Below are 48,303 nucleotides of genomic sequence, written 5' to 3'. Positions count from 1 at the left end.
GTAAAATTAGAAGGAGACAATTATATCACAAGTACCAGATCAAATGAGCTCATCATACTACCTGCTGATATTACTCAATTAGTGGAACTAAAAAGTAAATCCTTTATATATGATGGTAAGCCAAAGTCACTTATAATATCAGGTGAAGTTCCACAAGAACTAACACTTACTTATACTAACAATACACACACAGAAGTAGGTAACCATACTGTCACAGCCACACTAAGTGGTAGTAGTAATTATACACCAATGCCATATAGAGTATCTGCGACTTTATCAATTACTAAAGTACAAGAAGAATTACCTTCTTTAGACAAAGTGATTTTTGAACACAAAACAGAAACGTACACTGGAGAAGTAATCTCGATTGAAGCAACTAATCTTCCTGACTTAGTAACTGTAAAATACAACCTAAATAAGTACATCAACACGGGTACATATCAAGTAGTAGCGTCATTCTATTTCAAGGATATCTTACTAGGAACTAAGTCTGCTACACTTACTATTGAGAAAGCGCGTATCACAGGAGTAAAGTTTAGTAAAAAAGAAGTAACCTACGATGGCAAAGAACACGAACTACTATTAGAAGGAGAACTACCTCTAGGAGTAACTGCTACCTATAAAAACAACAAAGCTACTAACGCAGGTACATATAAAGCATCTGTAAAATTAGAAGGAGACAACTATATCACAAGTACTCGTACAAATCTATTGATCATTCGACCAGCAGATCTGACTAGATTAGTGAGATTAAAGAATCAATCGTTCAAGTATGATGGACAGCCAAAATCTTTAAATATAGAAGGGCATATACCTCAAGGGCTACGTATTACTTATCAAAACAATACGCATACAGACATTGGACACTATACGGTTACAGCCACATTAGAAGGAAGTAGTAACTACACTCCTATGCCTTATACAATGACAGCAATATTAGCTATAAGCCACGAAGGCGAAACTCTACCAATGCTGGACAACGTTATATTTGAAGATAAATCTGTTATTTACAATGGTAACTCTCATAAACTAGAAGCATACAATATTCCTAATGAAGTCAATGTAGAATATGACAGAAACTACTATGACAACGCAGGAGAATATAGTATAAAAGCTTCTTTCTATTATAAATCAATCCTTATTGGTACTAAAACAGCCAAATTAACAATAGAGAAAGCTAAACTAACTAATATCACATTTAGCAAACTTATAGTGGATTATACAGGTAAACCTCAGAAGATCTTAATCAAAGGAAAACTGCCTAAAGGAGTGACTGCCACTTACGAAAATAATATTCACACAGACGCAGGCATTTACAAAGCTAGTGTTACACTAGAAGGCGATAATTATATTACTAGCAAACGCACAGCTAATCTTACAATCAAGCCACTTGATATACACAAATTCATTTCATTTCCTAACCAAGCTTTTGTATATGACGGTCAACCTAAAACACTTACCTTGACAGGAAACTTACCCCATCCTCTAAAAGTGACTTATGAAAACAATACACATACAGAAATAGGGAAATATCAAGTAAAAGCGACCATTGAAGGAAGTAGTAATTATGCTCCAATGCCTTATGTAATAACAGCAACTTTGGTCATCAGAAGTGATGATGAAGCAGCTGATATAGTTGAATTATCTATTAATGAACAAGTGTTTAAAAACCCAACCAATAAGATAACATACATCTTGCCTTGTGGAGAAAAATATGCTCGAATAGAGTTTAATGAATTAAGTGCAGGAGCTTTTATCACTAACAACATAAAAGAGGAATACTTATTACATTATGCAGGTACGTTTACAATTCCTGTAACAGTTAAATCTGAATCACAGACACTCACTAGAGAATACACAATAGAACTAATCAGACCCGTACCTTTCGAAAAAGTAGCGATAATGAAGCCTGATAATTCTTTTGTCATTAATATGAACTCAGCCACAAACGGAGGTTTTAACTTCACCTCATTTAATTGGTATAGAGATAATATGCTAGTGAGTACAAATAACTATTATGTAGCAGGGGCGTACAGTGATATCAATAACAATAATCAAGTCAAACATCACTTAATACTGACAACGGATAAAGGAGAAAAAGTCTATACCTGTAAACAAATTATAGAGATCAATAATACAAACAAGGTCAAACTGTTCCCAAATCCAGTAGATCAGAACAAAATAATCAATATTGTTTTTGATATGGATAGAACCACTTTTAGTCCTGCTAGACTAGAAATATATTCTATACTAGGAAACAAGGTATTAGAGGCAGAACTTCCCAACCGAGAGAACAGTGTTCACCTCCCACCACATTTACAAAGTGGTAAATACATCGCAGTTATTCTAATCAATAACGAAAAGAAAATTATCAACTTCATCATCAAATAATTTTTTACTTTCTGTTTATACTTCCGAAAGGTTGAATCTCATCACTGAGTTCAACCTTTCTTTTTTTAATAATCTCAGTAAATCCTACTACACCTCTTTTGTCATTCTGAGCTTGCGAAGAATCCCATCCTACATGATTGTAGAGTTACCTGTGAGACCCTTCCTATCGTAAGTATGACATAGATAACGGATTAGTAGTTCCGTGTTATATGATTAACAATTAATATTTCCAGTTGTAATCATTCTGAGTCTACGAAGAATACCATCCTATACATCCACTCCTAATGTCCATTCTGAGCCTGCGAAGAATCTCATCCTATAGAGAAATACTAGTGAGATAATTACATACACTACCCTCACAGAATTACCCCAAAACTTAAAAACACTTTTTCTTCTTTTCGTTCTGATTACAGTCAAAAAATAAGAATACCCTCTCTAATTTCTCTTCTTTCCTTCACTTGTCTCCTCTTGAAGAAAACCAATCCTGCTAAAAGGTTCCTTTTTTCTAATTTTTTTTAATTGCACAAAAACATTATAAGTTGTATATCAGTTATTTATTAGAAATCCTAATTATACCAACTACTTGACAAGGTCAGTAAAAATACACTACAAGAGCCTTTCCTTGGACAATAGTTGGAGAATACTAGGACAATAACGGGGTTAAAGCAACTTTTGCCCAATAATACTCCTTTTATACTTCTTCTACTCTTCTTTTATGAAAACTTAATATGATCATACAGCATTAAAAATAAGCTCTATAGAAGGCGAAATCATTCGCTTTGATATTCTTCATTTCATGTCCTCATTTTTATAAAGTGTGATGTACATTAGGACAACTTCTTTTATCGATTGTTTGAACAGTTAAATAATCATATATCAGTATTTTATATCTTGTAATAACCAAAAAACGAGATAATCATGGCAGAAATCAAAGAAGGAATATTAGGTGCTGTAGTAGGAAAAGTAGGAACCGTAGTGGGCGTACTGTGGAGAGGGAGAAATATACTCCGCGCTAAGCCGCTAAAATCAAGTAAAAAAGCGACAGAGGCTCAGCTAAAACAATGGAATAAGATGAGTCTCGTCTCTACCTTCGCTAGTAAGTTCAAGGATTTTGTCAATGCGCATTGCCCTGCGGTCTACAACGGAGAGAAATGGATGACAGGAAAAGAACAAATGATTTCTAGACTGATGAAACAAGGCATCGCAATACATGAAGGAGAGCAATATGTACAAATAGACAAGGTGCTGCTCTCTATTGGAACCCTAGCTCCTGCTGTGATTAAGAAAATCAGCACACTCAAAACAGGTAAGCTAAAAGTACAATGGGATAATCATCTGATCAATCCCCTGACGCTAGATACAGACGTACTAACGATTATGGCGTATCACGAAGAATTAGATAAATTCACGACCATCTCTAATATCGGGCAACGCAAAGATAGATATACTCACTTCTCTTTACCTAAGGAATGGCAAGAGGGGAAAGTCTATCTGTGGAGTATGTGGAAAGCAGAAGATGGTAGTGTACATAGTACAAGTTGCTTTCATGGAACATTAGAAATGGATATTGAGGGGGCTGGATATGAGGGAACAGGGAACCGAGAAACAGATAACAGGGAAACAGATAACAGGGAAACTGAGAATAAGGAAACTGGGAACAGAGAAACAGATAACATGGAGACTGGAAACGAGGGAACACTTGTTCCTATAACGGATAATGTAAGTGAATCCTCTCTTCCTATCCCACTTATGGAAGAAGAGTCCATAACTAAAAAAGAACTACCGCCTGGACTCATTCGTCAAGTCAGAAAGAAAATCATAAAAGAAATAAAGTCAAGAGAGTATTCTACTAGAGATAATAAGCATGAAGGGGTTATTTATGAAGTGCGATATGTCTTAGAAGCACTAAAGGCTGAAAAGGAACAGAGAGAGTGAAATAGCAAAGGCTAATTCACAGCACATTATTCTTTAAATCTAGTAGAGTATATCACAATAATTTAAGGCACTTACGCATTATCTTAATAGCGAATAGCTTTTAAATTAGTACTCGCTATTTAAACCATTCTTACATATATAAAGTCACTTATGAACTGGGAGGATAAATTAAACAAGCTGGGAGGGGTAGAAATACTATCCACTTTTATAAAACTGAATGATCATAATTTGGATATAGCGCAGTATATTAAATATAATAATTTACAGTTACCTAAAGCATATCTTACATTCTCCACTCGTTATGGTTATGGTCTATTTAATAATGATATCGTTGTCAAAAGTATTGATAGAATCCCTGTAGGCTATAGCGATAATACAATCCCTGTATCTTTCATTTATGGTTGGGGAGCTGATGACGAATCTCTACAAAACACAAGAAAGTCATTACTAGATCAGATTGACAAACATTATTTTGTGTTTGCTGAAGGAAACCCAGGAGATTATATCTTAATCAATATGTCCAATGGAAGTATCTATTATTATGCTCATGATGATTTACCTACTAATAGTTTATATCTGATAGCGAATAGTTTTGAAAACTTTATAGATAGACTTCAACTCAATACAAATACAATCCATGATGAAGATGATGATCTAGAAGAAGAGTGGTTTGCTGATGATTTTTAAAGTTACATCATATTGAATTGCTATAAATTAGATTTTGTATTGATTCGATTTCTTGTTCTAATTTAGAACTCTTTATTACTAGAGGTTTTACATTCTCTCTCCTCACCTACTCCTTAAAAATCAGAAGTGACAAACTTTAACTAATTCCAGCACTTAGAGGTAGATTATTTATAAATAAGTGTCAGAGTTTATCTATAATTATTATTTATATTTGTAGCGAGTTATAACAATATGTATTAAAAAGAAATAGAATGAATACAGACGAAAAGTTTCACGACGAAATGGGAGACAACCACATCGCATCTAGTGATGCAACTCCACTTAGAAGTGATGCATTTGACCGCACAGATGACGAAAAAATAGAATTGATAAAAAAAGATGTAGAAAACATTCTTAACACTTTAGGATTAGACTTAACAGATGACAGTCTTAAGGGTACACCTAACCGTGTAGCTAAAATGTTTGTAAAAGAGATGTTTGGAGGATTAAATCCTGCTAAAAAGCCAAGTGCTTCTACATTTGACAATAAATATAAATACAACGAGATGTTGGTAGAAAAGAACATTGTAGTTTATTCTACTTGTGAACATCACTTACTACCTATCGTTGGGCGTGCTCACGTAGCATATATATCTAATGGTACTGTAGTAGGTCTTTCTAAGATGAACCGTATCGTTGATTTTTATGCAAAGAGACCTCAGGTACAAGAGCGTTTAACTATTCAGATTGTAAATGAATTAAAACGTGTATTAAACACAGAAGATGTGGCATGTATCATCGATGCAAAACACTTATGTGTAAACTCAAGAGGAATCCGCGATATCGAAAGTAGTACTGTAACTGCTGAGTTCGGAGGAAAATTCCAAGATGAGAACGTTCGTAAGGAGTTCTTAAACTATATCCAATTAGAGACTAAGTTCTAAACATTACAAATTATATTATGCCTTTATATCAAGAACAGCAATTAAAAATGTACAACTCCATCACTGGAGAGAAAGAAGTTTTCAAACCTATCCATGAGGGTAAAGTGGGTATGTATGTATGTGGACCAACAGTCTACAACTATGTACACCTTGGGAACTGTCGTACTTTTATATCTTTTGACTTGGTATATCGTTATTTAAAACACTTAGGATATGCTGTGCGTTACGTTCGTAATATTACTGACGTAGGACATATGGTAGACGATGTAGATGAAGGAGAAGATAAAATCGCTAAAAGAGCGCGTATTGAGCAGATAGAACCAATGGAGATTGTTCAAAAATATACTTTGAACTTTCACAATATTCTAAAACAGTTCAATAACCTACCTCCTAGCATTGAACCAACGGCTACTGGGCATATCATTGAGCAAATAGAAATCATACAAGCGATCATCAACAATGGTTTTGCTTATGAGGTGAATGGATCTGTGTACTTCGATGTAGAGAAATACAATCAGTCTCATAACTATGGAATATTAAGTGGCCGTAAGATAGAAGATATGTTATCTAATACAAGAGATTTAGATGGACAATCTGACAAGCGCAATCCACTAGACTTTGCACTTTGGAAAAATGCAGAGCCTCAGCATATCATGAGATGGCCTTCACCATGGGGAGATGGATTCCCTGGATGGCATCTAGAGTGTACTGCTATGAGTACAAAATACTTAGGTAAACACTTCGATATACACGGAGGTGGAATGGATTTAAAATTCCCTCACCACGAATGTGAGATTGCACAGAATGAAGCTTCTACAGGTAACTCACCTGTAAACTACTGGATGCATGCTAATATGCTTACTCTAAACGGTAAGAAAATGGCTAAATCTACAGGGAATAATATTCTTCCTGATGAATTATTCTCTGGCGAGAACAATATCCTTAGCAAAGGGTTTGCTCCTGCTGTAGCAAGATTCTTTATCTTACAAGCGCACTATAGAAGTATCTTAGACTTCTCTGATGATGCTATCTTAGCGTCTGAAAGAGGATATCAAAGATTAATGGAAGCTATCAAATCTCTAAAAGATTTGAAAACTTCTAGCAACTCTTCTGTTGATATCACAAAATGGAGACAATCGTGCTATGATGCAATGAATGACGACTTTAACAGTCCGATTTTAATTGCAAACTTATTTGAAGCAGTTAAATTCATTAACCTAATTAAGGATAATAAAGAGACTATTTCGGCTACAGATTTAGATACTTTAATTAATAGTATGAGCGCATTTGTATTTGATGTATTAGGTTTAGAAAACACTGAAACAGCAAGTGCTAATAACGAAAAACTAGAAGGTTTAGTCAATATGCTTATCGGAATGCGCAACGAGGCTAGAGCAAACAAAGATTTCGCAATGTCAGACCACATTCGAGATGAACTAGCTAAAATCGGTATTCAACTAAAAGATGGTAAAGAAGGTACTTCTTTCTCTCTATAAATACACAAAAGAGGTTATTCTATGAATAGCCTCTTTTTTTATACATACCTCACCTACAATAGTTAAGTTTATTTTTTGTGATTATAAAATAGTCTTGCTAAAACTAATTCCTTCTACTCATTTCTAACCTAGAATTTCTTACTTTTAGCACTATAATTAAACTCATCGTACATTTGTACACTTTCATATTTCTGTTACTATGCTAAAGAAAATATTAATATTCCCATTTGTAATATTAGTCCGTTTTTATCAGCTGGCTATTTCACCATTCTTCCCTCCTGCTTGTCGATACAGTCCTACTTGCTCACAATACACCTTAGAAGCACTAAAAAAACATGGACTTTTTAAAGGTGGTTGGTTAGCTATAAAGCGAATCGCTAGTTGTGGACCATGGGGAGGTAAAGGATATGATCCAGTGCCTTAATTATTATTTAAGTAAACTAGGAACTGAGGAACACAAAACAGGGAGCTAGTAACTGAAATAGAAAACAAAAAACAATGAAGTACTCTTGGGTGTAAACCACAATTACTCTTTTGAGAATAAAGATTATTTCATACATTTATCATCTAACAGTATAAAAAACTATGATACATTCATTACATATGATTTGGAACCCGTCAGAAGGGTTAGATTTAGGATTTATTAAACTGAGATATTACAGTCTTATGTTTGTAATCGCATTTGGTTTAGGATGGTTCTTAATGAAAAAGATATATGATCGCGAAGGACTAAGTGTTGAGAAACTAGACAAATTATTTATCTATACTGTATTAGCAACTTTAATAGGAGCTCGTCTAGGGCATGTATTCTTTTACGATTGGGATTATTATAAAGATCACTTATTTGAGATTATATCACCAGTGCGTTTCACTCCTAAGTTTGAAATCGTTGGTTTTAGTGGATTAGCAAGTCATGGTGCAGCTATTGCTATTATCACTGTTATGTATTTTTACAGTAAAAAGATTATTCAAAAACCTGTACTTTGGATACTAGATAGAGTAATTATCCCTGTAGCAATAGGGGGAGTTTTTGTTCGTTTAGGAAACTTCTTTAACTCAGAAATTATAGGACATGAAACTACAAATGCTTTAGGTATTCGATTTTTAAGAGATAAATTCTCACCTAGAGAAGCAATGGAGATTACAGGAATTCCTGATTATAACCAAGCTTATGACGCGATAGCTCATAATCCACAGTTTGCAGAAGCTTTAAACCTAGTGGTAGCTAAACACCCTACTCAACTTTATGAGGCATTTGGATATATACTTGTGTTCATTATTGTTTACTATATGTATTGGAAGACAGATGCACGCAAAAAGTTAGGTTATATCTTTGGAGTGTTCTTAGTACTACTGTGGATGGTAAGATTTATAGTAGAATATATGAAAGAAAGTCAAGGAGGTTTTGAAGATCAACTAGGCAATATTTTATCAACAGGACAATGGTTAAGTATTCCATTTATCATCGTAGGGATTTACTTATGGGTTACTGCCAAGAATAGAGTATACGAATCATAAATATACAGAGAGCTAATCAATCTAGATTAGCTCTCTTTTTTTTATATTTCTCTCTTGAAAGTATAATAGATCCTTTGTGTTGTACTCCCCATAATACAAGGAGCTGTAGACACTAGCTCCCATCCTTGACTCCCTAGATCATTTAGTGTATCATCGGTCTCCTTCATTTCCATTTTTGCAAAGAATCCACTAGTCACTACTTCAATTGTTTTATATTCAATTCGTTTCATAATATTGTAATTAGTTCATTCTAAGATAATCAATTAAACCCAGATTATGCAATAAACGTATAAACGAAAAGTAATTATACAAAATAGGTCTGAATTAGTGATAAAAGCATACTATAGTATGGTTTTAGAGCTAATGAAAGAACTATGAAGTAGAATTGCTTTGTAGTATTTGGTTAATGCATAATGTGGGTTTAACATTACACCTCGAAATAATTCTATATTGTTTTGGCTGATTCTAACGTACCCTATTTTTAACTAAGGATAAAAATGTTTTAGTTAGTAACATCAATATTATTGGATATTCTTTTCTTTTTAACGAACAATTTCACAGATAAAATCACTACTTTTCTGAATGTAAACAAGGCATTCAATGGATAAGAACTATACGACTCAGGATAGAGGAAATAAAAAAGACTACCAGCAATATTTAGAAGCAATGGACACGATAGCTATCGAGAAGGTGGCTTCTGCAAGTGTGTTCTTTGAGGCCAAAGAGGGAAATGTATTAGTAGATGTAGGAATGGCCTCAGGGACGAGTACAGCTATATTAGCTCAACTATTTCCTAACCTTCAAATAATAGGTATTGATATCAATCCTAAAATGGTTCAAATCGCTGAAGAAACGTATAACCTTCCGAATCTCTCATTCCAAGAAGATGATGGCGAAAAACTATTGACTTTTGAAAAGAATACAATTAGTGGATTCTTTAATTGTTCTGCCATTCACCATATTACTTCATATAACGACTATGACAATAACAGAGCATATAATACACTTCGCAGACAAGTAGAGTTATTGAAAGATAAAGGAGTGCTTGTCATCCGCGATTTTGTCAAAGTAGAACAACAAGAGGTTATACTAGAGCTATCTACTTTAGCTAAAGAGGACAATCCTAGTGATGCAGAGTTGTTCATTCAATTTTCTCAAACGGCTAGATCATTAGCAACAGAAAAAGGTTTTCCGATTGAAGAAATAGAGCCTCTAAAACCTAATACAAGGCGATTTCATGCATTTTATACTGATGTAGTAGAGTTTATTCGTCGCAAAGATTATTATGCGAATTGGGACATTGAGTTACAAGAAGAGTATGGATATTATACACAACAAGAATTTGAAACAATCTTTAAGGAATTAGGATTGCGAATCATTATATCTACTCCTATCTACAATCAATGGATCATTAATAATCGCTATGAAGACCAGTTTACAATCTATAACTTAGCAGGAGAAGAAATAGGCTTTCCTCCCACAAATTATTTGATTGCAGGAGAAAAAGTATCTGGTGGAAAACAGTTACAATTAACTAGACATTTACCAAAAAACAATACACCATTCTTAAGCTTATCTACCTTTAAAAATATAAACACAAATAGGTTATATGATATTGTAAAACGACCAAATAAAGTAATTGATATTATCCCTTACAGAAATAGTGATAGTGGCTTAAAGGTAATCGCAAAACATGGATATCCTCGTCCATTAGCTAATGTCAAAACAGATAGCTCTATCTTAGATAATAAACAATATAGTGGCTATATACCCGAAGGGCTAGCAATAGCTGAAACAGATAATATAAAAACAGAAATAGAGAACAGATTTAATATAAAACTTGGGGAATATGAAACTACTTGTACTTCCCTAAATTACTACACCTCTCCAGGTGGTATCAATGAAAAGGTAACTTCTATATTCATAGAACTACACTCACCTATTTCATTAAATACTCCATTAAACGAAGGGTATTCAGGTTTTAAAGATTCTGGTTATTTACATGAATACGATGCTGTACAACTCCTTAATACTGCCCAAACAGGTGCATTAGTAGAAGCTAGATTAGAATTGAATATCTATAATCTATTTTTAAAGTTAGCTATACCATTACCTAAATGGTTAGGACAAAAAACAGCTATACAAAATGTAGAGAAGATTCAGGCAACTGATTTAGAAAAACTATTACAGTTAAATACAAAAGAATACATCCATAATGACAGTCAAGCTGGTTTCTTAAAGACACACAGAGCTTCTTTTGAAGCAACAGGTATTGATAAAGACGCTGCGATACTAGAATATGTATCCCCTACTCATTATAGTACTAATACTGTAGTGACTCTTCCTGTATTTAAAAACAATGGTACCCTTTATGTAGGTCTAGAAACTAGAAGCCTTCCTGTACCACAAATATTCACTAACAATAGTACGATTATAACGGCACCAGCATTTCGGCTATCTAAAGAGGTTAGAAACTACTATGACCTAGAACAATATCTGAATACCCTGAAGTTTGGCAATAGCAATGTAATTGGATATTCAAAGTTAGGAGAAAAGTACTTTCCTACTATAGGCATTACACCCGAACAAGTATATCCATATATTATCCATCTAGACCAGCTTACTGATACACTACATTGGGTAGAAATAAATGACCTGATGAATAACCTAGACAAGATAGTTGATGCTCATCTTTTAATAGCATTATGTCGCTTACATCATAGTCAACAATAATAACGATTAGATTACTAGCCTAACTAACACTACTCATTGACTAGTCCTAAAATAAAAAAGCCACTCCTTGCGGAGTGGCTTTTTTTATAAATACAAGTTCTAAGATAGAATTAGTTTTTCTCAACTAACATTTCCTCTTGAGCTTCTTTATGTCTTCTTTCGATTTCTTCTTTATCTTTTCTTGGCATAGTATCCACTAATACTGGAGTAGCTAAGAATAATGAAGAATAAGTACCTACAATAATACCGATTAACATCGCAAAGATAAATCCTCTGATTGAATCACCTCCGAATACGAACATGATTAATAATACTAGGATTAAAGTAAGCGAAGTATTAATAGTTCTAGATAATGTAGTATTTACTGAATCATTAACGATCTTATTGAAATCACCTTTTGTTTTACCTGCGATGTACTCACGTACACGGTCAAATACAATTACGGTATCATTCATAGAATAACCAATAACAGTTAAGATTGCAGCGATGAAGTGCTGATCAATCTCCATATGCCAAGGCATAAACTTATATGTTAATGAGTAAATACCTAATACAAAGATAACGTCGTGCGCAACAGAAACAATAGCTCCTAATGAATACTGCCATTTTCTAAAAGAAATAACTAAGTAAATAAAGATAGCAGCCATAGACCCTAATACAGCCCAATATGCATTCTGTTTAACGTCTTTTGCCATACTTGGTCCAACTTTAGAAGCTTGGATAACTCCTAATGTTTTTCCTTCTGTAGCATTAACGAACTCTTCATAAGTCATAGGAGATGAATAGTACCCTTTTAACCCTTCGTATAACTTCTCGTTTACTTCTTGGTCTACTGCAGCACCTTCTTCTTCTACTTTATATTTAGTAGTAAGTTTTAACTGTTGTTTATTTCCGAATACTTTCGCTTCAACATTTACACCAAATACTTCTCCTAGCTTACCACTTACTTCGTTAGCTGTAACTTCTTTATCAAACTTAACTTGGAAAGTTCTACCTCCTACAAAGTCAGTTCCTTGGTCAAATCCGTTGATTGCAAATGAAGCAAAAGAAACCACTACAATGATTAATGATAAACCATAAGTAGCTTTCTTCATTTTTAAGAAATCAAAGTTGAAGTTTGTAAACCAATTTTTAGTAATACTTGTACTGAATGCTAAAGTTCTACCAGCTTTAACGTCTCTATCCATAAAGATACGAGCGATAAAGATTGAAGTAAATAATGAAGTAGCAATACCGATTAACAATGTCGTAGCAAATCCTTTAATAGGTCCTGATCCAAAAGCGAATAAGATAACCCCTGTTAAGATATGTGTAACGTTTGCATCAACAATCGGACGCATAGCACCATGCCAGCTATAAGATTCTTTAATCGTATCTGCAAGACTCATTCCCTTACGCAAACATTCTTTTGCTCGTTCAGAAATAATAATATTCGCATCCACTGCAGTACCCATCGTTAATACGATACCTGCAATACCTGGTAATGTCAATACAGCACCTAAACTAGCAAGGATACCAAATAAGAATAATAAGTTCGCTAATAAAGCAATATTTGCATACCATCCAGCTCTACCGTAGTAGAATGCCATCCAAGCAGCAACAATAATTAAACCAGCCACAGCAGATAACATACCAGCATCGATAGCTTGTTGTCCTAAAGATGGTCCTACGATTTCAGATTGAACGATATCTGCACCTGCTGGTAATTTACCAGCACGTAAGATATTCGCTAAGTCTTTCGCATCAGCAACAGTAAAGTCACCTGAGATAGATGATCTACCACCAGAGATAGGTCCACTAGTAACACCTGGAGCTGAATAAACGATATTATCTAATACAATAGCAATATTAGAATGCTCTGTATAAGCTTTTCCTGTTAACTCTTCCCATACTTTAGCTCCCTTAGGACTCATTGTCATCCCTACTACAGGACGGCTAAATTGATCATACTCATCTTGAGCACCAGTAATAACGCTTCCACTTAAAGGAGGAATACCTTCTCTATTTGTTTTTAAAGCATATAACTCAACTAAATCAGGAGCTTTTTTACTTGGTTTACCCCATGCAAAACGAGCATACTTTTGATCTGCTGGTAATAAGTTACGTACGTCAGCTCTGTTTAAATAAGCATTTACTTTAACTGTATCTTTCGTTTGGAAATAACCTAAGATTGGGCTTCCTTGTTGTCCACCCATTGCGAATAAGTCTAATAAAGGGTTGAATTCTTTATTAGCTGCATTCCCCATAGAGTCTTTTGCTACAGTACCTAATAATGCTTCAACATCTGAGTTAGTTGTTGTATTATCAGTAGCAGTCTCTTTTTGATTAGCTTGCTTTTCAGTTGTTTTTAAGTACTCATTAGCAGCCATGATATAGTTTCCTATTTCATCTACTTTATAAGTTTCCCAAAACTCTAACTGAGCAGTACTTTGTAATAAATTTTTAATACGATCTACGTCTTTTGCTCCAGGAAGCTCAACTAAGATACGCCCTGTATCCCCTAACATTTGAATATTTGGCTGAGAAACACCGAACTTGTCGATACGCTCTCTGAATACACGGTAAGCACTCTCTATAGATTCTTTTACTTTTTTATCTAAGATAGACTTTACTTGGCTATCAGACATTCCAACAGTAATCTCACTTAAGTTTCTGTTTGCAAAAATATCTGCAGCTGCTAATTTTACATTCCCTTTTGATTCTTTATCAAAAGCAGTGTAAAAAGCATCTAAGTAACTTTGATTACCTTGTCTTTGTGATTCAGCTTCTGCTAACGCTTTATTGAACGTAGCGTTCTTTGAATTATTAGCTAAACCTTTTAAAATGTCTTTGATTGATATTTGCAACGTAACATTAATACCTCCTTCTAAGTCTAATCCTTTATTGATTTGCTTAGCTCTCACTTCATTGAATGTTTGTCCTAAAAATACCGTTTGGTTACCAATTGAATCAAGGTATTGTAATTCTTTTGTCGAATCTCCACCAGCAAAAGCTTTCGCTTTATCCTCATAATGGTTGGTAACAAAGGTAAATGACAGTTGGTAAATACTTACCAATGCAAAGATAATTGCAAAAAATTTAACGAGTCCTTTGTTTTGCATTATTACTAAAAATTAATTATTTACTTTTTTTAAAACGAGCAAATATATGATATAGACAATGATTAAGCAATTCTTTGACTAAGAATATCAGCAAAAAGAGCTTTTTTCTATTACATATATTTTAACAATTAAACAATCTTTTACTATTCAATTGTTAATTCCTTATTTGTATCCCTAACAGCATTTGCACTATCTACAAATTTCTGAGATTCTTGCTCATTTAATTTTAATTCTACTATCTCTTCTATTCCTCCTTTTCCTATAACACAAGGAACTCCTATACACAATCCTTCTTGCCCGTATTCACCTTGTAAATATACAGAACAAGGGATTAACTTCTTAAAATCATTTAAGATACTATCCACAACGTTAGCTACAGCTGCTCCAGGTGCATACCATGCAGAAGTTCCTAATAACTTCGTTAGAGTAGCTCCACCAACCATTGTTGATTTACACACCTCTTCTTGTTCTGCTGCTGTCAACATCTCACTTACAGGAATACCTTTATAAGTAGCTAATCTGATTAATGGAATCATTGTAGTATCCCCATGTCCTCCAATAACCATTCCTTCAATATCTCCAACAGGTTTGTTTAGTTTTTGAGATAAGAAATATTTAAAACGTGAAGAGTCTAAAGCCCCTCCCATACCTATTACTTTCTTACGATCTAATCCTGATATTTTTAAAGCTGCTAGAGTCATTGTATCAAGAGGGTTAGTCACTATCACAAAAACAGCATTAGGAGAGTATTTTAAAGCACTTTCCATCACCGATTTTACTACAGATGCATTAGTACCTATTAATTCCTCACGAGTCATCCCTGGTTTTCTTGGAATTCCTGAAGTAACTACTACTACCTCACTATTAGCTGTTAAACTATAGTCATTAGTACTTCCCTTAACAATAGTATCAAATTTAGAGTTAGCTGCACATTGCATGATATCCATTGCTTTACCTTCTGCATATCCTTCTGCAATATCCACTAAAACTACTTCACTAGCGATTCTTCTATTAGCAATAACGTCAGCACATGTAGCCCCAACATTTCCTGCTCCAATAATTGTAACTTTCATAACTTTATATCTTTTTATTAAAAAAAGGTCAAGGCATATAATATGCTTGACCTTTATAATTTTACATATTTAAATACTAAGCATCAATTTTAGCATAAGTAGCATTTTTCTCAATAAAATCTCTACGTGGTGGAACTTCGTCTCCCATCAACATAGAGAATACTCTATCTGCTTCTTGTAAACTATCTATTGTTACTTGTCTAAGAATTCTATGTTCTGGATTCATTGTAGTATCCCATAATTGCTCAGCATTCATCTCTCCAAGACCTTTATAACGCTGAACACTTGATCCACTTCCCATTTTCTCCATTAACTCAAGACGTTCTTCATCTGTCCATGCATATTCTTTACGTTGCCCTTTTTTAACCATATATAATGGAGGTGTAGCAATATAAACATATCCATTCTCTATTAACCCTCTCATATAACGGAAGAAGAAAGTTAAAATCAACGTTGCGATGTGGCTACCGTCCACATCGGCATCACACATGATTACTACTTTATGATAACGTAATTTCTCAAGGTTTAATGCTTTACTATCCTCTTCTGTTCCCATCGTAACACCTAAAGCAGTAAAGATATTCTTAATCTCTTCGTTTTCGAATACTTTGTGCCCCATTGCTTTTTCTACGTTAAGAATCTTACCTCTTAATGGTAGAATTGCTTGGAAGTTACGATCACGTCCTTGTTTTGCAGTTCCTCCCGCAGAGTCTCCCTCCACTAGGAATACTTCACATTTAGAAGCATCTTGTTCAGAACAATCAGACAACTTTCCAGGTAGTCCACCACCGACCATAACAGTCTTACGTTGAACCATCTCACGTGCTTTCTTAGCAGCATGTCTAGCCTGAGCAGCTAAAATAACCTTTTGAACAATAATCTTAGCATCATTTGGATGTTCCTCTAAGTAGTTCTCTAGCATTTCTGCTACAGCCTGACTCACAGGGGATACAACCTCTCTATTTCCTAGTTTTGTCTTTGTTTGTCCTTCGAATTGAGGCTCCATTACCTTCACAGAGACAATTGCAGTCAACCCCTCTCTAAAGTCATCACCTGTAATTTCGAACTTAAGCTTATCTAACATTCCTGAAGCATCTGCATATTTCTTCAATGTTCTAGTAAGCCCCATACGGAATCCTTGTAGGTGTGTTCCTCCCTCATGCGTATTAATATTATTCACATAAGAATAAATATTCTCTGCATAAGTATCATTATAAACTAATGCAACTTCAACAGGGATTTCTCCTTTGTCAAGTTCCATAGAGATTACATCTTCAATAATCGGCACACGACTACCATCTAAGAATTTAATAAACTCTTTTAATCCTTCTTTAGAAAAAAATACTTCATGTTTAGGCTCACCATTTTCTTCAATTACTCTTTTATCAGTAAGTGTTATCTTTAATCCTTTATTCAAGAAAGATAACTCTCTTAAACGCCCAGCTAAAGTATCATAAGAAAACTCTAGAGTCTGTGTAAAGATAGTATGGTCAGGTTTAAATGTAACCGATGTTCCTCGTTTATCTGTTTCACCAATAACTTTTACTGGAAATAAAGCTTTACCACGCGAATATTCTTGTTCGTAAATTTTACCTTCACGATAAACAGTTGCTCTTAACAAATCAGATAGTGCGTTCACACACGATACCCCTACTCCGTGAAGACCTCCAGATACCTTATAAGAATCCTTGTCAAACTTCCCTCCAGCACCAATCTTTGTCATTACTACTTCTAATGCAGACACTCCTTCTTTTTTGTGGATGTCCACTGGGATACCACGTCCATTATCTTCTACAGTAATAGAGTTATCCTCGTTTATAGTAACGCTTATTGTATCACAATAACCAGCTAAAGCCTCATCAATTGAGTTATCAACCACTTCATATACTAAATGGTGTAATCCTCTTACTCCTACATCACCAATATACATCGAAGGACGCATCCTTACGTGTTCCATTCCCTCAAGAGCTTGAATGCTATCCGCTGAATAATTATTCTTATTTGTTTCTTGGCTCATAATAATAATAATCTAAAATATCTAACGTACAAATATAACAATTATCAAAGACTTTATCAACTCTAAACAAGCCTAAAATACATATATCTCACAAATAAAAACAAAAAAACGCAGATGTTTTCACACCTGCGTTTTTTTGTTTTTATAAAGGACTTTTACATTAATTCATGAATTGTAAATTCACAATTGTTAAATGTAAATCTCTCATGTACTTTTCTTCCTAATAACTCCTTGGCGATTGGAGCATCCATAGAAACGGCTAATACAGAACGGTCGTCTAAAACAATTTTTGGCAAAGCTGCTGAGAAAAATAAATACACTGAATTTACTTGTACTAAACTTCCAAATTCTACTACAGAACTCACTTTTTCATCATCTATTTTAGCAACTATATCTCGCATAGCTATATTTTCTAAAATCTTCTTACTCAAGTTTTCTTGTTCTAAATGCATCATTGACAAGCCTGTCTCGTGTTTGTCTCCTGCAGAACTTTTGGCGTCGTTCTGCGCGTCGATTGTCAAATCTTCTACAATTCCTTGCAACGCTTCCACCTTGTCATTTAACCGTTCTAAACAAATTGTTTTTAACTTCTTTTTTAATGTCATCATTACGTCTTTAAAATTTCTTTCTTTGCGAAATCGAAAGAAAATACATGTTTTGTTGTTTGTAACGACAAAAGTAAGTTATTAATCAATGAAAAAAAACAGTATTGTGCACCTTTTAGCGAATTTTAGTCATAAATTATCAGTTTTTAGCTTTTTTTCTGATTACAAAATCTCAAAAATCGAATTTATACATTGCTCCTCCCATAATCTGTACACCTTGCACCTTAAAGTTATCCCATTGATTATATTTCTGATTAAATAAGTTATTGGCTTTTAAGAATAGAGTCCAATTTTTAGTTGGCCTATACCCTACTTTCATATTTAAATCAACATAATCTTTCAATTCTACAACTGATGGATCTTCCCAAGTATTATAGTCTCCTATAAGCCCAGTAGAATCAATTACAAAAACATCTTTACGCTTACCTACATAAAACACATCTACACCTGCAAACCATTGTTCTGTAAAATCAAATTTAAAATCAGCTCCTGCTTTTACTTTTGGTAAATTCCAAGCTTCTAAAGAATTTGTATTATAGTTATTATACTCTCCATGAACTCCTATAGAAACATTCTCTTCGAAGTCAAAACGCAATTCACCAAATAAATTCAATGTTTTAACATCTCCATATTGCACTCCAAATGAGTTTCCAAACATATATGGTATTCTACTTCTATTCAAAGTATATTCATTGTGCAAAAACATCGCTTTGTCTTTCTCTCTTTTGTAAGACCCCTTGATGTTATAAGAGATATTATTATCTAATTTTCCTTTTAATCCAAGATAAATATCATACTTCTTATCAGTAGGCGTAATTAGAATATCTGGGGAAATGAAAGGGTTTTCTTCTGAAAACTGTTGAAAAGAGTTTTGTTGCAATCCTCCCTCTATTCCTGCATAAGTCACTAATAATCCAGGAACTAAATCATAAGATGCTTTAACTTGTGGATAGATATAAAAGTTATTCTCTGATTTACCAGCTAATTCTCCATTATTAAAGAAAACACCAACTCCTACTTGTACAGAATAGTTGTCATCTCTAAATGTAAGACTAGGTTGAGCTCCAAGGTTTAAATGATTATACTTCGTTGTTTCCCCTACAAATGAGTTTTTATATGATGTTCCTACATAATCAACAACAACCCCTACATTCAATTCTCCAAAGTCCAAAGCTGTTTTTACATTTGGTCTAATCTTAAAACGATTTTCTACCGTTCCAAAATCATCCCAAAAATAATCATATCTAAAATCCAATCCTGTAAAAGGGCTATTTCTAAACTCTAAAGCTCCATTTACAAAAACATTTTTATAGTGTTGAGATTCGTCTATTCCAGAAATATCACCTTGATTGAAGTCGATTTGTTTCGTTGGTAATCCATAATAATTACTCAATTGGTATCTAGCACCTGCTTCTACTGTCCAACCAAAATTCTTTAATTGTCCACCATAAACCAAACCTCCTTTTGTATTAGAGAAACTATCATCTAGAAGTAAATTCTTAATCCCTCCTTGAGAAGAAAAGTGACTAGCATATCCTGCTAAAAAACTATTCTTATTTAAGTGTTGACTTAAGAACACCTCTCCATTCAGATTAGTATAATTACCTGCAGAAAAAAGAGCATAATTATTAAAGCTTTTTAACCTACTTGTTCTTTCTACTTCTGCTGCTTTTCCTTTCTCAGGTACAAAAGTAGATGCTACAGGAAAAGAACTAATAGTATAAATTACATCTTTCTTGTTACCTGTAGTTTCATCGTCATTATTAGCTGTAGTACGAACTTTAAAAGCATCCGAAATTGTTGCATCATAAGCCCTTACTACATTAACAACCTCTGTACCTAATTTACTTGCTTCCGTATTTTTATCTTGAGCATAACCTGCTATTCCCCCTAGAGTTAAAACAGATAATATCGTATATATATTCTTATTGTTCATTATAATATCTTCTATATTAAAATTATTGAGCAATCGAAGAGTTTCGTTTAGCCTCTTGCGCTGTTATTTTTTGAAGTTCCTCTTTAGCTTCTTTCACCACATCTGGGTAGTCAGTAAAGTTTTTAGTAACGCTTTCTAAAATATAAGTAGCTTGATAACTATCTTTTAATTGATAGAAGTTCTTTGCCATTAATACTAATCCTTTAGCACCATAATACTTATAACCTGAATAGTCTTTTGCTAATTTCTGTACACTCTCATTAGACGCTTCATACTTAGCCTCTTTATTCTTAAAGTAAGCATCATAATACATCGCCTCTGCAGCTAACTCTCCTTTTGCTATCTTCAATACCTCTTGATAACCTTTCTTTGCTTTAGCTTCATCATTAGTAGCCATAGCCGTTCTAGCAATAACTATTTGTGCATCACCTTTTACTTTATTATCTGTTTTAGCCATTTTTAATACAGCTTCAGCATATTGAAGAGCTTCACTATAGCTATTTTGCTCATAGCTCAACTTCATTAGATTAGACTTAGCGAACACTACATTCTGTTCTTGTGCTGCCTCTGCATCTAAACGTTTTAAAGTAGTTATAGCCTTAGCAGTATTTTTATTTTTCAAATAAATCTCAGCCAAACGAGCAAGAGAAATCTCTGAGAACTCATTCTTATCCTTAGAAATTACAACTTCATAATGAGCAGTAGCCTTATCTAGATTATTCTCTGCAAAATACATTTGCCCTAAATAGAAATGAGCTTGTAACGCCTTTTGTCCCGTTGGGAAACTTTTTAGGTATTTCTCATATCCATCTATAGCCGATTGTGTATTATTTTGAATATACTGTTTTTCAGCCGACTCATAAGTATCTTTATCTAGTTCAGCATCGGTTACTTGAATAAAAGAAAGACCTTTAACCCATGCAGCATATTCATCTACCTTTCCATTATCCACATAGATTAGTCGTGCATTTTGAACCGCTTCGATAGCCTCAGAAGATTCCGGAGACTCTTTTACCACTTGTTTAAATTTAGCTAACGCTTGATCAGGTTTATTGTCGTTATAGTTAATCAAACCTTGTCTCAAGATAGCTCTTGCTTTATAACTTGATGTAGGATAATCTTTCAACATCTTATCAAAAGCACTTAACGCCTTTTGACTTTGATTCATAACGTCATAAGTCACCCCTATCTCATATTGAGCATCATCAGCCAAATTAGAAGTTGGGTAATCTTTCACAAACTTCGCTAAGTCTTCTATTTTACGAGGATTACGATCTACGAATCCATAGCTAATTGCCTTTTGAAAACGTGCATATTCTACATCAGCTTTATTTGCCTCTATAACTTTATTATAAGCCTCCATCGCAGGCCAATACTTCCCAGTAACAAAATTACAATCTCCTTGTCTTAGATAGGCATCTAGACGACGCGCCTCATCTTTAGGATTTTCATCTGTGTATTTTTTAAAATAATCCGCTGCTGTAGCATAGTCTTTCAATTTGAAGTATGAATACGCTAAATTATAATACAAATTATTACGTTCAGACAATCCCTTAGACGCTGTATTTTGATCAAATGCTTTGAACTGAGTGATAGACTCATTGAAGTCATTTAAATAAAACAATGTCTCACCCTTCCAATATTGAGCCTTTGCAGTATACTTTAAATTTTGCTTCTCTGCTAAAGATTTATCAAAAAGACTTAATGCTTCCTTATAATTCCCTTCATTGAACAATTCTTGACCACGCAAGAATGTCACTTGTTGATACACCTCTTTATTTCCTACAGAACGATTCTTCTCTAATAGAACTAAAGCCTCTTTATAGTTTTTAGAAGAAACATATGAGTCGATTAAAAGACCTTCTATCTCTCCGCGATAAGACGAATTAGGATATTTACTAATATAAGCATTTAATACAGCAGGTGTACTCTCATAAGCATTCCCAATATCATAACTAAGTTTCGCATAGTTTAAGAAAGCATCCTCTTGAATACCTGCGTCAAAACGCATTTCAGAAGCATTCTTAAATGCATTTAATGCCTGCGTCTTTTTATGTGTTTGAAGATAACTTTCCCCTAAGTGGTAATAAGCATTCTGTGCAATACCATTATCTCCACTGATAATTTTATTAAACTGCTCAATAGCCTTAGGATAATCTTTTGATTTATAATAAGTGTACCCTAATTGATAGAAGTCAGTATTACTCCACTTCCCTCCTTTACCTTGATAAGCTAATAAATGAGGTAGTGCTTTATCATATTGCTTTAAGTTAAAATAACTCTCCCCAACTATTTTAGACAACTCTGATTTCTCTTCAGGAGTCGCTTTTGTCATTTGAGAAGTTCCTTGTTCTATAGCCGTTTGAAAGTTTCCTGTCTTAAAGCTCATGTCTGCTTGATAGTACCCCATCTTCTCTTGGTAAGAAGACTTAGTTTCTACTTTGTCAAACAATTTTTTTGCATCGTCAAAATTATCTGAGTCATAAGCAATATATCCTAGATAATATGTTGCTTGCTCCCCCCATTCTCCACGAGTATTTACTTTCTTTAAATAGCGTTCTGCTTCTTTTTTATTCTTTGTATAGAAGTAACTATATCCCTTCTGAAAGTTAAAACGATCTAACTTCTTCTCATTAGTAATTGCGTTTTCTTTCACTTTTACAGCATATTGCAGGGCTTTAGGAAAATCTCCTTTGCTGAAATAATAATCTGTAACCTCTACATAAGCCTGATTTTGCTTAGAACTAGTAGGGTACTTCTTCACAAATTCATCTATCTTATCTTCAGCTCCTTCTTGATTTAACTTAATAGCACAATACGCGATATAATAAGCACAATCAGCCTCTACCTCCGTATTTTCGCCTACATGAGCTTGTTTTACTTTCGTGAATAATAATTGCGCAGCTAAATATTGTTCTTCATTATACAATGCTACAGCATGATTATAATCAGCTAATCTCTCTACATAAGCAGCTGATTGTTGAGCACTTGCAGTTATACTCCCCAGTGCAAGAGTTAATAAAGTTAACCTATTATTTTTGTGCATTTCCATTCAGATTTATATAACGTCAAATATATCATTTTATACTCTTTTAAACTTATTTTTCAGCAATATATTGCCCTAATTGTTATCAAAAATATATTTAAATTGAAATTACACCTCTTCCATAGTAATAAAAAAACATGATAAATTATATCTTTTTGAGATTTAATAAATCGCATTTCACAAGAAAATAGCAAAAAACATAATAAAGAAACACTCCTTAATACAAAAAATCCCAATTCAAAAGAATTGGGATCATATAAAAAGTCTTTATTACAAATAGGAAGATAACAATCCTAAGATAATAGGAGCTAATACAGCAGTAAAAATTCCATTAAAAATCATCCCCACACTAGCGAAGGCTCCATACTTATTACTCACCTCCATTGCCTTCATCGTACCCATTGCATGAGAAGAAGTCCCCATAGCAATACCTTGTGACATTGGATTACTTATTCGAGTAAGGTTAAGCACCTTAAATCCCACCATACTACCAAATATCCCCGCTATCATAACAGCAGCGGCAGTTACAGACGGAATACCATTAACTGACTTAGATATCTCTAAGGCTATAGGTGTACTAACTGACTTAGGAGCTAGTGATAAAATAATCTCTTGATCTGCGCCTGTCATCTTAGCTAGTATCACTACTGACACTACCCCCACAACACATCCTATTAATTGACTAATTAAAATAGGAAACAACTGTTTTTTAATTTTTTCCCACTGTACATATAAAGGAACTGCTAAGGCTACAATAGATGGCTTTAAAAAGAAATCAATATACTTACCTGCCTCTTCATAATTTTGATAAGGAATCTTTAAAAGATATAAATACCCCATCAAGACAACCATAGACAAGATAATAGGATTAAATATAATCCATTTTTTCTTTTCACTCAAAGCTATTCCTAAAGCATATAAAGCTAAAGTTAGGAATAATAAAAATGTTGGATTGGCTAAAAAATTCATTTCTTTTTTCTTAATAATTGATGAGTAAATCCAGTTACAAAAATCACTATCACTGTACTTACCAGTGTAGCCACAACAATAGATACAATCGACTGACTAAGAATTCCGAAATAGTTCAACATAGCCACACAAGGTGGAACAAAGAATATCCCCATGTTTTTAATTAAGAAGTTAGTAATACCACCTATTGATTCTACTTTTACCCACCTCAGTTTTAACATTGTCCATAATGTGATTAAACCGATGATACTTGATGGTAATTTTAATCCTGTGAGATACACCACTAACTCTCCAAAGGCTAGACAACCTATCACGATTGCTACCTGCTTAATTAAATTCATTTTGTTTAAATATTTATCACAAAATTACTAAATACAATCTCTATAAAAGAAACAAAACAGATAAAAATAAATTATTTAACAACTACAAATCTCGCCAAAAGACATCACTTCAACAATAAACAAGAACCAATCACTTAGCTTTTTGGTAACTTTTACTTAATCTTATATTCAAAAAATTAGAGCAATTTTGTCATGTAATCAAAAAGAAAAATATGTAAACAAAATATAGATTAAATTGGTTAGTTAGAACAAAAGGAGAGATCTACAGCAGATCTCTCCTTTTGATTTAACTACTTACTACATCAGTTTATTTTACATTATTTACACTCCACAATAAGACCTCAATCTATTTTTTTCTTAAAAACGACATCCGATATAGATATTTTCAGCTCAACTATACTTTATTATTGTTTATCTTAGTATTTTTACCACAAAATACACGATTATTATGTCTAAAACAGTTTTATCCCTACAAGGAGTTGATATCTACCAGAACAAGCATAAAGTACTTTCTAATGTTAACTTAGAAGTAAATAAGGGAGAATTTTTATATATAATCGGAAAGACAGGTGCAGGTAAAAGTAGCTTTATGAAAACGCTGTATGCAGACCTTCCTTTAGAAGTAGGCGAAGGCTCTATCGTAGACTATGACCTGAAGACCTTAAAAGAAAAAGATATTCCATACCTAAGAAGATCACTAGGCATCGTATTCCAAGACTTTAAACTACTTCCTGACAGAACAGTCTATGGAAACTTACACTTTGCCTTAAAAGCAACTGGTTGGTCAGAAAAAGAAGCGATGGATAGAAAAATACACGAAGTATTAGACAATGTAAATATGCTAGCACATATCGAAAAAATGCCTCACCAACTATCAGGAGGGGAACAACAACGTATTGCTATAGCAAGAGCATTGCTAAATGATCCTGATCTAATCCTAGCTGATGAACCAACAGGTAACTTAGACCCTCAAACTAGTGCTGAAGTAATGGAACTTCTACTTAAAATTAATAAGAATGGTAGAACCATTATCATGGTAACACATGATTATGCCTTGTTATTAAAATTCCCTGCTAAAACATTAAAATGTGACGATGGTACCCTATTCGAAGTAGTACACAGAACATCACAAAATTAATATACAAAAAGACTATCAGCATTGATAGTCTTTTTTGTTTTATCTTAACTCAACCTACTCCATTTAAATCAAGAGTAAAAGACAAATCACTACTATATTTTATTTAATTGAAGAATAAGATCACTATACGATACCGCAACTAAATCTTCTTTAGTCAACTCCATTAGATTGAAAAAACAATCACATTGTTGCTTTAAATCAACTCCCTCTTCTACTCCGATATTACAAGCTTCTACTTCCACAAAGCACCCCAATCCGTCTACCTGATCTAAGTGAACACTAACGTTCTTATACTTTAAGACCTTACGCACTTTAGATACCTTTACTTTTATACCAAACTGCAATTCTAATATTGCACCTAACGCAGCATCTTTCTCATGTTTATAATAAATAACATCCGAACTCTTCGCTTCCTCCCCATTTACACGATTATAATAAATCAAAGAACTATACTCATCATACTCACGAAGCTTCACTCTTCCAATAGGGACGTTATAATAAGTATCCACTTGCTTATATACCCCATCTAGAATGAGCTCTAATCCTTTTAATTTATCTTCTATGCTATCTAAGTCAGCTACACGTGCTTTAAATTCCACATTCTGTAATTCCATCTATCTCTTTTTAGGTTCTAGCAAATATAACCGATTAAAATAAAAAAGCCTCACTGCATACAGTAAGGCTTTTAAATATATTAAGTAAGATAAATCAGATTTGACAAACGTTTATTATTTTACTTTATTAACGATAGCTGCGAAAGCTTCTGGGTGATTCATAGCTAAATCTGCAAGAACTTTACGGTTCAATTCGATATTGTTAGCTTTTAATTTACCCATGAATTGAGAATAGCTCATTCCGTGTAATCTAGCACCAGCGTTGATACGCATGATCCATAATGAACGGAAGTTTCTTTTCTTTTGTTTTCTATCACGGTAAGCATATACCATTGCTTTTTCTACCGCGTTTTTAGCTACTGTCCAAACGTTTTTACGTCTTCCAAAGAATCCTTTGGCTTGCTTCAAAATTCTTTTTCTTCTTGCTCTTGAAGCTACTGAGTTTACTGATCTTGCCATTTCTTAAAAATGTGTTTTTTGTAGTGGGCGGTTATGTTTCAAACACTTCTAAACTTTCATTTGCTCCACTCCAGGGTTATTAAATAATTTTAACCGGAATTAAGATTAGATTAATCTTAATTGATCTTTGATACTGTTTGTATCTGCTTTAGACACTAATCCAGAGTGTGTTAAAGCTAATTTACGCTTTTTAGATTTTTTAGTCAAAATGTGACTTTTGAAAGCGTGTTTTCTTTTGATTTTTCCAGAACCAGTCAACTTGAAACGTTTCTTAGCACTAGATTTAGTTTTCATTTTAGGCATTATTTCCTAGGTATTAATGATTATCTTACTTAACTATCTTAATATACTTAAATACTATTTTTTCTTTTTAGGTGCGATAAACATAGTCATACGTTTACCCTCTAAAACTGGCATAGTTTCCACTTTCCCGAATTCCTCAAGATCTTGAGCTAATCTTAATAATAAGATTTGTCCTTGATCTTTATAAATAATCGAACGTCCTTTAAAGAATACGAATGCTTTTAACTTAGAACCCTCTTTCAAGAATTTCATTGCATTCTTCTTTTTGAACTCATAATCGTGCTCATCTGTTTGAGGACCGAAACGAATCTCTTTTACAGTGATTTGAGTCGATTTAGCCTTTAGCATTTTTTCACGCTTCTTCTGTTCGTAAAGGAATTTGTTGTAATCAGTAATTTTACAAACAGGAGGTTCAGCATTTGGTGAAATCTCAACTAAATCCAATTCTAACTCCTCTGCTAAACGCATTGCGTCAGCAAGTTTATATACACCTGTTTCGACGTTGTCTCCTACAAGACGAACTTCAGGAACGCGGATGGCATTATTAATTCTATGCGCATCTTTCTTTTCTTCGCGAGGATTTCTTCCTCTGTTTTGTCTTATTGCTATGGCTATAAAATTTTATGTGCTTGTTCACCAAGCGTTATACTATTTTTACTCTCCAAATTGTTTAATAGAACTATTTACCTCTTCTTGTACTTGAGCGATAAAATCTTCTATCTTCATTGTCTGATTAGATTTACCAGAATCACCGTGTCTTCTTACAGAAATCGTACCGTTTTTCTCTTCATCTTCTCCTACAATTAACATGTAAGGGAATTTTTGTACTTCAGCTTCTCTAATCTTTTTACCGATAGTCTCATTACGGTTATCTACCAGCGCGCGAATTTCGCTATTTTCTAGCAAATTTAAAACTTTTTCGGCATATTTTTCATATTTCTCACTCAAAGACAGGATTATAGCCTGCTCTGGCATTAACCATAGTGGGAAATTACCTCCTGTATGCTCTAAAAGTATCGCTATAAAACGCTCCATAGAACCAAATGGTGCTCTGTGGATCATCACTGGACGATGCAACTCATTATCTGATCCTTTATAACTTAACTCAAATCGCTCTGGTAAGTTATAGTCAACCTGAATGGTTCCTAACTGCCAGCTTCTACCTAATGCATCTTTTACCATAAAGTCTAATTTAGGTCCATAGAAAGCAGCTTCTCCACTCTCGATCACATAATTAAGTCCTTTATCTTTAGCTGCATTGATAATAGCATTCTCAGCTTTTTCCCAATTCTCTACACTACCGATATACTTATCAGGGTTACTTAAATCACGTACTGATACTTGTGCTGTAAAGTTCTCAAATCCTAACGACCCGAATACATATAATACTAAATCAATTACTTTTTTAAACTCTTCATCTAATTGTTCTGGTGTACAGAAAATATGTGCATCATCTTGAGTAAACCCTCTTACACGAGTTAATCCGTGTAATTCTCCTGATTGCTCATAACGATACACTGTTCCAAACTCAGCAAAACGCTTAGGTAAATCTTTATAAGACCATGGTTTTGCATTATAAATCTCACAGTGGTGAGGACAGTTCATTGGTTTTAATAAGAACTCTTCTCCCTCTACTGGAGTATGAATTGGTTGGAAACTATCTGCTCCATATTTTGCATAGTGCCCAGAAGTAACATATAATTCTTTTTGTCCAATATGAGGAGTAACTACTTGCTCATATCCAGCTTTCTTCTGTGCTTTACGCAAGAACTGCTCTAATCTATCTCTTAACGCAGCACCTTTTGGCAACCATAATGGTAACCCTTGTCCTACTTTTTGAGAGAATGTAAACAATTCTAATTCTTTACCTAATTTACGGTGATCACGTTTTTTAGCTTCTTCTAATAAAGCTAAATACTCAGTTAAATCCTTTTGTTTAGGGAATGAAATACCATAAACACGAGTTAACTGTTTATTCTTCTCATCTCCTCTCCAGTATGCACCAGCAATAGATAATACCTTAAATGCCTTAATAATTCCTGTATTAGGAATATGACCTCCACGACATAAGTCTGTAAAAGTGTCATGATCACAGAAAGTAATCGTACCATCAGCTAGGTTCTCTATTAACTCAACTTTATAAGGGTTTTCTTCTTTTTTATAAAACTCTAAAGCTTCAGCCTTAGTAGCAGAACGCATAGTAAAATCATGCTTACCACGCGCTATCTCTAAAACCTTATCCTCTATTTTCTTAAAGTCAGCATCTGTTACTTTATAATCCATGAAATCTACGTCATAATAGAATCCATTAGCGATAGCTGGACCTATTGTTAACTTGATTCCAGGGTATAGATCTTGTAAAGCTTGCGCCATTACGTGTGAAGTAGAGTGCCAAAAAGCTTTTTTCCCTTCATCATCATTCCATGAATATAAAACTAGACTACCATCCGTGGTCATAGATGTCGTGGTTTCGATGGTGGTACCATTGAAGTTTGCAGAAATAATATTCCTAGCTAAACCTTCGCTTATACTTTTTGCAACATCGAAAGGAGTTATGCCTGAAGCAAACTCTTTCACTGAACCGTCTGGTAATGTAATTTTTATCATAATAATTTTAAAAAATAAAATGCAAATATACGGGTTTTACCATAGAATCGCAACATTTAGCACTGCTTAACTCATTTTTTTTAACAGTAAAATAATAAAGTGCATCTAATACTTACCTCATTAAAAAAAGAATACTTTATCAATCTCATTATTTCGGCGCTACTCTTAATACCTTTAAGCAAAAACAATCACTCATCTTAGCTATCTATAAAGCAGACTAAAGTTCCTTCTTCCCTATCTAAAACATTTGTTTAGATTGACATCAATCCTACTAACACCAATCCTGACACACATCTTCCCTCTCTTATTTAAAAATTGACCATCAAGATTTATATCTATCTCAAATAATATACACTTTTTTTCATTCATTACCAACTCAAAATAAATTAGTTACAAAAACACACTTCAAAAAACTTATTTTTTTCATTCAAAAACGCTTGCAAACATCAGACTTTGCAGTATATTTGCACTCGCAATACGGAAGTAATGTAGACCTCTGGAGAAATGGCAGAGTGGTCGAATGCGGCGGTCTTGAAAACCGTTGACTGTAACAGGTCCGGGGGTTCGAATCCCTCTTTCTCCGCTGAAAAGCCCGATAACACTCGTTATCGGGCTTTTTTTATAACCTTGTGCACCTTTTTCGCACTGGTGGTTTCCCTATTAAAAAACCTACCCTATTTTTTAAAAAAATTCATTTTATCCGACCTAAACTACCCCTATTTTACTATTTAGTTCTACTATTTTTAGAAAAAGACTCCATATCTAGTCTATTTAGGTACTTAAAACTAAAAAACACTTGTACTTTTTTTAATAACCAAAAAACACAACTTGCTGATTTATAAAACATTATCGTTTTAAACTCATTTTAATCAGTTTTCTATAGTCTTTACAACCTCAGTAATAGCGCGCGTTTATCTTAAATTGCTCGACAATTGGTGGAGAATACCCCGTAAATGGTGGAGCTGAAGATACGTTAGTCGATGAATGCTTCTTCTATTGATCAGGGACTGTCCTCCTATTTAAAGTTTAGATTAACTGAGGCTATCCACACTCTATCTAGCACTATAATTATGCTAATAATAAAAGAGGTTCTAAGATGAGAAACTAGTAATTATAAACAGTAGTAAATCTATACATTCTACTATTTACATTGCTATCATTCACAATAATTTCTGACTACCTGTTCTATCCAGTCTTCAGTAGATGATAAATAGAAATCAGGTGTCACTCCTTTTCCCTCATAGCGTAAATACTCGCGCCAATGCGTATTTAGATCCGTAAAATGTATTCTAAAAAGAGCAGAAGGACTTACCTTATCTACAGCATGATTTCTACCATAAGTAATCATCCATCTGGTATTATCACCTAATACCATCATATTATTTAATTTCTTCAATTTTAGTGTGAATTGCTCTGCATTACTAATTGTATTAAAATTTACAAGTACATATATTTCCTTTAAACTTCTTAAACAGGTTATAAAACTGTGCAGAGCTCTTGTCTCCCTCCTCCACTATTATTTCTTAAACCAAGAATAAGGTTCTTACTCAGAAAGTTGTCTCTAATGGGATAATAAAAAAGAAAAACCATACTTCATAAACAGTTAATTCACTAGGTTATACATTATAATAAAACACCACGGTTACCCTTTCTTATTCCCTTCTTTCTCCATCAGCTCTATACGCTGTTCTAGCGTATTTTCCGTCTGAATAATATCTAATACGACCATCTTAAAAGTCTGTTTGATGCTCTTATCCGTCTTATCCATATTAGAATACAAAAGATTCATTAGAAAAGCACTTTTATTGCTTAACATTTGCTTTAAGTCTTCGATATTAGTCATAGCAGCTACCTTATCATAATCGATTAGATCAATCTTAGTCGCAGCAATAGAGCGCCAGGCAGTTGTTTTAATCTGAGGAATAAAGATTCCCTTAGACTCCATGACTATCTGTTGTAGGCTTTTCTCTTCGTTATCAGCGTGCTTTTCTAAGGCTTTAACCAAATCTTTCTGTATAGGGAGAATAAACTCTATTTCTTCTCTAGACTCTTTTAACTCACTGTGAACAGTCGAAAACACTTGATTGATATAGGCTTGGTCTTTTCTATTAGCGTTCCAATTATCAATAAAAAGAGCAATAAGAATACCCGCCACGATAGGAATAATCTCTTTAATAAAGTGAATACTATAATTTTTAATCTTTTGTTTCATCTAATGATTATTTGTTAAAGTTAGAGATGATTTATTCCTAAAAAGTCAAAGCTAATTTAAATAAATAATTGAAAGATGGAAATAGTACTACAAAAAATGTATTGTATAAATGATAATATATCTTAATCCACTGATGAGATAGCCGCCCCTCTTTTATCCAAGATCTAAAAGCAACAACTCTACATCACTTTCATAATCACTCATGTCCTTTGATTGTAAAATTAGATTAGTATTATTCTCTAATGCTATGGTCAGACGACAACTACTTTTGATAGGTTGGCAATAAATACCTTTTATCTTCACTCCTATGGCCTCTAATTCTTGGGATTTATCTAGGTATACATAACTATCATCCTCTTCTATTTCTTTTATCTTTTCCATCACTGCAATACCCACGTCAATAAAAAAGTCAAACCAACCTAAAGCTTCTACTTTTAAGTAAAGTACAATCACATTATCACGTTCATCACTCATACACGTTATTACGCGCTCTATTCTCAAGCCATTTAACTCTACACAAACAAATTCATCATCCTGATACATTCTCTCCATCGTTTCTACCTATTAAATCCAAAAAAGCTAGTATCTCTACTAGCTCTATTATCTTATTTTACTGTGATATCAATCTTATTAATCCAAATCGTCTTTCTGTCTCTAGTCTTATCAAAATTATCTAGCATGAATGCAGTATCGTAATCTACTTTCTCATCATAGTACAACTTACCATTGACATATACTTTAACCTTGTTCTTCAAGTTTACCATTTCAGGAGAAATAGCAATAGATAAGGATTTAACACGAGATGTTTCTATTCTAAATTCATTGTCTTTATAACGGGCTACAGCCTTACCTGATAAACGTGGCATATCGAAAGCATTCTTATCTACCTCTATCGTTTGCAGGTTTTCAGCTTTATCATACTCTAACCACTTGGTAATTTTAAAGTTTCGTTCTTTATGCCAATCTGCTTTCTGACCAAGCGTATCTAATTTGATATTAGTCAACCAATCTACACCTCCATAAGCATTGTCATCAAACTCCCATGTCAGCTCTTTATTAAAGCTCTTGCGCTGTCTCTCCTTAAGGTCTTTGAACAATATCTCATAGGCTGGTTCTGACTCATCAAACTCTGGGAACCAATGTGGAAAACCGTTATAACGATACTCTTTATAGTCTGCCTTTAACTCATTCATCATCGCTGTAAAAGAATCATTTGCGTTAGACGGATAATAATAGTCCTCATCTGTAGAGAAGTTGATAAAAGAACGATTCATTATATTCTCTATAAAAGTTCCTCCTGTGAATACCTTAGGTTGAGTATTAAACCCATAGAACCCTGCAAAGGGAGAAGAGTCTTTCATCAGATAAGAGAATGAACCCGTCGCTCCATTAGAATGCCCTGCGATAAACACCTTATTATCATCTACATTAATAGCCTTCTTAACCTCTCTCAGCATAGCAGGTATCATAAAGAAGCCATCATTAGATGTCATCCAGTTATACTTCTTACCTCCACTTGGGAATATTAATATTACCTCATCTAGATCTCCATATTTCGTATAGTATCTATTCCATCCTCCTAAACTAAGTTCTTTGGTCTGAAACTCTTGAAGATTATTATATCTAACTGCTCCATGCAAAAAGAATAACACAGGGTATTCCTTCTCTGGAGAATAGTTCTTAGGCAAATGAATAAAGAAAGAAGTCTTCACTGTATCATTTATAGCAAAGCTGATAGAATAATCTTGTTTTGCCTTAGGTAGATAAGGATTGTACGCTTTGATTTCTTCATATAATTTCTTTCCATTAGTAGAGGTTAACTCTTTAGTAGATTTCACCTTATAGAATTCTTCCTCTGCCTCTTTTAGATTTACATCAAACTTAGCTTTTAACGCATGCGCTTCACTCATCATAGAAGCCCATCTAGGATCATCTAATAAGTTCTTGTATTCCTCTAAAGCACTTTTGTTTGTTACATTTTGCCAACCAGGGAAGCCGTATTGTGCACGTTCTATCTTTATCAACCGATCTAGATAAGCAAAGGCTTTATCTGCTTCTTTTAACTCCGAGGCAATGATTGATATTTCTGATAAATCAGCTGCTGTTATACTGTCTGGAAATGACTTAAACGCCTTTTCATAAAGAGAAAAAGCTTGTCTTTTACTTTGCTCATCCTCGTGCTCTTCTAACAAATCATCTGCTTGATTGATCAACTTAGAGTAAGTACTCTGTCCAAAAGACACTATACTAAACATAAATGCTAGTAATACATGATATCCCTTCATAATTCTAATTATTAATAAAGCGAAAGTAAACAACACTACAATACTAAAATTGTACAAATGGAACATCTATTTCTCTAGATGCCAAAAAGTATCTTTACTTCCTAGTTTAGTTCCTTTCTCAAAGAAGTTTTTAGGAGAATTATTAGTCATTGCCTTATAAGTCTTTATTAGATGTGACTGATCATTAAAGTTAAAGCGATAAGCAATATCAGTCAACTTCTCTTCAGGAGAGGTATAGAGTTTCTGGTTCACTGTTCTTCTAAATAAATAGATATCATAAAATCTCTTTAGAGATACTCCCATATTGGCCTTAAAAACTCTATTTAGATGTTGTCTGCTCACTCCTAGTCTATCTGCTAACTCTTGTACAGAGAAGTTATCCTCTTCACTGAAGATATACTCTATTGTTTGTTCTAAAAGGCTATTTGAGAATAGCTTATATCTCTTCTCTAATGCTGTATCTAACAATGTAGTAATAACATCTACATCAGTAGTAGCGAAGACTTTTGCTAATTCGCCTACTTCCATAAACTTATAATCAGTAATCAGATTGACAAAACTTAAATGGCGATAAAACTGCTGTATCCCCAATGGATGAAAGACGATAACGACTCTCTGTACTCTCCCCACCTGCTTCACATGAAGTATATCTTCTCTAATAGGAGTGAATATCTGATAATCATCTGCTCCTTCATTAAACGCCATCGAACCATCACTAGCTAGTTGATGAGAAGCATAGATAGAAATCGTATTGTTATAATGAGGAAAGCACTGGTACTCTCTCACCTCATTATTGGGCTTTATATCTAAGTAATAATAGTCCACATACTTCTTTACTAAAGCATTCTTAGGACTAAAGGTATCAAAAATCTCTTTCATTACCGCTTAATTTATTTAGTTATACATTACTTACCTCTACTCTATCCCTATTATTAAGTCCACTCGTTTAATAGTATCCCACATCTGTTCTATATCACTATCTGGCAAATTCTTATTTTAATAAATAGCCCATTCTTTTGGGTATTTACAGCGTTGCCTATAGAACTCTGATAGTCGCTTTTAGCATAATTAAACGGTACTAATTCTATTGCGTTTATAAATCTCATCTCTATAAGTTTAACTCCTTTATACGAAGGTATTATAAAACCTCTTTAGTAAACTTGATAAATCGCAATCTTTTTAAAATATTTTTAATAAGATTTGTATAGCTAAACACAATAATCGTTTTAAAGAATAAGTCCTTTTATACTACATCGTACACGCCTTATAACTAGATAAATATATCAAAAAAAAAAGCTGCTACATTACAGGTAAAAACCAATATTGTCAGTAAATTGCATAAAAAGAATTCATTGACAATGGAAAAGAAATTAGTAGTAATCACAGGCGCTAGCTCAGGATTCGGTATGGAACTAGCGAAAGAGTTTGCTCAAAGTGGACATCCACTTTTACTGTTAGCAAGAAGATTAGAAAAGATGGAGGCTCTAAATCTACCTAATACACTATGCAAAAGTGTAGATGTAGCTGATAAAGATGCTTTCGAAAAGGCAATTCGTGAAGCTGAGGCAATATATGGCAAGACTGACTTATTAATTAATAACGCAGGTGTAATGCTATTAGGTGATTTAGCTACTCAGGATCCTCAAGAATGGAAACAAATGCTTGATATCAATGTATTAGGTGTCATGAACGGTATGCAAGCTGTAATGGGAGATATGAAGGATAGACAAACAGGGACTATTATCAATGTATCCTCAATAGCTGGTGTATTACCCTTTCATAATCACGCTGCCTACTGTGCTAGTAAATATGCTGTAAGAGGAGTAACACAAACTGCTCGTCTAGAACTTAGTCCTTATAATGTGCGTATTATTTCTGTTGAGCCTGGAGCAGTAGCAACAGAGCTCTTAAGCCACACAACTAGTGAAGATATTAAAGAGGGCTATAAAGAGTGGATGAAATCATCTGGAGCAAACCGTATTCAAGCTATTGATGTAGCGCGTACTATCAAATTTGCTTACGACTTACCTCAGAGTGTATTATTACGAGAACTGATCATCTCAGATACAAAACAAAATGCTTAAAATAACAGAACGCTTATAGCTATAAACTATAAGCGTTTATTTTTTACTTTATATTGTGCATTGAAATCTGGAAATCACTTGGTCTGACATTAAACAATTGCTGAAAAGTATTGCTAAAAGCAGCAATACTAGAATAGCCAACATCGAAGGCTACTTCACTCACATTCTTATCTGTACTCATCAGAAGCTCCATAGCCTTAATCATTCTTACCATCTTTAAATATTGCAAAAACGAAATATCTAAATGAGTTTTAAATAACCTTGTCAACGTCCTCACACTATAGCCAAATAACTCAGCTATTCCATTTAGCGTTAATGCTTCACCTAAATTCTTTTGCATATACTCTGTGATCAACAACATTTTAGGTTCTTCTGTTGTAGGCAATTGAATAGAAAATGACTTACCTGGATGCTGCATAATGTAGTGCTTCATCGTAGATAGAAACTCATAAGCCCAAGTATCAGGTAGGATAATTCCCTTCCACTGCCTAGCATAAATCAACATCTCATACATCAAATTACTCACTGGGTAAATACCTAAACGTTCCATAAAGCGATGCTCTACATCAGTATCTTCTTCATAGAAATAGATATTTAGAATCACGACATCCGTAGTATTAGACTTGACATTGTGTATCATACCTTTAGGTATCCATACATAATGCTGAGCTGGTATATAATACTCTCTTTCTTTTGTCTTTAAATAAGCGATCCCACCAGATACCAGAAGTATCTGACTCTTGTTGTGCTTATGAGGAGGAAACCTATGTTCTAATTGCTCTCGCATGATATAGATACTATCCTTGTATTGATCTATTTCCTTTTCTGTTTGTAATAACATTTCCATAATGGCTAAAATAAGTAAAATATTGGCTAGTTATATAAAACACTTAGAATCATTCTAATCTAGTTTTGCAGTAAATAAATAGAATACATGAAACAGAACAACTTTTTATACCTAATAGTCTTTTTGCTCATAATAGGTCAAAAAGCACTACCCCAATCTATTACGGATGATAAAAACACTTTTGATTTAGACAGAATATGGGAACTTACGCAAAAGAATCATAAAAAAATAAAAGCAATACAACTAAATGAAAAAGCGCAACAAGAAAATATTAAAAATACAAAAGCAAGCCAACTTCCTACTATAAACTTACAAGGTAGTTATAGTAGACTATCAGATATGCCCCTATATGAAGATGGTTTTCTAAACAAGCCTACAACAGTTAGGATCAACTCAACCAACTATAGTTCGATGTTAGCGACAGATGTAATACTGTACAATGGACTGAGCAAAAACAGAGAGATTAAAATACAAGAAGTAGCTCTAGCCTCTATTCATTCACTACTCCAACTCTCGTTAGCTGAAGTCAAACTAGAAAGTACAAAACTCTTTTATACACTAATACGCCATACACATTATAAAGATCTTGTCGAAAAAGAGATAAAACAAGACAACAAACAACTTGCTGAGATTAACAGTCTATACAAGAATGGTACTATTCTTAAAAGTGATGTGTTGCGTTCTGAGGTGACCTTATCTAATCATCAAATGCTATTGACAGAAATAGAAAACAACATTCTGATTATCCAACAGCAACTTAATTTGCTAATGGGTCGTGATGAACTAGCCCCTCTAACACCATTGTATAAGGATTTAAAGGAAGAAATTAACTTAGAATCATCTTATGAATCTTATTTAGAAAAAGCATTACAAAACGCTTATGAACTGCAAATAGCAGATAATGACATTCAACGAAGTGAATTGGATTTAAAACAACTCCAAGCAAAAATACTTCCTAAGGTAAGTTTATTCGCTGATTACAGTTTTAACTATCCACAGAGTAAAGCATATCCTTATGCTGATGCCTTATACGGTATGGGACAGATAGGTCTTAAACTCAATATTCCTATCTCTAACTTATATCACACCAAGCATCAGAAAATAAGCCAGCAGTCCTTTATCTCAAAACAAAAAGTAGAAAGAGAACAAAAAGTAGATCAGTTAAAAAATGAGCTTAGAGCATCTTATGTAAAATATACAGAAACGTTACAAAGAATCTCTGTTGCTGAAAAGAACATCAAGCAAACTACAGAAACATTGCGCATTATCAGAAATAGTTACTTTAATCAACAGTCTTTATTGACAGACTTATTAGATGCAGAAACACAACTGTTACAAGCTCAATTCGACCTCACTACAGCAGAGATCAATGCTAAAATAGAATATTATCAAATACAAAAGGTAATCGGTAATTTATAAGTAAAAACAACTATGAGTACAAATAATAAAATAACAAAAGCAGACCGTATCATTCTTAAAATAACTCAAATAATAGCGCTAGTGGCTATCGCAGGGTTAGCAGTCTATGGGATGATTTTGGGAATAGAATTTTTAAGATATGAATCAACTAATGATGCTCAAGTAGAGCAATATGTAAACCCTATAAATAGCAAAGTAGGTGGTTATATCAAAACAATACACTTTGAAGAAAATCAATTGGTAAAAGCTGGAGATACACTAATCACAATTGACAACAGAGATTATAAAGCTATTCAACAAGAAGCTAAAGCCTCTCTACAAAGTGCCCAATCTCAAATCGACATACTGGATGCAAACATCAATACACTACATACTAATGCACAAGTAACAAAAGTTCAGATAGAAGTAGCTAAAGCAAAGCTCACTAGACAACAACAAGAGTTTAAACGATTTAAAAATCTACTTGAAGAGGAATCAACTACTCAACAACAATTTGACAATATCAAAACAGCTTTAGATATAGCAGTATCAGAATACCAAGCTGCTCAACAAGCTTATCAAGCTGCACTGTCTAAAATAGAAGATGTAAAAGCTCAGAAACTGGCAGCTATATCTAATATAAAGTTGAGTGAAGCTACTTTAGATAAAAGCAACCTCAACTTAGGGTATACTATTATCACAGCACCTTATACTGGTCGAATAGGTAAGAAGATTATACAAGAAGGACAATTAATCCAATCTGGTCAAACAATCTCTTATATCGTCAATGAAGAAAGAGGTAAATGGATCATAGCGAATTTTAAAGAAACACAAATTGGCAAGTTTAAAATAGGGCAATCTGCTAAAATAACAATAGACGCTTTTCCTGATATGGAATTTATAGGAGAGATAGAATCTATCTCACCAGCTACTGGATCTAGATATTCTTTACTACCTCCTGATAACGCTACGGGGAACTTTGTCAAAATAATTCAACGTATCCCTGTAAGAATCAAACTAAAAGATAATGTAGCTAAGATTAGCAACTTATCAGCTGGGATGAATGCCAATGTATATATAGATAAACCATGAGAAACATAAAACTACCAACTTTTAAAGAGTGGGTACCAGATTACCTTATTCGTATCACTATCTTCTTAATACTCTTTCCTGCTTTAGCAGTATTTGCTTTTTATTATAGCAATACGCTAGAGACGATGAGTTATTATGGTATCGAAGCTTCTGATGTCCAGTATTCGGTAATATTAATGTATGGCGCTTTAGTTTGTTTCTTACCACTAGATGATCGATTAGTCAAGTATTTTTCCTTAAGACAATACCTCTTACTAGGTATTGTCTTTAATACGATCACTTATATTATCTGTGCGATGACCAGAGACTTGACTATCTTCTTTATCTGTCGTTTTATACAAGGAGCTGTATGTGCTTTATTCTGTAGTATCTGTCTTAATCTTATTTTTCCAAGACTTAATTCTGCTAGAGCCCGAGTGATAGGATATACTATATTCTATGGTACTTTATTAGTTTCTGTTCCGATATGTGGAATATTATGTAGCTACATACTTCAGTACTATTCATTTAATATTATGTTTTACTTACTGATTATCTTGCAGGTACCGGGAGCTGTTCTATTACTCACTATTACTAATAATGTACACATTAGAGAAAAACTTCCTCTATATCAAGTAGATTGGATTAGTTACATTTACTTTACGATTATTATCTGTTCTATCGGCTATATATTCGTGTATGGACAACAATTAAATTATTTAGAACACAGTAGAATCAGACTGCTAACTAGTACAACAGTTGTAGGGTTAATCTTATTCATCTTGAGACAGCTCAGTCTTAAAAGACCTTTTATTAATCTAGCTGTTTTTAGATATAAAGACTTTTGTTTAGGTATCCTCTTGATTATGATCTATTACTTTTTTAAAGGAACGACAGGTTTTGCTTACTCTTATTTACAGACATTAGGCGTATCTTCTATTCATCTGACTAGCATTTATATCAGTAACACCTTAGGGACAATAGCGGGGTTACTAATTGTATCCAGATTATTATTAAATGATGTTGCGATTAAATATATTGTATTACTTGGTTTTGGAACTTTGTTAATCTATCACATCCAAGTCTATTTCTTATTCTCTAATACAGGTACAAGAGAAAGCTTTATACTTCCTTTTTTTATTCAAGGATTTGCTATTGCAGCACTACATATTCCCTTAATAATATATGCAGCTGCCTCTATACCACCAGCTATATCTAATGCTGTTTCATTCTTAGGAATTAGCTTTAGGTTCTTAAGCTTTTCTGTAACGATAGGAATTACCAATTACTTTCAATTGTTTAATAAAAGTATACACTACAATAGAGCTTCTGAATATATAACTTCCACCAATCCATTAAATAATGAAACACTTAAAAACATACAACACCACGTCACACTAGATGGAAAAGATTATGTCACAGGAGCTCAACTAGCCACTAAAATTTATAATAATCATATCAATACACAGATTATAACTAGAGCTTCACAAGACTACTATACTTGGGTTATTTGGGGACTAATATTTATCATCCTAATCGTCATGTTATCTTCCCCTACGAAGAAGATTCTTAGTAAGCTAAGTAAGGACTTTATACCTTATTAATACTTTTCCTTTTTCTAAGCTTTTTATACCGCGAGCCAAGTTCTCTCTAGAGAAAACTTGGCTCTTTTTATTAACTAAAAAGGATACCTTTTATAGAAAAGCCTTTATAATCGCCTTAATTTTAAACATCTTAGCTTTCAAAAAAAGAAATAAAAATGGCCATAAACAAATTGTTCACAGCCATAATCAAAATTAACTTATAAAATATACTCTTTATCAAAAGAACTTATTCACTAGGTTTCCATCTTATCATGATATAAGAAGGCTTATTAAAAGGTTCTATCACAGACTCTTGATTAACCTCAAAGCCCCACTCTTTTAAGAAGGGAACTAAAGGGTTATTCTGTAACACCTCTATCCATATAGCATCATAATTACGAGTTAAGGATAAACTCTTTTGCCATAAAGACTCTCTTACTTCTTCCTCATTATACTCAGAATTGATATAAAAAGGTTCAAGATTAATAACTTTTTTATCCTTTAATACTTCTGGTTGCATTACTTGTTTAATCATTACAAACCCTACAGGTACTTCTTTCTTAAACACTGTTAGCATTTGTGTACTTAGATTATTCAATTCTAATACAGCTTCTTTATGATTTAATTGTTGAGTTATATATTGATTTAATTGCTCTATTTCCACTGTATCCGCATACATTTCTCTTATTTGAGCTTCTCTTAATTGAAAAAGAATACCAAGCCCCTCTTCAGTTCCTATTGTGAATTTTGATATTACATCCATATTATTTCATGTTTATTTACAAACATACCCTTTTCTATCCCATTTGTTTCGATACAGTATTCTAAAAAAGCATCGGTACATCGCTATAATATAGACTCTCCGACTCTTCTTATGGCTTCTAGATTGTGTAAAGTAAGTTGTTTAGAGAATACTGCTCTAAAACAATTATCATATACATCTGTAAAGGAGAAAGTCTCTCCTGGTGTAAACTGCACTCCTTCTTCTGTACATCGCTTATAGAAAAAGTTCATATCTATATGCGCAGGTAATTGAACCCATGTACAATACCCTCCTTGTGGAAGTTGAACATGAATAGAATCAGAAAAACTATGAATTAATTGCTTCACCAACTGTAATGCTTGACGTTCTAATTGCTGACGAAAAACTCTAAGGTGCTTATCATAAGCTGAAGATTGAAGAAGCTTTATCATTACCTCTTGATTTATAGGAGATACCGAACGCCCTAGAGCGAACTTCAAGCGCTCTGCTTCAGAAAAAAACTGTCCTGCTGCTAACCATCCTAACCTAATACCTGGTGCTAACGATTTAGAAAAAGACGAATATGTCATTACCAATCCTGCTTCATCATAGTTACGAATATTACTTGGTCTACTTCCCTTAAAATAAAGACAGCCAAAAACATCATTTTCTATAATGGGTACATTGTGATATAGAGCAGTTTCATAAACCGCTTTTTTACTCTCCTCCGTCATTAATATTCCTGTAGGGTTATGAAAGTTAGGAGTTAGTACAATCGCTTTTATATTATTAGTCGCACATACTTTTCTTAAATAATCTGTATCAAAACCATCATATGCACGAACAGGTATTTCTATTGTCTTTAGCTTCAGACTAGCAATAACTTCTAAAATAGAGAAGACACATGGGCTCTCCACTGCTATAATATCATTAGGTGAAGTAATAGTGCTTAAAGCAATATATAGTGCTTGTAATGCTCCATCAGTCACCACAAGTTCATCTGAAAATATAGGAGCTCCATGAAGTCCAGCTCTCTTCACTAATAAATCTCTTAGCTCTTCTGCCCCATTATTAGGATAATAACGAAGTAAAGAAGCTCCTTTTTCTCTTATTACCTCTTGCATTGTTTTGAGAACTAATTTTTGAGGTATAAATAAATCAGATGGACTCGCTTCATTCAGTATTGTCTGACTAGTATCACTTATTGGATTCGTTATAAGATGTATTTTCTTTCTAAAAACTGCATCGCGAGGGATAATAGGTAATTCTACTTCTAAATTTTGTTCCGCAAGACGATCAGATACAATATACCCAGAACGAGGCACACTAGTGACCAAACCCTTAAATACAAGATAATCATAACCACTCTGAACAGAACTTATACTTAAGTTGTATTCTTTTTTTATAGCACGAACAGAAGGTAATTTATCTTCAGGCTTTAATAATCCTTTATTTATTCCCTCTTCTATTTTATCCGTAAAAACACTATACTTATATTCCTTCATTCTCATATAATCAGTACGTAGAGATTCTTCATGACTTCACGCAATATTGTAAGTAGAATAAAAACTACTCTCTATCAAAGATACAATTATTCATTATTCTCTGATGCTATATCACGCCTATCTGTAGGTATATTTATAATCTCAATAACAGTAGCTACTTGCTCTAACTTAATACCAGTTAACCCATAACCATAATAAGCTCCTGTATCTATATTATACGAGTGGCTATCTAAAGTATACTGAGGATGGTTTTGTTTTAAAGGAGTATGTCCGTGAACCTGTAGTTTCTGAAGATTGACAAGTGGCTTACGAGTCCATAACACCCCATCCCAATTAGACTCATCATAAGGATTAATCGTATCACATACTCCTGCATGTGTGACAATAAATGAAGAAGTCTCAAATTTAAGTGGTAATTTTTCTAAGTGTGGTAAAAGGTTTTGCAAATCTACATGATGCCTTTGAAAGTCTTCTAAGGTGGTTAAACCACACTGAGATGTCCATATTTCATGACGTCCATCCTTGATATACTGAATAAGTTCAGCTTCATGGTTTCCCCTAAGAACAGTTACTGATAATGTTGTATCACTTAATAAGGCTAAACACTTCTCTACGACTAACCAACTATAATTGCCCCTGTCTATTAAATCTCCTACTAATATTAAATGCTCATTAGAAGAATCCCACTGCTCTAGAAGAGAACAAAACGTGTGATAACAACCGTGTATATCACCAATAATAAAATAGTTCATGCTCTTTTTATAAAACACAAACTTAAAGAATAAAAAAACTCCTACTTAGTAAAGTAGGAGTTTTTATTATTATTGTTTTGAAGCATCTAAAGAAGCTTTTCTAAACTCTTTTAAAAGTTTTTCAATAGATAAAGAAGCTTTACGTGCTCTTGTACCTGCAGCTTTATTTCCGTTTTCTAATTGTAAAGCTGAATCTTGTTGGAACGCTTCAAACTCAGCGTTGATTTTTTCGATTAATTCTTTCATGGTAATTTTTACATTTTAAATATGTATTACAAAAATAGAATATAATCTCACATATACACAGTATTTACTGACTTTTTTACCACTTTACCTCTCTCTTTTAGCACTTGATATTATTACATTATTGTATTCCAAACGGTAAATATCACCTAATCCACTCACTTTCAATACACCAAAGCTAAACGCATCGAATGTACCGTCATTACTACATTTCACTAAAAAAGTGAACAGATATTACTCAAAACAGATCAGTTCCTATAGATTTAGTCCTTAAAACATCCTGTTTCTATACAAAAAACCGTCATTTTCCATTACTCGTAGGAATAATTACAAGCTTAAATGTAAGATAGGATAAGGCTTTCCTTGTCCGTCTGTCTCAGACCTGTTTACTGATTTGAACCCCATGTGTAAATAAAATCCAACTGCTTGTTGATTTTGTTCATTTACATCTACTTTAGTAATATGAAGTCTATCTTTAGCATAATTTAATAACAATTTACCTATTCCTTGTCCACGAAAATCATTGTGTATGAACAACATTTCTAAGTTTCCATCAGCAACACCGATAAAGCCAGTCATTCTTCCCTCTTGGTTAAGATGAACATACAACTCTACGAATTCAAAATAACTAGGAATAGTCTTTTTAAAATACTCGAAGTCTTCTCTTGCTAAAAAATCATGAGTATGTATTACTGCACTTTCCCATATCTCTACTAATACTGGATATTCTTGACTCTTTACTTTTCTAATCATAATTTTAAATTTAATAGGGCAAATTTCTAAGCTTTGAGAGACAATCTACTGAACCTGGGTTAAAAAATTCGCTTGCGAATTCTACTCAGCCCTTGCGGGGTAATCCCTAAATAAGAAGCTATATCTTTTAAGGGGATATAATTAAATGTCAATCCATATTCTTCTAGCATTCTCAAATAATATTCTTCTGAAGAATACTTAATTAGATCTATATTACGCTGTAAGAGACGATTTAAAAGCATTGCGGTTAATTTCCCGAACATTATCTCTAATCCAGAAATAGAAGCGTATAAATCGCTTATTTGCTCTTTATTAATTCGATATACTACTGCGTCCATAACAGCTTGTACAGAAAAGTCCGCTCGCTCTTGAAGAGAAAAAGAAATATTCGACATAGAAAAAGTTCCTTCTTTACAAAACCAAAATGTTTGTTCTACACCTTTAGGATCAATAGTCCAACATCTAAATATTCCTTCATAAATAAAATAACTGTACTGTTCTACCTCTCCTTCTTTTATTAGGTATTCATTTTTAGAAATGGTAATTCGTTCGAAGTATTCATCAAACAAAGCATATTGTGAAGAAGTAAATACAGACAACTCGACTTCAAACTCTTTTAATAACTTTTCTAAAAGCATATTTTACTTATTAACTTGATAAATATATAAAAACACTTAGAAAAGTCAAGTAAGTAGAAATAAAAAAGCCTATTCATACAGGTTTGTACAAAAAAAATAATTTTTTAAACAATTACTACCAACTCATTTTAAACAAGTTATAAAAACAATATAAAAAAGATGTTCTTTTTTATTCAAAATCTATTGCAAAGCCCAGTATTTGCAGTATATTTGCACTCGCAATACGGAAGTAATGCAGACCTCTGGAGAAATGGCAGAGTGGTCGAATGCGGCGGTCTTGAAAACCGTTGACTGTAACAGGTCCGGGGGTTCGAATCCCTCTTTCTCCGCGAAATTATAAATAGTAACTTTTTAAAAGTTATTAAAAAAGCACAAAACCTATGATTCACAATGAGTTATAGGTTTTTTATTTTTTAGGGGTATCACATTATTTTTAAAAGTGCACCCAAAAAAGTTACAGATTCGGTGCACAAAAAAAATTTCTAGCGATGCGCACCTTTGAACTTAACGAACCCTTACGCCAAAAGGCGCCAGAGAGTTTTAAACTGTGTTTTTGGAACGTTTTAATTCGACATTTATTAATATTTAAAAACAGTTGAATTATGTTAGAAAAACAGTTGTCAATTAATTTCTTTCTCAAACCAAGTAGGAAGAAAAGTGATTTAAGAGGTGTTTACCTTCGAATCACAGTAGATGGTATTCGCAAAGAGACTTCACTTAGTCATAGATGGGATATCAAAAGATGGAACCAAAAAGCAGGTCGTGCTAATGGTACTAAAGAAGACGCTAAAACCTTAAACTACCTATTAGATACAATTGTATCTAAAATTACTAAGTACAAATTAGAGCTATTAAGTAATGAACTACCTATTACTGCTTCAATTCTTATGGATCATATACAAGGTAAAGGGACTAGTAGGATTAAAGTTTTAGAAGAATTTCAAAAACACAATGATGAAGTTTTTAAACTTGTGCCTAAAGAGTATGCAATTGGAACACATGAAAGATACGTAACAGCAAGATCACATGTTGGAGAATATATCCGTTATGTATATGGTAAAGAAGATATAGAGTTTAGAGAGCTCAACTATGAGTTTGTAATTGGCTATGAGCACTATTTAAAGACTGTTAGAGCGTGTTCTAACAACACAGCTATAAAGTATATATCAAACTTCAAGAAGATTGTTTTACGAGCAGTTGCGAAGGGAATAATATCTTCTAATCCTTTTGTACAATACAAACCTAAAAAGACTAAACTCAACAAAAAACCATTAAGCAAACAGGAACTATCTATTTTAGAGAACAAAGAGTTTCAAAATGATAGAGTAAGTACGGTAAGAGATGTATTTGTATTTCAATGTTATACTGGCCTTGCTTATATCGATGTATATCAGTTAAAGAAAAGTGATATTACAAAAGATGAAGAGGGCAATCTGTGGATTAGAACCAACAGACAAAAGACAGATGCGAATATTACTATCCCTCTGCTTCCAAAAGCAATAGAGATAATGGAAAAGTATAAAGATCATCCTGACTGTATTGGTAAAGATATCGTTCTTCCAGTTCGTTCTAATCAAAAGATGAATGAGTACTTAAAAGAGATTGCCTCACTATGTGAGATAAGTGAGTTAAACACCCATAAAGCAAGAAGAACTTTTGGAAGTACTGTAACTCTTGGTAATGGTGTACCTATTCACGTAGTAAAAGAAATGTTAGGACATCACTCTGTTAAGCAGACTGAGGAATACGCTCTAACAGAAGAAAAAGCTATTAAGACTGAAATGCAGATATTAAAAGATAAGCTTGAAGGAAAAGCAAATAAGCAAAGTGATAATTACACAGATTTATTAGAGAGTTTAAAAAAGCTAAATCCTGATAAATTAGCTCTGCTAACTAATTTTATTAATCAGTTAAATGGATAATAGAAACTCCCTTAAATTCTCTACACTTTCTAACAATTCAACTGTTGTATTTGCAAACAAGAAATTTAAGGGAGTCAATTTTCAACCTTTTTAATGAGTAGAAGTCAACTTCTACTCATTAAAAAGGTTCTCTATCTCTTTTCTGTTGTAGTAATACGAGCCAAGTATTTTTCGATACTGCAATTTACCACTGATTCGAAGAGTTTGTAGTGAAGCTGGCGAGATACTGAGTAATTGTCTTGCTACTTTAGCCTTTACCCATTCAAGAGAACTTTCTTTGTTTTGCTTAACTAATAGATCTTTTAACTCTCCAATCTAAGTACACGACAAAAAACTAAAGCAATTGATATTTAAAGGGTTGTGTCCATTTTTAGAG

The 48,303-nt window shown here is 33.5% G+C and carries 42 protein-coding genes and 2 tRNA genes; 16 read left to right on the top strand and 28 right to left on the bottom strand.

Translation table 11 applies throughout. The features are described from left to right. From MODO_RS16260 to lgt, 7 genes are all read left to right on the top strand, one after another. Window positions 1–2,391: T9SS type A sorting domain-containing protein (locus tag MODO_RS16260; protein ID WP_155601579.1), on the top strand; the 2,391-nt coding region annotated here is incomplete at its 5' end. A gap of 918 nt (window positions 2,392–3,309) precedes the next feature. Continuing rightward, on the top strand, window positions 3,310–4,326 hold the full coding sequence (locus MODO_RS16255) for a DUF6266 family protein (RefSeq protein WP_006259269.1): 1,017 nt from the start codon (window positions 3,310–3,312) through the stop codon (window positions 4,324–4,326). Window positions 4,327–4,476: 150 nt separating this feature from the next. Further along, window positions 4,477–5,013 carry an SMI1/KNR4 family protein gene (locus tag MODO_RS16250; protein WP_006259270.1) on the top strand — a complete coding sequence of 179 codons (537 nt, stop codon included), beginning with the start codon at window positions 4,477–4,479 and terminating at the stop codon, window positions 5,011–5,013. Between the two features lie 251 nt (window positions 5,014–5,264). Further along, window positions 5,265–5,936, top strand: coding sequence for a GTP cyclohydrolase I FolE (folE, locus tag MODO_RS16245; RefSeq protein ID WP_006259271.1), 672 nt, complete (start codon window positions 5,265–5,267; stop codon window positions 5,934–5,936). Between the two features lie 17 nt (window positions 5,937–5,953). Further along, window positions 5,954–7,432, top strand: coding sequence for a cysteine--tRNA ligase (gene cysS / locus MODO_RS16240; protein WP_006259272.1), 1,479 nt, complete (start codon window positions 5,954–5,956; stop codon window positions 7,430–7,432). Between the two features lie 199 nt (window positions 7,433–7,631). Next, window positions 7,632–7,856, top strand: coding sequence for a membrane protein insertion efficiency factor YidD (gene yidD / locus MODO_RS16235; RefSeq protein WP_006259273.1), 225 nt, complete (start codon window positions 7,632–7,634; stop codon window positions 7,854–7,856). A 161-nt stretch (window positions 7,857–8,017) separates the two neighbouring features. After that, on the top strand, window positions 8,018–8,950 hold the full coding sequence (lgt, locus tag MODO_RS16230; RefSeq protein ID WP_006259274.1) for a prolipoprotein diacylglyceryl transferase: 933 nt from the start codon (window positions 8,018–8,020) through the stop codon (window positions 8,948–8,950). A gap of 41 nt (window positions 8,951–8,991) precedes the next feature. On the opposite strand, the gene MODO_RS16225 is transcribed toward lgt, so the two are convergent. Next, the gene (locus tag MODO_RS16225; RefSeq protein WP_006259275.1) at window positions 8,992–9,180 is read right to left on the bottom strand and encodes a DUF4177 domain-containing protein; all 189 of its coding nucleotides are present in this window, start codon (window positions 9,178–9,180) and stop codon (window positions 8,992–8,994) included. 370 nt (window positions 9,181–9,550) lie between these two features. On the opposite strand from MODO_RS16225, the gene MODO_RS16220 reads away from it, so the two are divergent. Further along, the gene (locus MODO_RS16220) at window positions 9,551–11,683 is read left to right on the top strand and encodes a class I SAM-dependent methyltransferase (RefSeq protein ID WP_006259276.1); all 2,133 of its coding nucleotides are present in this window, start codon (window positions 9,551–9,553) and stop codon (window positions 11,681–11,683) included. A 110-nt stretch (window positions 11,684–11,793) separates the two neighbouring features. On the opposite strand, the gene secDF is transcribed toward MODO_RS16220, so the two are convergent. The 8 genes from secDF to MODO_RS16180 all read right to left on the bottom strand — a co-directional run bounded on the left by secDF (window position 11,794) and on the right by MODO_RS16180 (window position 24,771). Further along, window positions 11,794–14,784 carry a protein translocase subunit SecDF gene (gene secDF, locus MODO_RS16215; RefSeq protein WP_006259277.1) on the bottom strand — a complete coding sequence of 997 codons (2,991 nt, stop codon included), beginning with the start codon at window positions 14,782–14,784 and terminating at the stop codon, window positions 11,794–11,796. Between the two features lie 143 nt (window positions 14,785–14,927). Beyond that, the gene (locus tag MODO_RS16210; RefSeq protein ID WP_006259278.1) at window positions 14,928–15,857 is read right to left on the bottom strand and encodes a malate dehydrogenase; all 930 of its coding nucleotides are present in this window, start codon (window positions 15,855–15,857) and stop codon (window positions 14,928–14,930) included. Between the two features lie 76 nt (window positions 15,858–15,933). Beyond that, entirely contained in the window at window positions 15,934–17,874 is a 1,941-nt protein-coding gene (gene gyrB, locus MODO_RS16205) for a DNA topoisomerase (ATP-hydrolyzing) subunit B (RefSeq protein ID WP_006259279.1), read from the bottom strand. Between the two features lie 155 nt (window positions 17,875–18,029). Further along, window positions 18,030–18,482, bottom strand: a complete 453-nt coding sequence (locus MODO_RS16200) for a hypothetical protein (protein WP_006259280.1) — start codon at window positions 18,480–18,482, stop codon at window positions 18,030–18,032. Between the two features lie 169 nt (window positions 18,483–18,651). After that, window positions 18,652–20,415, bottom strand: a complete 1,764-nt coding sequence (locus MODO_RS16195) for a TonB-dependent receptor (RefSeq protein WP_006259281.1) — start codon at window positions 20,413–20,415, stop codon at window positions 18,652–18,654. A 22-nt stretch (window positions 20,416–20,437) separates the two neighbouring features. Next, window positions 20,438–23,461, bottom strand: a complete 3,024-nt coding sequence (locus MODO_RS16190; protein ID WP_006259282.1) for a tetratricopeptide repeat protein — start codon at window positions 23,459–23,461, stop codon at window positions 20,438–20,440. A gap of 270 nt (window positions 23,462–23,731) precedes the next feature. Beyond that, window positions 23,732–24,430: an LrgB family protein gene (locus MODO_RS16185; protein ID WP_006259283.1), complete on the bottom strand. Its 699-nt coding sequence runs from the start codon at window positions 24,428–24,430 to the stop codon at window positions 23,732–23,734. Further along, a complete protein-coding gene (locus MODO_RS16180; RefSeq protein WP_006259284.1) occupies window positions 24,427–24,771 on the bottom strand; it encodes a CidA/LrgA family protein in 345 nt (114 codons plus the stop codon). The genes MODO_RS16185 and MODO_RS16180 overlap by 4 nt, the downstream gene beginning before the upstream one ends. Window positions 24,772–25,219: 448 nt before the next feature. Here MODO_RS16180 and MODO_RS16175 point away from each other — a divergent pair, with 448 nt between their 5' ends. Further along, window positions 25,220–25,909, top strand: coding sequence for a cell division ATP-binding protein FtsE (locus MODO_RS16175; RefSeq protein WP_006259285.1), 690 nt, complete (start codon window positions 25,220–25,222; stop codon window positions 25,907–25,909). A 92-nt stretch (window positions 25,910–26,001) separates the two neighbouring features. On the opposite strand, the gene MODO_RS16170 is transcribed toward MODO_RS16175, so the two are convergent. From MODO_RS16170 to thrS, 5 genes are all read right to left on the bottom strand, one after another. After that, entirely contained in the window at window positions 26,002–26,523 is a 522-nt protein-coding gene (locus MODO_RS16170; protein WP_006259286.1) for a class IV adenylate cyclase, read from the bottom strand. Window positions 26,524–26,637: 114 nt separating this feature from the next. Then, on the bottom strand, window positions 26,638–26,982 hold the full coding sequence (gene rplT, locus MODO_RS16165) for a 50S ribosomal protein L20 (protein ID WP_006259287.1): 345 nt from the start codon (window positions 26,980–26,982) through the stop codon (window positions 26,638–26,640). A 105-nt stretch (window positions 26,983–27,087) separates the two neighbouring features. Next, window positions 27,088–27,285: a 50S ribosomal protein L35 gene (gene rpmI / locus MODO_RS16160; protein WP_016361612.1), complete on the bottom strand. Its 198-nt coding sequence runs from the start codon at window positions 27,283–27,285 to the stop codon at window positions 27,088–27,090. Between the two features lie 54 nt (window positions 27,286–27,339). After that, window positions 27,340–27,894, bottom strand: a complete 555-nt coding sequence (gene infC, locus MODO_RS16155; RefSeq protein WP_198032310.1) for a translation initiation factor IF-3 — start codon at window positions 27,892–27,894, stop codon at window positions 27,340–27,342. 45 nt (window positions 27,895–27,939) lie between these two features. Next, window positions 27,940–29,892: a threonine--tRNA ligase gene (gene thrS / locus MODO_RS16150; RefSeq protein WP_006259290.1), complete on the bottom strand. Its 1,953-nt coding sequence runs from the start codon at window positions 29,890–29,892 to the stop codon at window positions 27,940–27,942. 498 nt (window positions 29,893–30,390) lie between these two features. Here thrS and MODO_RS16145 point away from each other — a divergent pair. Beyond that, a tRNA-Ser gene (locus MODO_RS16145) sits at window positions 30,391–30,475 on the top strand. Between the two features lie 573 nt (window positions 30,476–31,048). On the opposite strand, the gene MODO_RS16140 is transcribed toward MODO_RS16145, so the two are convergent. The 6 genes from MODO_RS16140 to MODO_RS19305 form a co-directional block, all read right to left on the bottom strand. Beyond that, the gene (locus MODO_RS16140) at window positions 31,049–31,345 is read right to left on the bottom strand and encodes a S41 family peptidase (RefSeq protein ID WP_115283916.1); all 297 of its coding nucleotides are present in this window, start codon (window positions 31,343–31,345) and stop codon (window positions 31,049–31,051) included. Between the two features lie 189 nt (window positions 31,346–31,534). Then, window positions 31,535–32,104, bottom strand: coding sequence for a hypothetical protein (locus MODO_RS16135; RefSeq protein WP_006259320.1), 570 nt, complete (start codon window positions 32,102–32,104; stop codon window positions 31,535–31,537). Between the two features lie 153 nt (window positions 32,105–32,257). Next, window positions 32,258–32,656, bottom strand: a complete 399-nt coding sequence (locus tag MODO_RS16130; RefSeq protein ID WP_006259321.1) for a hypothetical protein — start codon at window positions 32,654–32,656, stop codon at window positions 32,258–32,260. A gap of 53 nt (window positions 32,657–32,709) precedes the next feature. After that, a complete protein-coding gene (locus MODO_RS16125) occupies window positions 32,710–34,389 on the bottom strand; it encodes an alpha/beta hydrolase-fold protein (RefSeq protein WP_006259322.1) in 1,680 nt (559 codons plus the stop codon). Window positions 34,390–34,455: 66 nt separating this feature from the next. Continuing rightward, the gene (locus tag MODO_RS16120; RefSeq protein ID WP_006259323.1) at window positions 34,456–35,268 is read right to left on the bottom strand and encodes a helix-turn-helix domain-containing protein; all 813 of its coding nucleotides are present in this window, start codon (window positions 35,266–35,268) and stop codon (window positions 34,456–34,458) included. A gap of 89 nt (window positions 35,269–35,357) precedes the next feature. Then, window positions 35,358–35,495 carry a hypothetical protein gene (locus MODO_RS19305; RefSeq protein ID WP_155116045.1) on the bottom strand — a complete coding sequence of 46 codons (138 nt, stop codon included), beginning with the start codon at window positions 35,493–35,495 and terminating at the stop codon, window positions 35,358–35,360. A gap of 252 nt (window positions 35,496–35,747) precedes the next feature. Here MODO_RS19305 and MODO_RS16115 point away from each other — a divergent pair, with 252 nt between their 5' ends. Further along, a complete protein-coding gene (locus MODO_RS16115) occupies window positions 35,748–36,473 on the top strand; it encodes an SDR family oxidoreductase (RefSeq protein ID WP_006259324.1) in 726 nt (241 codons plus the stop codon). Window positions 36,474–36,516: 43 nt separating this feature from the next. On the opposite strand, the gene MODO_RS16110 is transcribed toward MODO_RS16115, so the two are convergent. Next, complete coding sequence (locus MODO_RS16110; RefSeq protein ID WP_006259325.1) at window positions 36,517–37,320, bottom strand: helix-turn-helix transcriptional regulator; 804 nt, start codon at window positions 37,318–37,320, stop codon at window positions 36,517–36,519. 87 nt (window positions 37,321–37,407) lie between these two features. On the opposite strand from MODO_RS16110, the gene MODO_RS16105 reads away from it, so the two are divergent. From MODO_RS16105 to MODO_RS16095, 3 genes are read left to right on the top strand one after another with little or no spacing between them, the layout of a single operon-like run. After that, window positions 37,408–38,739 carry a TolC family protein gene (locus tag MODO_RS16105; RefSeq protein WP_006259326.1) on the top strand — a complete coding sequence of 444 codons (1,332 nt, stop codon included), beginning with the start codon at window positions 37,408–37,410 and terminating at the stop codon, window positions 38,737–38,739. Window positions 38,740–38,751: 12 nt separating this feature from the next. Then, window positions 38,752–39,810: an HlyD family secretion protein gene (locus MODO_RS16100; RefSeq protein WP_006259327.1), complete on the top strand. Its 1,059-nt coding sequence runs from the start codon at window positions 38,752–38,754 to the stop codon at window positions 39,808–39,810. After that, the gene (locus tag MODO_RS16095) at window positions 39,807–41,393 is read left to right on the top strand and encodes an MFS transporter (RefSeq protein ID WP_006259328.1); all 1,587 of its coding nucleotides are present in this window, start codon (window positions 39,807–39,809) and stop codon (window positions 41,391–41,393) included. Before MODO_RS16100 ends, MODO_RS16095 begins: the two co-directional genes overlap by 4 nt. A gap of 226 nt (window positions 41,394–41,619) precedes the next feature. On the opposite strand, the gene MODO_RS16090 is transcribed toward MODO_RS16095, so the two are convergent. The 6 genes from MODO_RS16090 to MODO_RS16065 form a co-directional block, all read right to left on the bottom strand. Beyond that, window positions 41,620–42,135 (bottom strand): hypothetical protein, encoded by a 516-nt coding sequence (locus tag MODO_RS16090; RefSeq protein WP_006259329.1) that lies wholly within the window; start codon window positions 42,133–42,135, stop codon window positions 41,620–41,622. Between the two features lie 83 nt (window positions 42,136–42,218). After that, the gene (locus MODO_RS16085; protein ID WP_006259330.1) at window positions 42,219–43,625 is read right to left on the bottom strand and encodes an aminotransferase-like domain-containing protein; all 1,407 of its coding nucleotides are present in this window, start codon (window positions 43,623–43,625) and stop codon (window positions 42,219–42,221) included. Window positions 43,626–43,705: 80 nt separating this feature from the next. After that, on the bottom strand, window positions 43,706–44,371 hold the full coding sequence (locus tag MODO_RS16080; protein WP_006259331.1) for a metallophosphoesterase family protein: 666 nt from the start codon (window positions 44,369–44,371) through the stop codon (window positions 43,706–43,708). A gap of 69 nt (window positions 44,372–44,440) precedes the next feature. Continuing rightward, window positions 44,441–44,617, bottom strand: a complete 177-nt coding sequence (locus MODO_RS16075) for a BF3379 family histone-like protein (protein ID WP_006259332.1) — start codon at window positions 44,615–44,617, stop codon at window positions 44,441–44,443. Window positions 44,618–44,941: 324 nt separating this feature from the next. Next, window positions 44,942–45,367, bottom strand: coding sequence for an acetyltransferase (locus MODO_RS16070; protein WP_006259333.1), 426 nt, complete (start codon window positions 45,365–45,367; stop codon window positions 44,942–44,944). A 59-nt stretch (window positions 45,368–45,426) separates the two neighbouring features. Continuing rightward, window positions 45,427–46,005, bottom strand: a complete 579-nt coding sequence (locus MODO_RS16065; protein WP_006259334.1) for a Crp/Fnr family transcriptional regulator — start codon at window positions 46,003–46,005, stop codon at window positions 45,427–45,429. 244 nt (window positions 46,006–46,249) lie between these two features. On the opposite strand from MODO_RS16065, the gene MODO_RS16060 reads away from it, so the two are divergent. Both MODO_RS16060 and MODO_RS16055 read left to right on the top strand, forming a co-directional pair. Beyond that, window positions 46,250–46,334 (top strand) — tRNA-Ser (locus MODO_RS16060). A gap of 273 nt (window positions 46,335–46,607) precedes the next feature. Next, the gene (locus MODO_RS16055) at window positions 46,608–47,927 is read left to right on the top strand and encodes a site-specific integrase (RefSeq protein ID WP_006259335.1); all 1,320 of its coding nucleotides are present in this window, start codon (window positions 46,608–46,610) and stop codon (window positions 47,925–47,927) included. 111 nt (window positions 47,928–48,038) lie between these two features. On the opposite strand, the gene MODO_RS19645 is transcribed toward MODO_RS16055, so the two are convergent. After that, complete coding sequence (locus MODO_RS19645) at window positions 48,039–48,242, bottom strand: helix-turn-helix domain-containing protein (RefSeq protein WP_115283950.1); 204 nt, start codon at window positions 48,240–48,242, stop codon at window positions 48,039–48,041. Window positions 48,243–48,303 lie beyond the last annotated feature (61 nt).

It is taken from the genome of Myroides odoratimimus (assembly GCF_001485415.1).
In the GTDB taxonomy this organism is placed as follows: Bacteria; Bacteroidota; Bacteroidia; order Flavobacteriales; family Flavobacteriaceae; genus Flavobacterium; species Flavobacterium odoratimimum.
The sequence above is the reverse complement of the archived record's forward strand: the minus strand, read 5'-3'. Positions and strand labels throughout refer to the sequence as shown.

Coding starts and splice junctions, on each gene's coding strand:
- MODO_RS16255 (WP_006259269.1), top strand. CDS start 3,310: ATGGCAGAAATCAAAGAAGGAATATTAGGTGCTGTAGTAGGAAAAGTA.
- MODO_RS16250 (WP_006259270.1), top strand. CDS start 4,477: ATGAACTGGGAGGATAAATTAAACAAGCTGGGAGGGGTAGAAATACTA.
- folE (WP_006259271.1), top strand. CDS start 5,265: ATGAATACAGACGAAAAGTTTCACGACGAAATGGGAGACAACCACATC.
- cysS (WP_006259272.1), top strand. CDS start 5,954: ATGCCTTTATATCAAGAACAGCAATTAAAAATGTACAACTCCATCACT.
- yidD (WP_006259273.1), top strand. CDS start 7,632: ATGCTAAAGAAAATATTAATATTCCCATTTGTAATATTAGTCCGTTTT.
- lgt (WP_006259274.1), top strand. CDS start 8,018: ATGATACATTCATTACATATGATTTGGAACCCGTCAGAAGGGTTAGAT.
- MODO_RS16225 (WP_006259275.1), bottom strand. CDS start 9,180: ATGAAACGAATTGAATATAAAACAATTGAAGTAGTGACTAGTGGATTC.
- MODO_RS16220 (WP_006259276.1), top strand. CDS start 9,551: ATGGATAAGAACTATACGACTCAGGATAGAGGAAATAAAAAAGACTAC.
- secDF (WP_006259277.1), bottom strand. CDS start 14,784: ATGCAAAACAAAGGACTCGTTAAATTTTTTGCAATTATCTTTGCATTG.
- MODO_RS16210 (WP_006259278.1), bottom strand. CDS start 15,857: ATGAAAGTTACAATTATTGGAGCAGGAAATGTTGGGGCTACATGTGCT.
- gyrB (WP_006259279.1), bottom strand. CDS start 17,874: ATGAGCCAAGAAACAAATAAGAATAATTATTCAGCGGATAGCATTCAA.
- MODO_RS16200 (WP_006259280.1), bottom strand. CDS start 18,482: ATGATGACATTAAAAAAGAAGTTAAAAACAATTTGTTTAGAACGGTTA.
- MODO_RS16195 (WP_006259281.1), bottom strand. CDS start 20,415: ATGAACAATAAGAATATATATACGATATTATCTGTTTTAACTCTAGGG.
- MODO_RS16190 (WP_006259282.1), bottom strand. CDS start 23,461: ATGCACAAAAATAATAGGTTAACTTTATTAACTCTTGCACTGGGGAGT.
- MODO_RS16185 (WP_006259283.1), bottom strand. CDS start 24,430: ATGAATTTTTTAGCCAATCCAACATTTTTATTATTCCTAACTTTAGCT.
- MODO_RS16180 (WP_006259284.1), bottom strand. CDS start 24,771: ATGAATTTAATTAAGCAGGTAGCAATCGTGATAGGTTGTCTAGCCTTT.
- MODO_RS16175 (WP_006259285.1), top strand. CDS start 25,220: ATGTCTAAAACAGTTTTATCCCTACAAGGAGTTGATATCTACCAGAAC.
- MODO_RS16170 (WP_006259286.1), bottom strand. CDS start 26,523: ATGGAATTACAGAATGTGGAATTTAAAGCACGTGTAGCTGACTTAGAT.
- rplT (WP_006259287.1), bottom strand. CDS start 26,982: ATGGCAAGATCAGTAAACTCAGTAGCTTCAAGAGCAAGAAGAAAAAGA.
- rpmI (WP_016361612.1), bottom strand. CDS start 27,285: ATGCCTAAAATGAAAACTAAATCTAGTGCTAAGAAACGTTTCAAGTTG.
- thrS (WP_006259290.1), bottom strand. CDS start 29,892: ATGATAAAAATTACATTACCAGACGGTTCAGTGAAAGAGTTTGCTTCA.
- MODO_RS16135 (WP_006259320.1), bottom strand. CDS start 32,104: ATGAAACAAAAGATTAAAAATTATAGTATTCACTTTATTAAAGAGATT.
- MODO_RS16130 (WP_006259321.1), bottom strand. CDS start 32,656: ATGGAGAGAATGTATCAGGATGATGAATTTGTTTGTGTAGAGTTAAAT.
- MODO_RS16125 (WP_006259322.1), bottom strand. CDS start 34,389: ATGAAGGGATATCATGTATTACTAGCATTTATGTTTAGTATAGTGTCT.
- MODO_RS16120 (WP_006259323.1), bottom strand. CDS start 35,268: ATGAAAGAGATTTTTGATACCTTTAGTCCTAAGAATGCTTTAGTAAAG.
- MODO_RS19305 (WP_155116045.1), bottom strand. CDS start 35,495: ATGAGATTTATAAACGCAATAGAATTAGTACCGTTTAATTATGCTAAA.
- MODO_RS16115 (WP_006259324.1), top strand. CDS start 35,748: ATGGAAAAGAAATTAGTAGTAATCACAGGCGCTAGCTCAGGATTCGGT.
- MODO_RS16110 (WP_006259325.1), bottom strand. CDS start 37,320: ATGGAAATGTTATTACAAACAGAAAAGGAAATAGATCAATACAAGGAT.
- MODO_RS16105 (WP_006259326.1), top strand. CDS start 37,408: ATGAAACAGAACAACTTTTTATACCTAATAGTCTTTTTGCTCATAATA.
- MODO_RS16100 (WP_006259327.1), top strand. CDS start 38,752: ATGAGTACAAATAATAAAATAACAAAAGCAGACCGTATCATTCTTAAA.
- MODO_RS16095 (WP_006259328.1), top strand. CDS start 39,807: ATGAGAAACATAAAACTACCAACTTTTAAAGAGTGGGTACCAGATTAC.
- MODO_RS16090 (WP_006259329.1), bottom strand. CDS start 42,135: ATGGATGTAATATCAAAATTCACAATAGGAACTGAAGAGGGGCTTGGT.
- MODO_RS16085 (WP_006259330.1), bottom strand. CDS start 43,625: ATGAGAATGAAGGAATATAAGTATAGTGTTTTTACGGATAAAATAGAA.
- MODO_RS16080 (WP_006259331.1), bottom strand. CDS start 44,371: ATGAACTATTTTATTATTGGTGATATACACGGTTGTTATCACACGTTT.
- MODO_RS16075 (WP_006259332.1), bottom strand. CDS start 44,617: ATGAAAGAATTAATCGAAAAAATCAACGCTGAGTTTGAAGCGTTCCAA.
- MODO_RS16070 (WP_006259333.1), bottom strand. CDS start 45,367: ATGATTAGAAAAGTAAAGAGTCAAGAATATCCAGTATTAGTAGAGATA.
- MODO_RS16065 (WP_006259334.1), bottom strand. CDS start 46,005: ATGCTTTTAGAAAAGTTATTAAAAGAGTTTGAAGTCGAGTTGTCTGTA.
- MODO_RS16055 (WP_006259335.1), top strand. CDS start 46,608: ATGTTAGAAAAACAGTTGTCAATTAATTTCTTTCTCAAACCAAGTAGG.